Below are 55,556 nucleotides of genomic sequence, written 5' to 3'. Positions count from 1 at the left end.
GAAGAGCTTCAGAGCATCCTGGTGGGCGCAGAAAACGTTGTTGAGTTCCTCACCGGACTCGCCGGCCTGGCTGCAGCATCTGTCTCTGACGTTGCGGGGGACCACGTTGAATGTGCAGTCACCCTCAAACTGCGGCGAAAGCCCACTACCGTGGCCGGCAGCAGCCAGCGCGCAGTCGAACTGGACCAGGTTGAGCAGGCCGTGGGGGACGGTCCGTGCATCAAAGCGCTGCGGGAGATGTCCCCGGTGATCGTGGACGATGTTGCCACGGACTCCCGGTGGCCGGAGCTGACCCGACAGCTGGCGGAAGCAAACGTCCGCAGTTCCCTGGGCGTGCCGCTGGAGATCAGCGACGAGGCCAGCGTTGCCTTGAATTTCTTTGCGTCGAAGCCGGGCATGTTCACGGCCAATGTCTACGAAAAGGCCCTGGGCTTCGCTGCAGCGGCGCACAACACGCTCCACCTCTCGGTCCGCCTCGATACTGCGCAAAGCCGGGCGGACAACCTGGAAGCGGCCATGCAAAGCAGGACCGCGATCAATCTGGCTTGCGGAGTCATCATGGCCCAGAACCGGTGTTCCCAGGCAGAAGCGATGGACATCCTCACGAAAGTCTCCAGCAACCGCAACAGGAAGCTGCGGGACGTCGCAGCGGAACTCATTGAACAACTGAGCGGCGACAGCGTCCAGACCCACTTCGACGCTTAAGGGCTGCCCGGCAGCCTGCCGTCCCGCTACTCAGGCCGCATGCAGGACGGAGATGCTGCAGCCTGTACCGGACCTGCGGACGTCCCAGCAGTTGCCGCTGCCCAGCACCTCAAAGCCGTCATTCTCCGGTGCTGCCATGACCAGGGCGGTGTCCTCATCGATCGCTACGGCCCTGTCCACCAGGCCTCCGGCCACGGCACCCACGGCCCGGCTGAGCGTGCCCGCCTGGGCCGCATGCACATCCACGGCGAACGGGGCCAGGCCCAGTCCGTCGCGGATCTCGACTTCCGCCAGGCCCTCCGAGCATTCCCCGCCGCACACTTCGATGCCGTGAATCAGATGACCCCCTATCAGTGCCCTGCGGGGCGCCACCATGGCCCCCGCGGAAAAGCCGAGGTACGGCGTACCGGCGCCAACCACCCGTGAGATGGCGGCCGCCGAGGCGCTGAGCCCATCCCAGTAGGCCGGCGTCAGCCCGCCGCCCACCACCACGCCGTGGACGCCGTCGAATACGGCCGGATCCACCGGATACGCCGAACTGAGCAGGGCCGGCACCAGCTCAACCGGTGCGCGGGCGAGGAGTGGTTCCGCGTACTCCGGCAGGGCTTCCTCAGGGTTCCCGCTGCGGTGGTGTAGCGCCAGGGCAATCCGGACGGGACCTTCCCCGCCGCTGTGTTCCTGGACGTCACGGACGAAGCGGTCGAACAACTCGGGGAAGGCTGCAGGGTCGGGACCGGCGCCCGCCAGGAGGATGCTCATGGCCTTCAAGATACCCGGATGCAGGGGCTTTGCGGTGCAAAGTGAATGGGGTCCCGGCCTCCATTGACACCGGGGTCCCGCGGGGTTATCGTACAACCAAATGGTTGTAGATCAGCTCAGTGATGCGGACGTCGATCGCCTGTTCCAGGCGCTGGCGGACGCCACCCGGCGGGACATTGTCCGCCGCGTAACAGCCGGGGAGTATTCCGTCTCCGGCCTTGCTGCCCTCTACGACATGAGCTTCGCCGCCGTCCAGAAGCATGTGGCGGTGCTGGAGCGCGCGTCCCTGGTCACCAAGGAAAAGCGCGGAAGGGAGCAGATTGTGCGGGGTAACCATGAAGGCCTGCAAAAAGCCCGGCGGCTGCTCGATGAGTACGAGGCGATCTGGCGGCAGCGCGTCGACCGGATCGCGGACATTCTGGCTGAAGGATAGGAAGGTTGCGCAATGCCTGTTATCAGTTCCACCAAGAATCTCGAGGCCCTCAGCCTCACGCTCGTGGCGGAGTTCGACGCCGGCGTCGAGCGCGTCTGGCAGATCTGGGAAGACCCGCGCCAGCTGGAGCGCTGGTGGGGCCCGCCCAACTATCCGGCCACGTTTGACCGGTTCGACTTCCAGCCCGGCGGGAAGGCCGGGTATTACATGACCACCCCGGAAGGCGAGAAGCCCCGAGGCTGGTGGAAATTCAGGACCATCGAGCCGCCGCGGAAGCTCGAATTCGATGACGGCTTCGCTGACGAAACCGGAGCGCCCTTGGATGCCATGGGCAGTGCCCATGCCGCTGTTGACCTGGAGGACATCGGCGGCCGCACCCGCATGACCATCATGTCTATCTTCGATTCCGAAGAGCAGATGGAAGAGATGGTCAAGATGGGCATGGAGGAGGGCATGAAGGAGGCTTTGGGCCAGATCGACGCGATCCTGGCCGAGCATGCCAACGCCGGCTAAGCCTCGCGGCACCTGGGAGAGCGTACGACGGCGGGACGTTCCGGCGTCGTACGCTTTCCTCTGTCCACGGGCTGGCTGCGCCCGGCAGGCGTTGAACAGGGCGAAAAGCTTCTGAATACTGGAAGGAAGCAGCATTCCCAGGCGAGGCGGTGGCAGCGGTGAGCGGCGGTGCGAAGGATATCCGGAGGCGCCTGGAGCGCGCCGCTGAGGTCCGGTCCTACCGCGGAGCCGGAATCAGCGCCGAGGAAGAAGCCGCGCTCGACGCCCTCGAAGCGCAGGAACGCGAGAAGCGCAAGAAAGTGAGCGACGCCGCCCGGGCGGAATACCTGGTCCGCGATGCCATGGCCCAGGGCAAATTCGACAACCTCAAATACGCGGGCAAACCGATTCCGGGGCTGGGGGAGCGGTACGATCCCGACTGGTGGGTCAAAGGGCTCATCCAGCGGGAGAACCTCAGCGGGCTCGGCCCCGCCGCGATCCTGCTCCGTACCGAGGATGCGGAGCTTGATGCCCGGCTGGATGCCCAGTACACCGAGCAGCAGGTACGGGACATCCTGCAGGACTTCAACCGGCGGGTCATCGATGCCCGGCGCCAGCTCCAGGGTGGCCCGCCGGTGGTCACCAAGACCCGTGACGTGGACGAAGCGGTGGCGCGGTGGCGCGAACGCCGTGCCGCCCGTCCCGTAGAGGCGCCGCCGGAACCGGAACCGCGGCACTCGTGGTGGCAGCGGCTGTGGAAGGGGACCGGCTAGCGGCTTGCTTCTTCCCGGTCCGCCGCGCCGCCGCTGCCGGGCACAGCATGGCGCATTCCGGACGGCGGGAGGCGCCGTCGTCGTAATTCCCACGCGAATGGCCCGGTGCTTACGGCCGCGGGCTCGGCGAGGGGCTCGGGCCAATCATCGATGGCGGAGGAGGCGGGAACGGGCCGGCGGGATAGAGCGGCACCACGTTAAGCATGTAGTAGGCCCATTGGGGTCCGGCGATCATGTAACCGTCAAGGCGGGGGTAGAAGATTCCGTTGATGGTGACGTTCTGCCCGGCTCGCTTCTGCCCCTCAAGTGCGTCACCGAAGAAGGACGCGGTGGCCAGACCGGTGGTGTAGCCGACGATCCACGTGGACCCGTTGGTGTTCGAGGTGCCCGTCTTGGCCGCCACAGGGAACTTGTCATGGGTTTTGGGGTTGATCCAGACGCCCGAGCCCTTCTTAAGCACGTCCTGCAACACACTGTTGACGCCGCGGGCCACGTCCGGCTTCACTGCGTCCCGGCACTCGACCGTCTGGGCAGGCAGGTTACCGCCGGTTGCGTCCTTGACGTCCGCCAGCGCAATCGGTGTGCAATAGCGGCCGTCGTTGGCAAAAGTGGCAAAGGCATTGGCCAGATGAAGGGGAGCAACTCCGATCGCGCCCAGGAGGTTGCCCAGCTGGTGCATGTTGATCGGGGTCCCGTCGAGTCCGCTGTGGAGGCCCACAGCGTCCACCATCTTCTGGATGCCACAGAAATCCAGCTGTGCGGCTGTCGCAAACGTGGCAGTGTTGATCGAGTTGTAGAGCCCGTAGTTGATGGGCATCTTCCGGTAGAAGCCCTCCTCGGCGTTCTGCAAGTCATCAGCGGCGCCCAGCTCCGGGTTATTCTGGGCGGTGCTGTAGGCGCCCAGCACCTTTCCGCAACTGGACCTCCAAGGGAATCCCAGCGGATACACGCGCCGGGACGCGTCCACTTCCGCTGTCAGCGACTTGCCCTCGTTGAGCCACTCGGCAAAGGTGAACGGCTTCATGGTGGACCCGGGCTGGAAACCGCCGGCTCCGTTCAGGTCGTTCCCCTGCGGATCCTTGGCGTCCACGTTGAAGTTCAGTTGCGTGTCGAACTTGCCCGGTTCGGGAAGGAACACGGTGTTCTGGGCCATGGCCAGGATCTTGCCGGTACCGGGCTGTACCGTCACCAGTGCCGCACCCCACCGGTCCGGATTGGGCCCGGCCGTACCGTCCACCTGCGCCTGGGCGGCAGCCTGGAGCCTGCTGTCCAGGGTAGTGACGATGGTGAGGCCCCCACGGTACAGCTTCCTCTGCCGTTCCATCAGGCTCGCCCCGTAGGCAGGGTTGTTCAGGATGAGATGCGAGATGTAGTCGCAGAAATAGGGCGCCATCGAGGCGTTGGCGCAACCTTGCCGCTCCGGACTGATTTTAAGTTCAATGGGCGTAGCCACGGCTTCGTCGTGCTGGGCCTGGGTGATCATGCCTTGGCGGAGCATCTCCGAGAGCACCTGGTTCCGGCGCACAATCGACTTGTCAGGGTTGACCGCCGGGTTGTAGAACGTCGGGCTGTTGACCAGTCCGGCCAGCAGGGCTGCCTGCGGAAGGCTGAGGTCCTTGGCGGTGGTGCTGAAGAAGTAGTGCGAGGCTGCCTCGATGCCGTAGGCGTCGCTGTTGAAGAACACAATGTTCAGGTATCCCTCGAGGATCTGCTCCTTGGTGAACTTCTTCTCCAGCGCAATGGCCAGTTTCATCTCGCGCAGCTTGTCGCCGACGTTCTTTTGCCCGCTCAGGATTACTTCATCCGGCCTGTCCTCCGAGAGGCGGGCCTCATTTATCACGTTGGTGACATATTGCTGCGTGATGGTGGAGGCGCCCTGCTGGCTGCCTTTGGTCAGGTTCGATACCAAGGCCCGCACGATCCCTTGGGGATCAATGCCGGCATGCTCGTAGAACCTGCTGTCCTCAATTGCGACGATGGCACCCCTGATATAGGGCGACATCTGGTCCAGGGGGATCCTGACGCGGTTCTCCGCATAGAAGATGGCGATCGGCTGGCCGTCGGAGGTGAGGACCTTGGTGGATTGCGACGGCGGCTGGACTGTCAGTTCTTCCGGCAGGCTGTCGAAAAAGCCAATGGAGTTGCTGACGCCGAGGCCAGCGGCCGCCACGGCCGGAACCACCAGGCTGGCGGCCAGGACTCCGCACAGGGCACTCGTTGCCAGGAACCCGAGGAACCTTCCCAAGGCAAGGCTGAAACCGCGCCCGCGCTTCCTCTTCGTCGCCATTCTTCAGCCCTCAAGCCTAGGGGGTGCCAAAAGACTACGCCGGTGGGAGGGGGCGATCCACACCTCGGAGATCAGGATTTGGTCACACTTGAACCCTTGACCGTCGATAGATAGCGACATATCGTTAACTATCGCTGATAAATCCAGCGAAGACTACGGAAGCAAGAGGAGGATGGCATGAAAGACATTCCTGAAGGAAGGTTTCCAGGGCCGGAATTCGGCAGGGGACGGTTTGAGCGCGGGCGGGGCCGGAGGGGGCCGCACGGGCACCGGGGTGGCGGGTTTGGCCCCGGCTTTGGACCAGGCTTCGGCCCGGGATTCGGGCCGGGATTTGGCCCTGGCTTCGGTCCGGGGCTGGGCCGAAGCCCGCGAAGGGCCAGCAGGGGCGATGTCCGTGCCGCCATCCTCTCGCTCCTGGCGGAAGCGCCCTCGAACGGTTACGGATTGATCAAGACGATCGCCGAAAAGACGGGGGGAGCGTGGCGGCCCAGCCCCGGGTCCATTTATCCAACCCTTCAGCAACTCGTTGACGAGGACTTGATCTCAGCGCTCAGTGAGGGCCGCGGGACGGAGTTCACCCTTACGGACGCGGGCCGGGCCTACGTTGCCGAGCATGCAGAGGAGATGGAAAACGCCTGGAACGCCGGGCAGGACAGTCCGGATCGGGACTTCCACCAGAGCATCGGGAAGCTGATGGGCGCCATTCACCAGTTCCGCAGCGGGGTTACCGAGGAACAGCGCGCCGCCGCTATGGAAAAGATGGATGAGACCCGCCGGGCGCTGTACAAGATCCTGGCTGACTGATCAGGCGAAAGAGTCTTCCTTGCGGTGCTGTGCAGCCGCGCCGGACTCCGCGTCGGCGGACATGCCAGCGGCGGACACTGCGGCAGGGAAAGGGGATGCGGTGTGCGGCAGCGGATTGAAGCCCGCTCCTATCTCCCCGAACGCATAGGCGCTCTCGGCATGTTCGGCCAGGTCCACACCCGCAGTTTCCGCCTCGTGGCTGACCCGGAAGCCGATGGCCTTGTTGATGGCACGGCCAATGACAAGGGTTCCGACGCCGGAAAGCAGCAGGGTGATCACGACGGCCGCGGTCTGCGCGATGAGCTGCTGGACGCCGCCGCCGTAGAAGAGGCCGCCGCCAAGGCCGTCTGCCGGGAGGGCGATGAAGCCCAGCGCGAGGGTTCCGATGAGCCCGGCGCCGAGGTGGACGCCCACCACGTCCAGGGAGTCATCCAGGCCGAACCGGTACTTGAGGTCCACGAAGACCGCGCAGGCAGCTCCCGCCACCAGGCCCAGGCCCACGGCAGCCAGCGGGCTGATGTTGGCGCAGGACGGCGTGATGGCCACAAGCCCGGCCACCACGCCGGACGCCGCGCCGAGGGAGGTGGGGTGGCCGTGGCGGAGCTTCTCCGTCACCAGCCAGCTCAGCATGGCCGCGGCGGGAGCAACCAGCGTGTTCACCCAGATGAGGCCGGCCTGTTCCGCCGTTGTTGCGGCGCCGCCGTTGAAGCCGAACCAGCCAAACCACAGGATGGCGGCGCCCAGCATGATGAAGGGGACGTTGTGCGGGCGGTGGTTGGGGTCTTTCGCGAACCCGTGGCGCTGTCCCACGATCAGGGCCAGGACCAAGGCGGCCGTTCCGGAGCTGATCTCCACCACGGCGCCGCCGGCGAAGTCGATGACCTGGCCGAACACGGCGGTGACTGCGCCGCCGGAGCTCATCAGCCCGCCGCCCCACACCATGTAGGCGAGCGGGCAGTACACAACTGTGATCCATACGGGGACGAACAGGGCCCAGGCGCCGAACTTGGCGCGGTCCGCAATGGCGCCACTGATCAGGGCAACAGTGATGATGGCGAAGGTGGCGCTGTATCCGGCCTTGATCAGGTCGGGGGAACCCATGAGGTTCTGCAGGCCGAAGTTGGCGAACGGGTTGCCGAAGAGGCCCAGCACGCCGTCGCCCGTTGTCATGGAGTAGCCCCACAGGACCCAGACAACCCCGACGATCCCGGCGGAGATGAAGCTCATCATGATCATGTTCAGCGCGGCCTTGGCCCGCGTCATGCCGCCATAGAAAAGGCCAAGCCCGGGCGTCATCAGCAGTACCATCGCGGCTGAAATCATCAGCCAGACATGTTGGGCAGAAATCTCCACCTGCGGGTCCCTTCGCGTTGCGCCTCGAAGCGGGGCACTCTTCCAGGCCCTCGCATTTCCCCCGCAGTCCATCTTTCGCGTTTTGTGTTTCGGGAAATGCGCCTCAAAGTTGCGTCCGCGTTACAGAAACGGCCGGTGTGTGAAGTCCCCGTGTCCGTAATGTTTCGGCTGTGTAAACAGCCGCCATCCGGAAGGGGACGGGGCCGCCGCGTTTTGCTCCGCAGGCCGCGCGCTAAAAGGGCGGGCCGGATGCTGAAGGTGAGAAGCGCCGTCGCACGCTGGACATGGGGAGATTACGGCGCGGTGAACGGAAGCTCACCGCACCGGCGCGCTGAAAAGTCCCGCTTAGAACTGACGGGCGTTGGCCAACACCGGAAGCTTGCTGCGCACATCGTCCACCAGGGACGGGTCGATATCGACGACGGCGAGTTCCGGCTTTCCGCCCAGAGTTGCCACGGCGGTGCCGAAGGGAGTGATTACGGCGCTGTGGCCGATGCCCGTGGGGGCTGTGCCTGCAGGGCCGGCGCCCATGGTTTCGGGATCGCCCTGGCCGCAGGCAACCACGAAGGTGGTGCTGTCCAAGGCCCGTGCCCGCACCAGGAGGTCCCACTGCTCCGCCTTGCCCTCGCCGGCGCCCCACGACGCGCACACGATGTTGACCTGTGCTCCCCGGCGGGCGTTGGCGGTGAAAAGGGCGGGAAAGCGGACGTCGTAGCAGGTGGCAAGTCCGAACACCGTGCCATTAAGTTCAAAGGTCACCGGAGCCTGGCCCGCGTCCACTGTCCTGGATTCGGCGAAACCGAAGGCGTCGAAGAGGTGCACCTTGTCGTATGAAGTGTCCAGCCCGGGGCCGGTGACCAGGAGGGTGTTGCGGACCCGGCCGTCCTTGCCGGGGGTGAACATCCCGGCCACGATCGCTATGCCCAGTTCCCTGGAAATGGCCCGGACTTCCCCGGCCCACGGGCCGTCCAGCGGTTCAGCGACATCTCGGAGGGAATGGCCAAAGGCGCGCATGGCGGCCTCGGGGAACACCACCAGCTCGGCGCCGGCGGCCTTGGCCTGTGCAGCGTAGTCCCGGATCAGCTCCAGGTTGGCTGCGGGGTCAGCGCTGCTGATGATCTGCGCGACTGCAAGGCGCATGGAACTCCAATCTCTTCACGGCGGGGAGCGGCACGGGTGCAACGGTGCCGTGCAGCTACTGCTTGTAGCCCTCGACTTCGTTGACCGGACGGACTTCGGCGTCATCGGGGTTCTCGCCGGAACCGGCTTTGGCCCTGCGCTGGCGCAACAGGTCCCAGCATTGGTCCAGGCTTTCTTCCACCTGCTTCAGCCGCGCCTTGTCCGGCATCTGGCCGTCTCCGGAGGCCTCGCGGAGGGAGTGCTCCTCTTCCACAAGGGACCGGATGCGCGTGAGGAGATCTTCATCGTTCATGTCTACCCCTTAGGCCGGAACGGTTTTCCCCCAGCGTACGCCTGTACCATCGGAATCATGCCCACTGTGCTTGATATGGCAGGTCCAATCCTCGAGATGCTCACCTGGTTGTGCCTGCCCGCAGGGCTCGGATTGCTCTTCTATACCGGGTTCCTCCGCCGCTTCGTTCATCCCTGGGCAGTAGCCGAGGCCGTGGTGTATTCCGACACCACAGGGGTGGGCTTTCGGTGGTTCGACCGCAAATACCAGGTGCACCACGCGCCCATGTCGCCCCATGACATCAGGGACCTGGCGGTGGGCGACACCCTCCCCATCTACTATCACCCCAAGCGCCCCACCCAGTGGCAGACCACGGCGCCGGAAGAAGCAGGGAGGACAGCATCCGTGCTGGGCCGCTGCCTCACCGCCATCGGCGCTGTGGCCTTGCTTGCCGGCTTTGTCCTGCCGATGTTCTAGGGGTCCTGCGCCGCAGCTTCAGCCGGCAAGGACAACGCCAATGCCCAGGCAGCCCAAGGCGACCCCTGCGAAAGCCGTCCAAAGCACCGCGGTGATGTCGGCGTCGAGCCTTTCCCTGGAGAGTCCCCGGGACCGGACACGGTACCGGCGGCGTTGGGTCAGGTAGATGGCCAGCGCTGCGGCGGATGAGACGGCGAACAGCATCAGGATGGGGAGTCCGTGCTGCGGGAGCCAGCGCAGGAAGATGGCGCTGACCGTCACCAGGGCCAGCATGGTCCGGCCCCAGGCGAGCGAGGTCCGCTCCGGCTGCAGGCCCGGGTCGCCATGGCCGCCGGCGGTGCGGGACGCCGCCACCTGGTCAGCGCCAGAGGACAAAGATGAGGACGACGGCGGCCGCCAGCGCGCCTGCCCCGGCCAACAGCGGGACAACGAGCGGCAACGGAAGCGGCGCGTTGTTCCGCATGCTGCGCTCCACCCGAAGCCACCGCACGGCTGATCCCGCACTCAGCAGCATTCCCAGCAGGAGCAGCAGCACCGCCAAACCCTTGCGGACCGGTTCCAGGAAGAGGCCGGCGGTGAATGCCTCGATGGCGATCCCTCCGGCCAGCAGTGCGAGCGACGTGCGGATCCATGCAAGGAAGGTGCGTTCGTTGGCGAGGGTGAACCGCGGGTCAGGTTCTTCTCCGCCCGGCAACAGGCGCTCGGCGATTTTCCCGCGCGACGGCGGGACGGAAGCGCTGGCGGGCTGGTCGCTGTTGGTCACGCTGCCAGTCTAGCCACGCCGCCGGGCTTCACTGGGCGGCAGCACGGAATAGGCCCAGGGCAGTCCGGACCGTCGGGAATGCCCGCGGTGTCCGTGCAGTTGGGGCAGGTATGGAGCGCATCGGATTTCTTTCCTTCGGCCACTGGGGTCCCGGACAGGGCTCCCGCACCAGGACCGCCGGCGACGCCCTCCTCCAGGCCATTGACCTTTCGGTGGCCGCGGAAGAGCTTGGGCTGGACGGGGCGTTCTTCCGCGTGCACCACTTCGCCCGGCAGCAGGCCTCGCCGTTCCCGCTGCTTTCCGCGATAGCCGCCCGGACCAGCAGGATCGAGATCGGTACCGGCGTCATTGACATGCGGTACGAAACCCCCTCTACATGGCCGAGGAGGCCGCAGCCACAGACCTGATCAGCGGCGGCAGGCTTCAGCTCGGCATCAGCCGTGGTTCACCCGAGCCCGCCCGCCAGGGTGCGGCAGCTTTCGGGCACGTGCCCGAAGCTGGGGAGACCGACGCCGACATGGCCCGCCGGCACACCGCCCTCTTCCGTAAGGCAATCACCGGCGCCGGTGTGGCGGAAGCGGACCCGCGGTATGCAGGCGGAACCAGGGGACTGCTGCCCGTCCAGCCCCAGTCGCCGGGGCTCGCGGAGCGCATTTGGTGGGGAGCCGGAACCAGGAAGACGGCGGTCTGGGCCGCGGATCTCGGCATGAACCTGATGAGTTCCACCCTGCTCACTGAAGATACCGGTGTTCCCTTCCACGAACTGCAGGCCGAGCAGATCCAGCTGTTCAGGGATGCCTGGGCCGCAGCAGGCCATGCCCGCCGGCCGCGGGTTTCGGTGAGCCGCAGTGTCCTCCCCATCGTGGACGCCGAGGACAACATGTACTTTGCCGGCAGCGCCCTGCGCGACAGCCGGGACCAGGTGGGAATCATCGACGGGCTTACTGCCAGGTTCGGGAAAAGCTATGCAGGCGCACCGGACGTCCTGGCGGAGCAGTTGGCTGCCGACACCGCGGTGCAGGCCGCGGACACCCTCCTGCTCACTGTCCCCAACCAGCTGGGCGTGGACTTCAACGCCAAGCTTTTGGGCAACGTCGCCCGGTATATCGCACCGGCACTTGGCTGGCAGGCGGCACGCCCCTGACCCGTAGCTGCCGGCCGTAACCTTGCCGTCTTCCCCGTAAATATCCGCCTGCCCACGCGCGGTGAGGGTAAACTAAGTATGCTTAGTGAAGACTGGGGAACCTTCTGCACACCGCAGCCGTTAGACTTATAGTGCGGCTTTGGGGGCTTAGCGCCCTCATTATTACAGCGTGACTGCGGAACGGTCATATAACGAAGAGAGAGAAATATGGCCCGCGCCGTTTTAGGCTTTACCCTATGATCCGGCTACGTCAGCTGGCCCAGGCGGCCTCTGTCCTCACCACGCCCTTGGCGCCGGAGGATATCCTCGCGCTGTTCAACCCCGTCTATTCTGCCCGGCAGCTTCGCGGCGTGGTTACGCGCGTGGTCCAGGAGACCGCGCAGTCCGCCACGATCTTTTTCCGGCCCGGCCGCGGTTGGCACTCCCACCTGGCAGGCCAGTGGGCGCGCATCGGCGTCGAACTCGATGGCGTCCGCCACTGGCGGTCCTACTCCCTGAGCGCCCCGGCAGGCAAGGACCCGGCTATCACCGTCACGGACGTCGGCGCAGTCTCCGGCACGCTGGTGCGCACCACCCGGCCGGGCGACGTCCTGTTCCTTGCCCCGCCGCAGGGCGACTTCGTGCTTCCCGAGCACCCCCGGCCCCTGCTGATGGTCACGGCGGGCAGCGGCATCACTCCGGTGATGTCCATGATCCGCACCCTTGTTCCCCGGCGTCCGGATGCCGACGTCGTGCTGGTCCATTCGGCCCGCACGCCCGGGGACAGCCTGTTCCGCGAGGAACTTGCCGAACTCGCGGACCAGTTCCCCAACTTCCGGCTGGCCCACTGGTACACCGGCGAACAAGGCCGGATGGACCTCACCAACACCGACCAGCTGGACGAGATCTGCCCGGACTGGAAGGAACGCGCGGCGTATGCCTGCGGTCCGGACAGCTTCCTGGACGACGCCGAAGCCCTCTGGAAGCGGGCGGCGCTGACTACCGCAGCTCCGGGCTCGGACGTCGCGGTGGCCGGTGACCCCGGGAACCTCATGATTGAACGGTTCAACACCACGTTCAATGCCGGCGTGGGGCACGACGGCGGCCTGGTCACCTTTGAAGCGTCTGATCGGGAAGTGGAAGCCGACGGCGACACCCCCATTCTGGACGTCGGTGAGGACGCCGGCGTGCTGATGCCCAGCGGTTGCCGGATGGGCATTTGCCACAGCTGCCTCACACCCCTCCTGGCCGGACAGGTCCGCGACCTCCGCACCGGGGAAATCCATGGCGAGCCCGGCCAATTGATCCAAACGTGTGTCTCGGCAGCCGCCGGACCCGTCAACCTCGAAATCTGAGGAGCACAACGGTATGTCTGTAGTTACACCCAGCAAAACCACCGCCGGAGATGCCTCCAACCAGGAGAAACCTGCGGCGGGAAGCAGGACGCGCCCCGGGAAGCTGGCCGAATCCGGCAGCCCCACGGTGCGGCCGCCGGCCGCCGCCCACCTGAGTGATGAACAAGTGGCGGAACTCGGGCGCGAACTGGACGCCATCCGCGACGAGATCCTGGCCAAGCGCGGGGCATCGGACGCCGCCTACATCCGCCGCGTGATCAAGATCCAGCGCGGCCTGGAGATTTCGGGCCGTGCCGCGCTGCTGGTCAGCAAGAACAAGGCAGCCTGGGTCACCGGCACCACGCTGCTGAGCCTGGCCAAGATCCTGGAAAACATGGAGATCGGGCACAACGTCCTGCACGGCCAGTGGGACTGGATGCGGGACCCGGACATCCACTCCACCACCTGGGAATGGGACTTCGTCACGCCGTCGCGCTCCTGGCAGCACACCCACAACGACCTCCACCACCGCTGGACCAACGTGGTGGGCAAGGACAACGACGTCGGATACAACCTCCTGCGGATGGATGAAAACCAGCCGTGGAAGCCCTTCAACCTGGGCAACCCGCTGTACAACGCGATCCTGGCTCCCCTTTTCGAATGGGGCATCGCCATCTATGACCTCGAGCTGACCGAGTACCAGGAAGGCAAGAAGTCCAAGGAAGCGCTGCTCAAGGACCTCAAGGCCCTTGGCAAGAAGGTTGTCACCCAGTTCACCAAGGACTATGCCGCAACCCCCGCGGTGGCCATGCTGACCGGCTCCGGCAAGCAGGCGCTCTACGGAACCCTGACAGCCAATGCCGTCCGCAACGTCTGGGCCCACGCGGTCATCTTCTGCGGCCACTTCCCCGAAGGCACTGACACCTTCACGGAGGAAATGGCCGAAGGCGAAACCCGCGGCGACTGGTACATCCGCCAGATGATCGGCTCCGCCAACATCTCCGGGTCAAAGTTCATGCACATCATGACCGGTAACCTCTCGCACCAGATCGAGCACCACCTCTTCCCGGACCTGCCTTCCAACCGGTACGCCGAGGTGGCGCCCAAGGTCCGTGAAATCTGCCAGCGCTACGGTCTGAACTACACCACCGGACCGCTGCTGAAGCAGGTTGGCTCAACCTGGGGCAAGATCTTCAGGCTGGCCCTGCCCGGCAAGGCCGCCAAGGCCTGACCCGACACCTTTGCAATGCATCGACATGCACCTCCGGTTCCGGATCATCCTGGAACCGGGGGTGCATTTGTGTTTCCCCGTGCTCTCGCATTTTTCGAGGTCAACGGCGCATAATTGACCCACACCCGCCGCCGTGGCCAATGGAGGACTCATGCGGATTGTCGGAGCACTGATTGTCATCTGGCTGATCATCGGCGGCGTTGCTGCCTGGCAGCGGGGCTACTTCGGGGGAGCGCCCGGAAACTGCGCAGAGGCAGGCACCATTGCCATCACCATTGCCGCCGGCCCGTTGAACTACATGGGAGCCAACCCCCAGATCAACTGCGAGCTTCCGCAACCTTCCCAGTAAGCGGTAGCGTAATCGGACCTGGCACCAGCCGGGCCTCACGGTTGGGCTGTACTGGATGGCGGACCGTCCTAGAGTGGGTATTGCGCGGGCATTGCACTGCGGCCCGCTCCGCATCGATCCCACAGTCTCGAAAGGACCCGCCGCGATGGCTCTCATCACCGTTGGAACCGAAAACAGCACTGACATCGAGCTTTACTACGAAGACCACGGCTCCGGCCAGCCCGTCGTGCTGATCCACGGCTACCCCCTGGACGGCTCCTCCTGGGAGAAGCAGGCCGCTGCCCTGCTGGGCGCCGGGTACCGTGTCATCACCTATGACCGCCGCGGCTTTGGGAAATCGAGCAAGACCACCGAGGGCTACGACTACGACACGTTCGCGGCGGACCTCAACACCGTACTGACAACCCTGGACCTGAATGACGCCGTCCTGGTGGGCTTCTCCATGGGCACCGGCGAGGTGGCCCGCTACCTGGGCACCTACGGCTCCGCCCGGGTGGCACGGGCAGCCTTCCTTGGTTCCCTTCAGCCCTTCCTGCTCAAGACCGGGGACAACCCCGACGGCGTTCCACAGGAGGTCTTCGACGGGCTGAAAGAATCCGTCACGGCTGACCGGTACGCCTTCTTCACCGACTTCTTCAAGAACTTCTACAACAGTGACACGTTCCTCGGTACGCCCCGACTAAGCCAGGAAGCCGTCAATGCCAGCTGGAACCTTGCGGCCAGCGCCGGAGCAACGGCATCTGTCGCTGCCCAGCCCACCTGGCTCACCGATTTCCGCGCGGACATCCCGAAGATCGACGTTCCGGCACTCATCCTCCACGGCACGGCGGACAACATCCTGCCCATCGACTCCACCGGCCGGCTGTTCGCCAAGGCCCTGCCCAGCGCTGAATACGTGGAGATTGAAGGTGCCCCGCACGGCCTTCTGTGGACACACGCCGCCGAAGTCAACGAAGCGCTGCTGCGTTTCCTCGCCAAGTAAGGCGCACACGGAAAACTTCCGGCGACGGCGGGAGTCCGCCGTCGCCAGAAGTGCGAGACCGTTGGGTGAAAAGCCGCGTTAAGTGAGAGAGCGTCGGGCCAGGGAGCGTCGCCGAGCCAGGCGCTGACTGTTGCCGTGCCGCCTGTGAAAGCTATCCGTCGTAATGGGTCCGTGCAGGCCCCTGCCCCAGCGAATTGACCACAACGGCGGCCACGTCATGCAGCTTTGAATTGCGGGTGCTCGACGCCGTCTTCAGGATCTCGAAGGCGTCGTGCTGGCTGCACCGGTTCTGGGCCATGATGATGCCCACGGCCATGTCGATGACGGTGCGTGATTCCAGGGTGGCGCGGAGGTTCGCCGCGGTCTCGCTGTAATGGGCAAAGCGGACCGCAAGCCGCAGGGCAAGGGACGTCTGGCCCACGAAGTCCTCGGCGAACTCAAGGATGCGTGACTCAAAGCGGCGCGGCCGGGGCGAGTACAGCAGCAGCGCCGCCTTTGTTTCGCCCTCCAGCCGGAAGGGCAGGGCAAGGACGGAACGGACGCCCTGGGCCAGGACGGCAGAAGAGTATTCAGGCCAGCGGCCGTCATGCTGCGCGTCCGGAACGCTGATGGTCTCCCGGGTGGTGGAAGCTGCCAGGCTGGGCGTCTCGCTGAACTCGTACTCAAGCTGCGCGATGGCCTTCGCCTCCGGGCTGCTGCTGGCTACCGTTGCGGCCTTGCGCTGCCGCAGCAGGGTGATGGCGCACATGATTTCGTCGCCGGGCTCGGAAAGGTTGCGTGCCGACACCTGTGCCAGTTCATTAAGGAAGTCCTCAACGTCAGGGCTGCTGAGGACCAGTTCATGCAGGTGCTCGGTTATGGATGTATCGGGTTTTGCTGTTGACTCGCTGGCCACGGTTTTTTGGTGCCATTCGCTCAGGACAACCCGGCGCCTTCGAGCATCCCGCCGCAATGCCGGCAGGTTATGAAGGTCGCTGGATCGAAGAACTCTCCAACGGCCTGCTGCTAAACCGATATCCAGAAGTATATACATCCTCCGGCTGGGGGCGGCGTCACTTTGACATGCGTGAAGGCGGGGTTCTCTGGCGCCTGCCGGGAAGTTACCGCAGAATGAAGCAGGCGCCGGTGCCCCGGCGGCAGGGCCCCGAAGCGGCGGCCGGCACGCCCCGACGGGGCAGGAAGTGGGACAGGAACATGACCAGGCTGCTCATCATCGGCCCGCCGGGTTCCGGCAAAGGCACACAGGCGGAACAGTTGGCACGGCACTTCGGCGTCCCGGCAGTCTCCACCGGAGAAATCTTCCGAAGCAACGTCAGCCAGGAGACGGAGCTGGGAAACCAGGCTGCCAGCTACCTCGACGGCGGCGATTTTGTCCCGGACCACCTCACCAACGCGCTGGTCAAGGACCGCCTCCTGGAGAGCGACCTGCAGGCGGGGTTCCTGCTGGACGGCTATCCGCGTACAGCCCCCCAGGTGACGGAGCTGGACAACATGCTCGCCTCGCAGGGGTACGCCCTGGACGCGGTCATCGAATTGTCCGCCCCGGACGCCGTGCTGGAAGAACGGATGCGGCGGCGCGCGGCGGACCAGGGGCGCACGGACGACACCGTGGAGGTGTTCCGGCGCCGCCTGGACCTCTATCACCGCGAGACGCATGAAGTAGTCTCGGTCTACGCCGGTCGCGGAATCCTCGTGTCCGTGAACGGCAGCGGGGATCCCGGTGAGATTACCGGACTGGCGATCGCCGCCGTCGAGAAGTTCCTTGGAACGCCGCGCCGCGGCAACTGACCCCCGACCGACCTGGCGGCTAACCTGGCGCAAAGCCACAAACATGAAGGAAACCTGATGAGAATTGCGGTAACCGGCGGTAGCGGAAAACTCGGGCGGCACGTGGTCCGCAGGCTCACGGAGGACGGCCACCAGGTCCTCAACCTGGACCGTGAGGGCAGCCGCAGCCCCGGCTTGGTGGTGGTGGACCTGAGGAACTACGGCCAGGTCCTGGATGTCCTGCTGGGGCTGGATGACAGGCACGAAGGTTTCGACGCCGTGGTGCACCTTGGCGCCATCCCTGCCCCGGGCATCATTCCTGACGTCGCCACGTTCGAGAACAACATGCTTTCCACCTACAACGTGTTCCAGGCGGCACGCAGGGCCGGCATCAAGAAGGTGGTGTACGCCTCCAGCGAGACCGTGCTGGGACTGCCGTTCGACGTCGACCCGCCGTACATTCCGGTGGATGAGGAATACCCCGCCCGGCCTGAAAGCACCTACTCCCTGGTGAAGCACCTGGAGGAGCAGATGGCGGTGGAGCTGACCCGCTGGGATCCGGAGCTGAGCATTGTGGGGCTGCGGTTTTCCAACGTCATGGACGTGGCGGACTACGAGAGGTTTCCTTCCTTCGACTCGGACGCGACACTCCGGAAATGGAACCTCTGGGGATACATCGACGGCCGGGACGGTGCCCAGGCGGTGGCCCGGGCACTGGAGAACGGGAAGCCGGGATTCGAGGCCTTCATCATCGCCAACGCGGACACTGTCATGAGCCGCTCAAGTGCAAGCCTTGCCGCGGAAGTTTTCCCGGGGGTCAGGGTGGTCAAGGACCTGGGCGAACACGAGACCATGCTGTCCATCGACAAGGCGCGGCGGCTGCTGGGATTCGAGCCGGAACACACGTGGCGGACGCACGTTTCCCCCAGTGTTGGCGGTGCCAGTGTTGGCGGTGCCAAAACCGGCTGAACCGGCCCGGGCTCAGGAATCGCCAAGGGTTGCCGAAGGATCCCGCAAAGACCACGTGGCGGCGCGTTGCGGGCTCCTATTCTTTTGGTAGGGCGGGGAAACTCCCTGCCCCCGCAGCCCGAAAACGCCGAACGAGGACCCCAAATTCGCACTTCATTCTTAGCGCTGCCCGCCGCCGCAGTGCTGGTCTCAGCAGTCCTGTCCGCCACCGCCCTTCCCGCCGCTGCCGTTGCGCCGGCTGATCCCGGAGCTACCGGGCGCTACATCGTCCAGTACGCGTCCGGTACCGACGTGGCCGCCGAGGCGGCCGGGCTGCGGGCCCAGGGCCTCGCCGTCGCCCGGACCTTCACCCACGCCATCCGCGGCGCCCTGGTCACCGCCAGCCCTGCCCAGGCGGCAGCGCTCGCGAAGTCCGGCCGGGTGGTGTCCGTTGAAGCCGACGCCCTGGTGGGCATCTCCGACACCCAGCAGCCCGCGCCGTGGGGCCTGGACCGGGTGGACCAGAGGCCGCTGCCGCTTTCCGGCTCCTACTCCTGGGCGTCCTCGGGAACAGGCGTGACCGCATACGTGGTGGACACCGGCGTCCTGGCCTCGCACACCGAGTTCGCCGGGCGGATCACCTCCGGCTGGACCGCCGTGGCTGACGGAAGGGGCTCCAGCGACTGCAACGGCCACGGCACGCATGTTGCCGGAACCGTTGCCGGGACCACCTACGGGGTGGCCAAGAGCGCCACGATCGTTCCCGTCCGTGTGCTGGACTGCAACGGATCCGGCTACAACTCGGATGTAGTGGCAGGCCTGGACTGGGTGGCAGCGAACCACGCAGCAGGGGCTCCGGCGGTGGTGAACCTCAGCCTGGGCGGCGCCGCCAGTTCAACCGTGGACACTGCCATCCAGTCCGTGGTGAACGACGGCGTTACCGCTGTGGTGGCCGCCGGCAACTCCGCCGTGGACGCGTGCGGCAGTTCGCCGGCACGGGTCCCGGCGGCGGTGACAGTGGCTGCCAGCGACTCCGCCGACAGGCAGGCATCCTTCTCCAACTTCGGTTCCTGCGTGGACCTCTACGCACCGGGCGTGGGCATCAGCTCGGCGTACCACACGTCTTCCACCGCCACCGCGTCAATGTCCGGCACCTCAATGGCCGCACCGCACGTGGCCGGGGCAGCAGCCGTCCTGCTCTCCCAGAACCCGGCACTCACCCCTGCCCAGGTCTCCGGCGCGCTCACCTCCAACGCCACGGCAGGGGTGGTGGCGGGGGCCACCAGCGGCACGCCCAACCGCCTGCTGTACTCTGCTGCGGCCGCTCCTGCTCCCGCACCTGCTCCGGCCCCTGCCCCCGCCCCCGCTCCCACGGTGACAGCCGTGACGCCTGCCGCGAATGCCACTGCCGTCGCGGCAGGAACCAACGTCACTGCCACCTTCAGCACCGCCGTCCAGGGCGTCACCGGCGGGACCTTCGTGCTCAGGAACTCCGCCGGCGCCACCATCCCCGCCGCCGTCTCCTACAACGCGACCACCCGTACGGCAACCCTGGACCCTGCGGCCGGACTTGCCGCCGACACCACCTTCACGGCCACGCTGGTGGGCGGTACGTCCGCCATCCGGGACAGCGCCGGCACCCCGCTTGCCTCCGTCAGCTGGAGCTTCCTCACCGGCCCCGCGCCCGCCATCACCGGGTACACGCCCGGCAGCAACGCCTTGCTGGTGCGCCGTGGCAACAACGTCAGCGTCACTTTCAGCGAAGCGGTCCAGGGCGTCAACGGAACCACGTTTACCGTGAAGAATGCCGCCACCGGCGCCCAGGTTCCGGCCAACGTGTTCCGGAACGGCACCACCAACCAGTGGATCCTGGATCCCTCGCAGCCGCTGGCCGCCAAAACCAAGTACACCGTGACGGTCACCGGCGGCGGAACTGCGGTCCGGGACCTTGCTGGCAACCAGCTCACCGGCCGGACCTGGCAGTTCACCACCGGTTCCTACTAAGCGGTTTCGAGCACGAACTCCGCGTGCCCGTGCACGGCGCCGTTGACTTGGAGTTCCAGGGCGTGCATGCCGGGATGGTGCACCCTGGTGGTCATCTGCCGGAAGGCGTGGCGTTTGGACAGGCTCCTGCACTCGCCTGGTGCAAGGGTGAGGGTTGAGGCCTTGAAAACCTTGGCCGACTGGCTGCCGTTCGCCTTGCGGTAGTGGATGAGGTAGTCCACCGCCAGGGCCACATCTTCTGTACCCAGGTTGGTGATGTCGAATGAAAACGTCAGTTCGCCGGGCACCCTCAGGATCTTCCGGTCAAGGCGGGGCCCGGCCACCGCTACCTGCGCCGGCGTGAAGCCCAGGAGCGCCAGGGCGCCAGGATGCCCCTTCTTGACGAGCGTGCGGAGGCCGTGGCGGACCACCCGTCCCGTGTTGGCATCAGCCGCGGAGAGCCACTCCCGGGCGGTGGCCACCACGGCCGAAGGCGCGTGCCGGGCAAGATCGTTCAGGTGGTTGGCAACGGACCGCCGCACGTATTCGGACGGGTCGCGGTACAGGGAACTGAGGATGGGAAGGGTGGCTTCCGGCCGCTGGACGAGGGCGGGGATCCGAACTGCCCACGGCAAATAAGGGCGGGTTCCCTCGCTGGCCAGGCGGCGGACATGCTCATCCGGATGGGAGGTCCACGCCTGGATGATGGCCAGCGCCCGGTCCGGGTCCTGGCGGAGGAGGCGGCGAATGGCGAACTCACCGGTAAGCCTGGGCGTCAGTTCCGCCAGCAGGGCCATGGCGTCGTCGAAGTCCCTGCCGGAGCCGGAAGCGACGGCAAGTGCGGCGGCAGCTTCCGAAACCGGCCACAAGATCCAGCCCGTGAACTCCTCGAACCCAAGTGCGGCGCGGAAGCTGCCCGCCGCCGTCGGATATCCCGCCCCCGGGACTTTTCCAATGTCAGCCTGCAATGCCTGGGCCACCAGGTCAGTCCTGGCGCGCAGGTTGAGGTCGCTCAGCAGGTGGGCGGCGGCTGCCGTGCTGTCCCACCGCACATTCGGAGCGGATTCCGCCAGGATGGCGGCAACGGAATTCACGGCAGGCGCGTCAATCAGTTCGTTCATGGCACCCATGCAGACAGGCTACCCCGGGTCTGGCGGTGGATGGCCGGCAGGGCGTCACTGCATGGAAAATGCGGGCAAACGGCGCCAACGCGGCCCGTGCGGGATAATCTTCACCCTAGGTTAAACTTCACGGCGCAGGGACGGGTATGACAGTGGGACAACAGGGATCAGCAGGCTCGGGAACCAAGCATCGTGCCGGCAAGTGGCGTGCCTTCCACGACAAGTTCGTGGTTGAGGAACGCTACCTGGATCCGGCCGACCGGCGCTGGCTGTACCGGGCAGCCATTATCCTGGCGGCGGCGGGAACCCTTCTGTTCATTGCCACCCTGGTCAGCGTGCTGCAGGCCGATGGCCTGTCCGCAGCCGACGTGCCCGTCCGCGATTGGCTGCTCGGGCTGAGGTCACAGACGCTGACAGTCATCATGATTTTCCTGGCTGTGGTCTTCGGCCCGATTGCCCTGCCCATCATCGTCCTGGTGGTGATCCTGGCGTGGGGGTTCGCGGCGAAGCATGCCTGGCGCCCCATCCTGCTGGCGTCCGCGATGATCACCGGGGTGATCGTTTCCCAGATCATCCTCCAGATCGTGCGGCGCTCGCGGCCGCCCGTGGAGCAGATGCTGTTCGGGATCGACCACACCTTCTCGTTCCCCTCAGGGCATGTCCTGGGAGCCTGCGACTTCCTCCTGGTGGGGGCCTTCCTGATCTTCTCCCGGCGCCGCAATCCCCGCGCCGCCGTCCTGGGTTTCGTGGGGGCGGGGATTGGTATCTTCCTTGCGGCGGTAAGCCGGCTGTACCTGGGGTACCACTGGCTCAGCGACGCCCTCGCGTCGTTGTCTCTTTCACTGATCATCCTCGGCGGGGTCATAGCCCTGGACACCTGGCGCACGGCCCGGATCCCGGGGGAGCGGATCACCGGGGAACTGTCCAAGGCCGATTCGCCCAAGGACTGAGCCGGAACCACCTAGCCCGGCGGCCGCGACCGGGCACGCTTCAGCGCCCGGTGCAGCTTGACGTTGGCGGCCTCAAGTTCCAGTACTTTGGCCACGCCTGCCAGGTTAAGGCCCTGTTCAAGCAGTTCGCCGATCCGCAGCAGGACGGCGATGTCGTCGTCACTGTACTGCCGTGTTCCGCCGGATGTCCGCGACGGGGTCAGCAGGCCCTTGGTCTCGTAGAGCCGGATGTTCTGCTGGCCGGTTCCCGCCAGCTTGGCCGCAACGGAGATGGCGTACAGCGCGCGGTTGCTGCCATTGGGGCCGGGCGGCCGCCCGGTTTCCTGCGGTGCCATAAGTTCTCCAAAATCCGTCCGGTAGCCTTGCCTCAGTTTCCCACGAGTGCTATAAAAAATCTATATCCATCACCATAGATTACGGAGGGTGGATATGACACGGATAAACACCTACAGAGCTGAAGGAGTGGGAAATGATGTTGATGCGCACGGACCCGTTCCGTGAGTTGGACCGGCTCACGCAGCAGGTCTTTGGGACCGCCGCCCGCCCGGCTGCCATGCCGATGGACGCCTGGCAGGAGGACGGCGAGTTTGTGGTGGCGTTCGACCTTCCCGGCGTGAAGATTGATTCACTGGACCTGAACGTTGAACGCAACGTCCTCACGGTCCGGGCGGAGCGCAAGGACCCCACGCAGCCCAATGTGGAATTGGTGGCTTCCGAGCGCCCCCGCGGTGTCTTCAGCCGGCAGCTGATCCTCGGCGACACCCTGGACACTGACAACATCAAGGCCAGCTACGACCAGGGCGTCCTGACCCTGCGGATCCCGGTGGCAGAGCAAGCGAAGCCGCGCAAGATCGAGATCCAGACACAGCAAAGCGAGAAGCACGAGATCGGAACGTAGCCAACGGGCGGCGGGCACGGGCAACCCTTGGCGTTGCCCGTGCCCGGAACAGGGCAACACATGACGAACACCCCCGACTACTACGCAATCCTGCGGGTCCAGCCACACGCCACCCAACAGGAGATTTCCCGCGCCTACCGGGCACTGATGCGCAGCCACCATCCGGACGTCGACGGCGGGGCCACCCCGCAGGGGGAGCTCCTGGAGATCATGCAGGCGTTCAATGTACTGCGCGATCCGCAACGGCGTGCCGCCTACGACCAGCAACGGGCAGCAGCCGCTGCCCAGGCCATCCCCGTCCGCAAGGTGCGCAGCCAGGCCGGTTCTTCCGGACCCGCCATCAGGGTCACCCCGGTGCGGTGGGAGAGCGGGCCCTGGGCCTGACGCAGGGCTGATGGAGTACAACGACAACCGCGAGGAGGCGGAGAACCGAATGAGCGAATGGCGCCGCTACGACTCACCCCTGATCCCGGCGTTCCACGAGCGCTTCGAACAGCGATGGGGCCCCGGCACTGCCCCCTTCCTGGACCCCGAGGCGCATGAGCAGCCGCTGCCCCGTGCCCAGTGGATCAATCCGGCCACCGGCGCTGCCCTGGCCGTTGTGCCGGTCTGGACCGCCGATGAAAAGCAGCAGCGGTCCTTCGGGGTCTTCTACCTTCCGCCCGCGGGGGACATCTGGGTATTGCGCCCCGGCTACACCGGTTACCTGGAACCTGCCGACGGTGAATCGGAGCATCTGGTGACCCTCCGGAATGACGCGTTCCGCAAGGCCGTGGCGCATGCCAAGGAGTTTCTGTTCGGTTCCCAGTAGCGGCCGCAGGTTCCGCTCGTCAGTTGCCCCCAGCTGTGCCATCCTGAGACGTACTCACACGCTCCGTCACAAAAGGCCCGCCGATGCACATCACCGCCAAAGACCTCGCCGCACTCATCCCGCCCGGGTTTACGCTTGGCGTTGCCACCGCAGCCTTCCAGATCGAGGGCGCGCTGGACGAGGATGGCCGCGGGCCGGCAGGCTGGGATGTCTTTGCGGCCAAGGACGGCGCCATCGTCGAAAACCACAGCCCGGTGACGGCCTGCGACCATTACCACCGCATGCCCCAGGACGTTGCCCTGATGAAGCAGCTGGGCGTGGACTCCTACCGGTTCTCCTTCGCCTGGCCGCGGATCCAGCCCACCGGGCGCGGGCCGGCCAACCGGGCGGGCCTGGACTTCTACGACCGGCTCCTGGACGAGCTGCTGGCCAACGGCATTTCCCCCATGGCCACCATCTACCACTGGGACACGCCGCTGGCCCTGGACGAAGCCGGCGGCTGGCTGAACCGCGACACCGCCTACCGGCTGGGGGAGTACGCAGGCATCCTGGCAGAGGCATTCGGTGACAGGGTGGCCAGGTGGGTGACCATCAACGAACCCGCGACTGTCAGCACCAACGGCTACTCCCTCGGCCTGCATTCGCCCGGCAAGGAACTGCTCCTGGCCGCCTTTCCCACCGTCCACCACCAGTTGCTGGGGCACGGACTGGCGGTGCAGGCACTGCGCGCCGCCAAGGTGCCTGGCGAAATCGGCATGACCAACGTCTACTCGCCCATGGTCCCGAATTCCATCAACCCGCTGGACTACGTCAGCGCCGGGCTGATGGACCTGGCCCAGAACCGGCTCTACGCCGATCCCGTGCTGACCGGAAAATATCCGGACCTCATCCGGGCCGCCAAGTTCTTCAGCTCGTTCGAGCACCCGGAGGAGGACATGGAGCTCATCTCCCAGCCCCTGGACTTCTACGGGCTCAACTACTACATGCCCACCAAGGTGGCTGTTGGCCCGGGCGGCGGTGCAGTGCCGGCGAGCATGGCCGAGGCCATGGGCAGCGACCTCAGTGCGGCCGGCAACGGCGGAACACCCTTCCATGTGGAGACCTGGCCGGAAGCGGACATCACCTCCTACGGCTGGCCCGTGAAGCCGGAATACATGGCAGTGGCCCTCAAGGAGATGGGCGAGCGGTACCCCAACCTCCCGCCGGTCATCCTCACCGAGGGCGGTGCCAGCTTCGAGGACATCATCGTGCGGGACAAGTCCACCAACACCAGGTTCATCCCGGATGAGCGCAGGCTGAAGTACCTCTCCGACCACCTTGAGGCCGCCCTCAGGGCAACAGCCCCGGGCGGAGTGGCGGAAAAGGTGGACCTGCGCGGCTATTACGTCTGGTCGCTCATGGACAACTTCGAATGGTCCGCCGGCTACAACCAGCCCTTCGGGCTCCTGCACGTGGACTTCGAAACCCTGGAGCGGACGCCCAAAGCCTCCTACTTCTGGCTCCAGGAACTCGTCGAGGAGCGCGACCTGGCCGCGGCGGCGGGTACCGCAATCGCGGAGGCCATGGCTTCCGACGCTTTTGACGTTGAGGTCATAGGCACCGACGTTGTTGGTGCTGATGCGCCGGACGACGACGACGTCACGGCTTTGGGTGCCAGCGCCTAGGACAGGTTCAGAGCAGGTCCAGGGCGGCGAGCTGCTTGGCTATCCCCGCCCCGTCGGGTGAGTAGATCCACGGAACCCGGGATGCCGTGTGGTCCCCGTCCTCCGAATGGCCGCCTGCGAACACCGATTCGCTGATGGACAGCTGGCGGATGGCGATTGCGGCTACCTTGTCCGGGTTCTCCTGCGCGAATTCGGAATAGATGGCTTCGTCATGCTGGCCGTTATCGCCGATCAGGAGCCAGCGCATGTCAGGGAATTCCTTGGCGAGCCGTTCCAGGTTGCGGTGCTTGTGGTCCTGGCCGCTGCGGAACCACCGGTCCTGGGTCAGGCCCCAGTCGGTCAGGAGCAGGGCACCGGACGGGTACATGTTCCGGGTCAGGAAGCGGGCCAGGGTGGGGGCGGCGTTCCACGGCCCCGTGGACAGGTAGATCACCGGCGCGTCCGGGTGTTCGACGGTCAGCCGGTCCAGCAGGACCGCCATGCCGGGCGTGGCCATGCGGGCCCGCTCGCTCAGGACGAACGTGTTCCACAGCGCCAGGAAAGGCCGGGGCAGGGCCGTCACCATCACGGTGTCATCAATGTCGGAAACGATGCCGAACTTTACGTCCGGGGCAATGACCCGGATCTTCGCCTCAACAGGTTCGGTGCCTTCGCCCCGCAGGACGGCAGTGTGCCAGCCGGGCGTGAGCTGAACATCCACTTCGGTGTCAATGAGCCCGCCCCGGTCAGCCCGGACGTGGGTGACAACATCGCCGATGGTGATTTCGACGTCGGTGAACTGCAACGGCACGCTGGTGAAGGCGCGCCAGCCGCGGACGTTCTGGTTGCCGTTCCGGGCTGCATGTTCTGCCTTGCTGCCCGGCGACGGCTTCTGGGTCAGGAGGACCCGTCCCAGCACGCGCACCATGCTGGTTGAGCCATAGCCCTGGTAGGCGATCGTCTGGGGAACGAACTTCCAGCGTTTGGCCAACTGGATGCGAACGGTGTTAACGGCATCCGAAATCCGGTGCGCAAACCTGAACACCTGGTTTCCGTAGAGCTGGGTGTGGTCCGTCCCGCCGTGGTCTGTGGGTGTTGCTGCATGCTCTGGCGGGGTCTGGGGAGCCGTGTCCATGGAACCACTCTGCCACAGGCTGCACCGCGCGGGGCCACTTCCGGCTGCTTGCCCTCACTCCGTGACGTCACCCTTCCCCCAGGATCCAGCGCAGGGTCTCGGCGTTGCGCACGGCGTTGCCGCCGCCGTCGTTATTGAAATAGGCATACACGTCCAGGCCGTTGCCGGACCACTCGCGGATGCGGTCCGCCCACCAGTGCAGGTCGGTGTCCGAGTAGGAGCCCGCGTAGAGGTGCTCGTGGTCCGGGCCGTGCAGCCGGACATACGTGAACGGGGCGGTGGTCCGCAGGATGCAGGGAAGGTTGGCCCCGCTCATGATGCAGTAGGCGGCCTGGTGCCGTTCCAGCAGGGCGTACACCTCCGGGCTGTCCCAGCTCGCATGCCGGAACTCGACGGACACCCGGATCCACTCCGGAACCATGGCCAGGAAGTACTCCAGCCGGGCGTCATCGCGTTCCATGCCGGGTGGCAACTGGACCAGGAGGACGGCCCGTTTGTCACCGAGTTCGTGCCAGCACCGCTCGATCCGCTCCAGCCACACCTCCGGCTGGTACAGCTTCCGGGCGTGGGTCAGGCCGCGGGGAGCCTTGACGGACAAGGTGAAGCCGTGCGGCAGCCGCCGGTTCCAGCCCGCGAAGGTGGTGTCCCGGGGCCAGCGGTAGAAGCTGGCATTGAGCTCAACGGTGCTGAAGCGGGAGACATAGTGCGCAAGCCTGTCCCTCACCGGCAATTTGGGCGGGTAGAGGACGTTTTCCCAGTGGTCGTAGCTCCAGCCGGAGGTTCCGATGTGGATTGCCATTGTTCCTCCCCGCCGGTCGGCATTCCTTCAGGCTACACCGGCGGATGCCCTTCCTTTTCGGGACGGCTGTGGCAGGGTAAGGACATGGCGCGAATTGAAGATTACGCGGTGGTCGGCGACCTTCAAACCGGGGCCCTGATCAGCAAGGACGGCTCCATCGACTGGCTGTGCCTTCCCCGGTTCGATTCCCCGGCCTGCTTCAACTCGCTGCTTGATACGCCGGAGGCCGGCCGTTGGCTGCTGGCGCCCAAGAGCGGCGGGCCGTGCACCCGGAGGGCCTACCGGGACGGCACGCTGGTGCTGGAGACGGAGTGGGAAACCCCCGACGGCACCGTGCGGGTCATCGACTTCATGCCGCCCCGCGACTCCGTGGCGGACATCGTTCGCATCGTCGAGGGGGTGAGCGGCAGCGTGCCGATGCACGGTGAGCTTGTCCTCCGCTTTGATTACGGCCACATCATCCCGTGGGTCCGCCGGGACAAGCTGGGGCTCCACGCCATCGCAGGCCCGGATGCTGTCTATTTCGTCACGCCCGCGCCGCTTCAGAGCGAGAACATGCACACCGTCAGCGACTTCACGGTCAACGCCGGGGACCGCGTCCCGTTCGTGCTCACCTGGGCGCCAAGCCATGTGGCCCGGCCGCACACGGTGGACGCGGAGGAAGTCCTGGGCAGCACGTCCGCCTTCTGGCGCGGCTGGGCTTCCCAGTGCACCGTCAAGGGGAAGTACCAGGACGCGGTTGTGCGCTCGCTTGTGACGCTGAAGGCGCTGACCTACGCCCCCACCGGCGGCATCGTGGCGGCCGTGACCACGTCCCTGCCGGAGCAGCTGGGCGGCCCCCGCAACTGGGACTACCGCTACTGCTGGCTGCGGGACGCCACCATGACGCTCCAGGCCCTCCTGGCGGCCGGTTACACAGCGGAGGCGGCCGCCTGGCGGGACTGGCTGCTCCGGGCGGTGGCCGGCGACCCCGCGGACCTGCAGATCATGTACGGCATCCACGGCGAGCGCCGCCTGCCGGAGATGGAGCTGCCCTGGCTGAAGGGCTATGAGAATTCGTCTCCGGTGCGCATTGGCAACGGAGCGGCGGAGCAGCTGCAGCTGGACGTCTGGGGCGAAGTGCTGGACTGCCTCGCGCTGACCCGGAATTCGCTGCTGACGCATCCGGACGAGGCCTGGGACGTCCAGCTGGCCCTCATGGAACACCTGGAGACGATCTGGGACCAGCCGGACAACGGCCTCTGGGAAATGCGGGGCCCGCGCCGCCACTTCACCCACTCTAAGGTGATGGCCTGGGTGGCGGCGGACCGGATGGTGAAAGGCGTCCGGGAGTCCGGGCTGCCGGGTCCGGCCGAGCGGTGGGAAAGGCTGCGGGAGACCATCCGCCAGGACGTCATGGCCAATGGCTTCGACGCTGCCCGCAATACTTTCGTGCAGTCCTACGGCCGGTCCGAGCTGGACGCCAGCCTCCTCCTGATTCCGCGCGTAGGGTTCCTGCCGCCCGATGATCCCCGGGTGATTGGAACCATCGAGGCGATCCAGCGTGACCTTACGCAGGACGGGTTCGTCCTGCGGTACCGCCCTGAAGAGAGCGACGACGGCCTGCCGGGGGACGAGGGCGTCTTCCTTGCGTGCTCCTTCTGGCTGGTGGAGGCACTGCTGGGCGCGGGACGGCACGAGGAATCGCGGGAGCTTTTCGAGCGGCTGCTGGACCTGCGGAACGACGTCGGCCTGCTGAGCGAGGAATGGGCCGTGAAAGCCGGCCGGCAGTTGGGCAATACGCCGCAGGCCTTCAGTCACTTCGCGCTTGTGACTAGCGCTTTGGAGCTCCATCAGGATACGGTTCGGCGGAGTGACACCCCCATTCCGCCGGAGGCGGCGGAACCGTGCTGAGGCGGCGCGGCCCGGGGTCTCTTCTCCTTCGCGCAATAGATAAGTATACTTACTAACACCTCATGGAGTGCTCCAACAAAGCACAACGCGGTGACTGACGGAGGAGTGATTTGCATGGCCGGGTATTTTGAGCTCGTGGATGCGCCTGACGGCGGCTACAGGATCCGGATGCTGGACGGAGCAGGGAGCCTGATGGCCATCTCGGTCACCTTTCCCACCAAAAGGGCCGCGGTTGCCGGCGTGGCACTGGCGCGGGAGATTGCCGGTACCGGCCTGATCCGGGATAAGAGCCACGACGGCGCCGGGACGGTTCTCCGGGAACGCGTTCGCCCCGTGAACTCCGCCAAGGAGGAAGCAGCCCGCCGAAAGAAGGCCCCTGCGGCCAAACGGGCAGCGGTAGGCTGATGGCACCCCAAGGCACCACACCCCCTGGCGTGCGACGCCGGGGGGTTCTTTTTGACGTTGACGGGACCCTGATCGACTCGTCCTACATCCACACCATTGCCTGGTGGGGCGCCTTCCGAGAGCACGGCTATGACATCCCCATGGCCTCCATCCACCACTATGTGGGCATGGGTGGCGACCGGTTGGTGGACAGCCTCCTGCCCGAGGGGCGGGACCGGTCCGCGGACCCGGAGGTGATGGCCAGCCATGGTGCGCTCTATGCGTCCCACTGGCCCGCGCTCCGCGCCTTCAAGGGGGCAAAGGACCTGCTGGCCCAATGCCATGCCGGCGGCCTGGCCGTTGCGCTGGCCTCATCCGCCCGCAAGAAGGACCTTGCGGTCATGGGGTCCGTCCTCGACGCCGATGCCTTCATTGACAGCGCCACCAGCGCCAACGACGCCAAGGAGAGCAAGCCCGCCCCGGACATCCTGGTGGCGGCACTCGACGCGATCGGCGTGGAGGCCGCGGACGCCGTCTTCATTGGAGACGCCGTTTGGGACATGCTGGCCGCGGGGGCATTGGGGATTCCCGCCATCGGTGTTACCTGCGGCGGAGTCAGCGCCGCCGAACTCCGGGAGGCGGGGGCGGTGGAAGTCTATGAAGGGCCGCAGGACCTGCTGCAAAACCTGACGTCAAGTGCCATCGGCCGGCTGCTCGCGCGGCCTTGAAGCCGCATTGCGCAGGCTTGGTACCACGCCGGGTCAGGGCGCCTGCCCGCCCGCAACGGCGTCCTCGTCGCCTGCATTCGCGGCCTTGTTCCATACCACCGCAACCTTGACCGATCCGTCGTCGTTCCGCTCAATGTCCGTGAGCACTTCCGCCATGTTGGCTCCCATCTCCATGATGCGGGTCCGGTAGCTGTTGACGAGCGCCTCCAGGCTTTCCTCGCTCCACTCGCCGGGCCGCATGCGCGTGGAGATCTCAACGGGTTCCGGCTGGTAGAGCGACATGGCGTTCCTCTTTCATACGTAGCTGCGGAGCTGGCCCTTCCCACGCTAGGAGCCCGGGGCCGGGACGGCAAGTATTTAGTCAGCCTACTTATCTTTTCTGTTGGAAGCCGATAGCGTCGAATGACGGGCTGCGGCCCGGACTGAAGGCAGAACCTCCAGAAAGGCGAATCGTGAAAGCACTGACCTGGCAAGGAAAACGCTCGGTAAGCGTGGAAGAAGTACCTGATCCCGTGATCCAGGAGCCCACCGATGCCATTGTCCGCATCACCTCTACGGCAATCTGCGGCTCGGACCTGCACCTGTACGAGGTCCTGGGACCGTACATGCACAAGGGCGACGTGATCGGCCACGAACCGATGGGCATCGTGGAGGAGGTGGGCAGCGCCGTCACCAACCTGCGCAAGGGCGACCGCGTGGTGATACCTTTCAACATCTCCTGTGGCCACTGCTTCATGTGCGGGCTGGGCCTGCAGTCCCAGTGCGAAACCACGCAGGTCAGGAGCAAGGGCTCAGGCGCAGCCCTCTTCGGCTACTCAGAGCTTTATGGGTCGGTTCCCGGCGGCCAGGCCGAGTACCTGCGCGTGCCGCACGCCGATTACGGCCCGGTGAAAGTGGGAACTGAGCTTCCGGACGAGCGGTACCTGTTCCTCTCGGACATCCTTCCCACCGCCTGGCAGGCAGTGGAGTACGCGGATACCCCAGCCGGCGGCACCCTCGCCGTATTTGGTCTGGGCCCGGTAGGCCAGTTCGCCGGCCGGATCGGCGTCCGGCGGGGCCTGCGGGTCATCGGCGTGGACCCTGTTCCCGAACGCCGCGCCATGGCGGCGCGGCACGGCGTCGAAACGCTCGACTTCGGCAAGGACGTGACGGACCAGTTGCGGGAGATGACAGCCGGAAGGGGTCCGGACGCGGTGATTGACGCCGTCGGCATGGAAGCCCACGGTTCCCCGGTTGCCGGCTTCGCGCACCAGGCGCTTGGACTGCTGCCCGACAAACTCGCCCGGAAGGCGATGGAGACCGCCGGGGTGGACCGCCTCGCCGCACTGAACACCTCCATCGATGCCGTGCGGCGCGGCGGGACGCTGTCCCTGAGCGGCGTGTACGGCGGCCAGGCGAGCCCCATGCCGCTGCTGGCCATGTTCGACAAGCAGATCCAGGTGCGGATGGGGCAATGCAATGTCCGGCGCTGGACCGAGGACATCCTGCCGCTGGTGGAGGACGACGCCGATCCGCTGGGTGTGATGGACCTGGTCACCCACCGTTCGGGGCTGGAGGGGGCGCCGGCCCTGTATGAGAAGTTCCAGAAGAAAGAGGACGGCTGCATCAAGGTGGTCCTCAACCCCGGCGCCTGAACCCGGCGTGAAACCCCGTCACGAAGCCCTCAGCACAGCGTGTTGAGGGCTTCCTGGGCCACGTCCTGCATCTCAAGGATCAGCGGGTTGAGTTCGAGGGTGGGCGGTGCGGGAGGGTAGGCGACCGCCAGCGCCAGCTGGCTCCGGCCGTCCTCGCTGGTCATGGCAACCGTGCCGTAGCCGTCGGTATCACCGGGAAGGCCATAGTAGAACCGGTTGTTGCAGGTGTTGTTCCAGCGGCGCAGGGCAAAACCGTAGTACTGCGAGTAGCCGCCCTTCATGGCCGTCACGCTGTCCGGAGGAAGCAGCCTGCCCTCCAGCAGCGCGGCGTAGAAACTGTTCACTTCCTCCACGGTGGACACGGCCCCGGTTGAAGGGGACTCCGCCTGCCAAGCCGGCATGCTGACGTCCGTGCGCCTGCCTTCAAGGGCGACGTAGCCGTGGATCATTCCCAGGGGCGGGGAGCCGCCAAGCCGGGTTTTCGCCAGGCCCAGGGGCCTGGCCGTGTCATCGGCGAGGACCTGCTCGATAGTGTCGCCGCGGAGCCGCTCGACAATCAGTGCCAGGGCTGCATAGTTCGAGCGGGAATAGTCGAAGATCCGTGCCAGCCGGCCGTCCCACGGCAAGGTGGCGGCCAGGGCCAGTTGCTGTTCAAGGCTGAGCGGCCGGTTCATGGTGTCCGCCCAATTGCCGGACGCCAGCAGGGGGACCGAGAAGTCGGGGAGTCCTGATTCGTGCGTCAAAAGCTGGCGGACAGTCACAGGGCCGGGTGGACGGAGGACGCTGCCGAACTCGGGCAGGTAGCGGTTTACTTCGGCGTCCAGGTCAAGCTTCCCTTCCGCCGCCAGCTTCATTACCGAAACCGCGATGAAGGATTCAGTGATGCCGCCTACGCGGACAGGATCGGAAACCGTGGCCGGCTCGCCCGTTTCCAGGCTCCGCACGCCGGCGGCGTGCGTCCAGGTGGTGCCCCGGGTCCGGACGGAGACCAGGACTGCGGGAGCGCCTTCCGCGAGCATCCGGGCACTGAAGTCCTCCAGGAGGGCGAAGGCGGCAGGCTTGTCCGGCTCAGGCTCCGGAGGTTGCGGCTCCCCGGTACAGCCGGGCAGGGACGCTGCCAGCAGGGCTGCGCACAGGACAGCCGCGACCCGCTTCGACCCGCGGCCCCGGCTTGTGCCCATGCCACCAATTTTCCTCCAACTAAGTAGCGCCAAGTGTCGTTTTGGAGCCTCAAAACGACACTTGGCGCTACCTAGTTGGGAGGGGGATCAGGTGAGGCGCACCTGGCGGTTCATGTCCTTGTAGAGCAGGTAGCGGAACTCGCCCGGACCGCCGGCGTAGCAGGCCTGGGGGCAGAACGCGCGCAGCCACATGAAGTCCCCGGCCTCCACCTCCACCCAGTCATTGTTCAACAGGTACATGGCCTTGCCCTCCAGGACGTAAAGGCCGTGCTCCATGACGTGGGTTTCGGGGAACGGGATGACGCCGCCGGGCTGGAACGTCACGATGTTCACCTGCATGTCATGGGCGAGGTCGTTGGAGTCCGTGAAACGGGTGGTCTTCCAGACGTCGTTGGTGTCCGGCATGGACGTGGGCTCCACGTCCTTTTCGTTGGTGACGAAGGACTTGGCTTCGTAGCCCTCAAGGCGTTCGTAGGCCTTGCGGATCCAGTGGAAGGACACGACGTCGTCCGAAACGTTCTCCAGGCCCCACTCAGCACCGGCGGCCAGGTAGGCGTAGCCGCCTTCCTCCATTTGGTGCAGTTCGCCGTTGAGCCTGAGGTTGAGCCTGCCGCGGGTCACGAAAATGACGCCTTCGACGCCGGCCTCGAACTCTGCCTTGGGAGCACCGCCGCCCGGGGCGATTTCCACGATCAGCTGCGAGAAAGTGGTGGCGAAACCGGAAATGGGCCGCGCGATGATCCAGGAGCGGGTGTTGGAAAAGCCCGGGAGGTTGGACGTGACGATGTCCGTCATCACGCCCTTGGGGATCACCGTGTAGGCCTCGGTGACGATGGCCCGTTCGGTGGTCAGGTGGGTCTGCGGCGGCAGTCCGCCGGCGGGGGAGTAGTACTTGCCCATGAAGTGAAGGTCCTTACCTAGGAGTTGGAAGTGGTGGCGAGACGCGGGTGGGCCAGGGCAGTGAGCTGCGGAAGTCCGACGCCGGCAAGCGCCTGGACTTCATCTGCACCGACTGCGCCGCACTGGACGCCGCGGAGGACGAAGGCGGCCAGTGCCCGGGCGGTGGCGGGTTCATCCATGACGCCGCCTGCGGTCTGCTCAACGTAGTTCCGCAGCCGGGCCGCGGCTGCGGGCAGTCCCTGCCGGTAGAAGGCATAGGTGGCGGCGAAGCGGCTGGGGAGCTGTGCCGGGTGCAGGTCCCAGCCCTGGTAGTAGCCGCGTTCAAGTGAACGCCTGACCAGCCTGCCGTGCAGCTGCCAGGCGTTTTCCACGTTGTCGCCCACCGGGATGATGTTCGTGGATCCGTCGGAGAGCCGGATGCCGGTGCCGGCCACCGCCAGCTGCATGACCTCCTTGGCGAAGTCCGCCACGGGGTGCTCCATGGACTGGTATTCGGCGGAGATCTGCAGTGACGCCGAGTAGTCGTACGTGCCGTAGTGCAGGCCGCTGATCCGGCCCGGGACAGCATGCGGGAGCTGCGCTACGGGCGACGTTCCGTCCGGCCCCAGGATGAGCTGCGGTGTTTCCACCTGCACCTCGAAACGGAGCCGTCCGGCCGGGAGGGAGTGCACGTCCTCCAGCCGGGAGACGGCGTAGTCCATAGCCTTGACCTGGGCCACGGTGGTCACCTTGGGCAGGGTCAGGACCAGCCCTTCGGGGAGTTCCCCGGCGGAGGCCAGGGCGGAGACAAACAGGTCCAGGGTCCGCAGCCCGCGGGAGCGGGTGGCCGCCTCGAAGCACTTGAACCGGATGCCGATGAACGGCGGAGCAGACCCGGCCGCGACTGCGGCGGCCACGGCGGAAGCCGCGGCAACAGCGGCGGTGTCCTCGGCGTCCTCGCCCCTGTCCCCGAAGCCGTCCTCAAAATCGAGGCGCAGGTCCTCGATGGGCTCGCTGGAGAGCTTGGCTTGCACGCGCGGGGCAACGGCCTCCGCAAGTGCGGTGTCCTGGCCCAGGAGCGACCCCAGCCTTTCGAAGCCGCCGTGGGCCTTGGCCGCAGCCAGTGCTTCGGCGCCCCACTCGGCAGCGAACGACGGCGTGAACCGGTCCGCAGGGACGTACACCGTGTGGACGGGCTGGCGTGAGCCGTCGTCGCCCGGGTAGTTCTGCTCCAGCAGCCGGTCCGTGGCGGCCAGTTGCCGGTCAATGTCGGCCAGGTCTCCGGCGGACAGCGACGGCACGGGTGATGCTGCCATGCCTCAGCCCACCAGTTCGTAGGCCGGGATGGTGAGGAAGTCCGTGTAGTCCTCAGAGAGGCAGATTTCCCCGATCAGTTCGCTGGCCGGCTTGTAGTAGCGGCGGAAGGCTTCGTCGCCGAATTCGATACGCAGCCGCTCGGTTTCCTCGCCCAGGATTCGCTCCACGAGTTCGCGGGTGACGGTGTTGCCGGTGTCCGCGAGGACCGACTTGTTGCGGATCTGCTGCCACACCTGGGAACGGGAGATTTCCGCGGTGGCGGCGTCCTCCATCAGGTTATGGATGGCCACGGCGCCGTTCCCGGACAGCCATACCGCCGTGTAGGCGATGGCCACGTACAGGTTCAGGCGGAGCCCGGCTTCGGTGACCTGCCCGTCGGCGGAGGAAACGTCCAGCAACTGCCCGGCCGTGACGTTGACCTCCGGGCGCTGCTTGTCCAGCTGGTTGGGCCTGTCACCGAGCACGGAGTCGAAGACTTCCCGGCAGGTGGGAACAAGGTCCGGGTGCGCCACCCAGGAGCCGTCGAAGCCGTCGTTCGCCTCGCGGGTCTTGTCCGCCCGGACCTTTGCAAACGCAGCCTCCGTGACCTCCGGGTGGCGGCGGTTGGGGATGACTGCCGCCATGCCGCCCATGGCGAAGGCGCCGCGCTTGTGGCAGGTCTTGACCAGCAGTTCGGTGTAGGCGCGCATGAACGGCGCGGTCATGGCAACGCTGGCGCGGTCCGGGAGTACAAACTCCTCGCCGGCGTCCCTGAAGTACTTGATGATGCTGAACAGGTAGTCCCAGCGGCCGGCGTTCAGGCCGGACGCGTGGTCCCTCAGTTCATACAGGATCTCGTCCATCTCGAAGGCGGCCGGGATGGTCTCGATCAGCACGGTGGCGCGGACGGTGCCCTGGGGCAGCCCCAGGTAGTCCTGGGCGAAGACAAAAACGTCGTTCCACAGCCGGGCCTCGAGGTGGCTTTCCATCTTGGGCAGGTAGTAGTACGGTCCCTGACCGTTGAGCACCAGCTGCTTGGCGATGTGGAAGAAGTGCAGGCCGAAGTCCACCAGGGCGCCCACGGCGGGTTCGCCGTCGAGCAGCAGGTGCTTTTCCTGCATGTGCCAGCCGCGGGGGCGGGCCACCACGACGGCGAGGGGCGCGTCCGTACGGAGCCTGTACTCCTTGCCTTCCTCCGAGGTGTAGCTGAGGGTGCCCTGGGCGGCGTCGCGGAGGTTCAGGATGGCATCGATGACGTTGCCCCACGTGGGGGTGCTGGCATCTTCGAGGTCCGCAAGCCATACCTTCGCGCCCGAGTTAAGGGCATTAATGGCCATCTTTGCCGGCGAGGCGGGCCCGGTCATCTCAACCCGGCGGTCCTGCAAAGCTGCCGGTGCCGGCGCAACCTTCCAGTCGCCGTCGCGCACGTCCTTGGTTTCCGGCAGGAAGTCCAGTTTGCCGGTTTCGGCCACGCGCTGCCGCTTGGCGGCACGGGCTTGCAGGAGTTCGTTGCGGAAGCCGGCGAAACGGTTGTGGAGCTCCTCCACGAAGGCCAGTGCCTTGGGGGTGAGGATTTCCTCCGCGCGGTTGATGGGCCGGGGGTCCGTGACAGTGATGGCCATTTCTGGTCCTTTCCTTGTGCTGAAGTCGGGCGGTGAATCAGGCGCCGGCCAGGGCGGCAACGGGAGCCGCGGTTTCCGGAACAGCTGCGTTTGCCACGTTGGCGGCGTGGGCTGCGGCGGCAACGGCTGTTGCGACATCAGCGGCGACATGGGGATCGAAGACGCTGGGGATAATGTAGCTGGCATTCAGCTCGTCGTCAGCAACCCGGTTGGCGATGGCCTCCGCGGCCGCCACCAGCATCTCCGGGGTGATGTCCGAGGCTCCGGCGTCGAGCAGGCCCCGGAAGAAGCCCGGGAAGGCCAGGACGTTGTTGATCTGGTTGGGGAAGTCGCTGCGGCCGGTGGCTACGACGGCGGCGTGCTTCGAAGCAACGACAGGGTCGATTTCCGGCGTCGGGTTGGCCATGGCAAACACGATGGCCTTCTCCGCCATGGCGGCCACCTGTTCCTCGCCGATCACGTGCGGGGCGCTGACGCCGATGAACACGTCCGCGCCCACGAGTGCTTCGTGCAGGGTTCCGGCGAAGCCTTCTTCGTTGGTGTTCGAGGCGATCCAGCTGCGGTGCTCGTCCCCGTACGTTTCACCCGAGTGGATGGCACCGGAGCGGCCGGCGGCGACGATGTGCTGCGCGCCCTGTGCCTTGAGGAGCTGGATGATTGCCGAGCCCGCGGCGCCCACACCCGAGACCACGATCTTCACCTCGTCCAGCTTCTTGCCCACCACGCGCAGGGCGTTGACCAGGGCGGCGAGGGTGACGATGGCGGTGCCGTGCTGGTCGTCGTGGAACACCGGGATGTCCAGTTCCTCGCGGAGCCGGTTCTCGATTTCGAAGCAGCGCGGGGCGGCGATGTCCTCCAGGTTGATGCCGCCATAGACCGGGGCCATTGCCTTGGCGATCATGATGATTTCCTCGGTGTCCTGGGTGTCCAGGCAGACGGGCCAGGCGTCCACGTTGGCGAACTGCTTGAAAAGCGCGGCCTTGCCTTCCATCACCGGAAGGGCGGCGGCCGGGCCGATGTTGCCGAGGCCCAGGACGGCCGAACCGTCGGTAAGGACGGCGATGGTGTTCCGCTTGACAGTGAGGTTACGGGCCGCTGCGGGGTCCTCGGCGATGGCGAGGCAGACGCGGGCGACGCCGGGAGTGTAGGCGCGGGAGAGGTCGTCGCGGTTGCGGAGGGCTACCTTGGGGACGACTTCGAGCTTGCCGCCCAGGTGCATGAGGAAGGTGCGGTCCGAGACGTGCTGGACCCTGACGCCGTCGAGCGCGTTGAGGGCATCCTTGACGCGGGCTGCGTGTTCGTCGTCGGTGGTGTTGCAGGTGACGTCCACGACCAGGGTTTCATGGTGGGATTCGCTGACGTCCAGGGCGGTGATGGCGGCGCCTGCCGCGCCGACGGCTGCTGCGAGCTCGCTGGTGGCGCTGAAGCTGGACGGCGCTTCCACGCGCAGGGTGATCGAATTTCCGGGGCTGGGGTTCGCCATTGAATGTCCTCCTGTTGGGCCCGGGAACGGGCATCTACTCAATCAAATGTTTTCGTATTATGGATATTATTATCTGCAAGATGGAAATACAAGCTCCGCATATATGACCGGCCAAGGCTCATCGCGGAGTGAACCGGCGTGCTGTATGTTGGGTGTTCCAAGCAACTCTTTTCACGATGCGGATAAGAGTTGTCGGATTCCGAACCGTAGGAGACAACGGAATGGCAGAAAAAGCGTCGGGCGGCGTGCAGTCAGTGGAGCGTGTCTTCGAACTGCTCGAGCTCATCACGGACGCCGGCGGCGACGTCACGCTCAGCGAACTGTCCGCGTCAACGGACCTTCCCCTGCCCACCATCCACCGCCTGCTGCGGACGCTGGTGTCCCTTGGCTACATCCGGCAGCTGCCGAACCGGCGCTACGCGCTGGGGCCCCGGCTGATCCGCCTGGGCGAGGGGGCCAACAAGCAGTTGGGCGCAGTGGCGCGTCCGCAGCTTAAAACGCTGGTGGACCGGCTGGGGGAGACCTCCAATATGGCGGTACTGGACTCGGACATGGTGATCTACGTGGCACAGGTTCCCTCGCTGCATTCGATGCGTATGTTCACGGAAGTGGGCCGGCGCGCCCATACCCACGCCACCGGCGTCGGGAAGGCGATCCTTGCCCAGCTGGATGACGAGGTGGTCCGCGGCATCGTGACCCGCGCCGGCATGCCCACCCCAACCCCCAAGAGCATCGGTGACGTGGACGAACTCCTGGCCGACCTCAAGCTCATCCGGGAGCGTGGCTACTCCATTGACGAGGAGGAGCAGGAACTGGGTGTACGGTGCTTCGCCATGGCGGTACCGAATGCGCCCACTCCAGCGGCAATCTCTGTTTCCGGCCCGGTATCCCGCGTGGACGAGCACTTCGCCGACAAGGCCGTACCCGTCCTCCGGGAGGCGGCCGAGGCCATCTCCCGTGAGCTGAACCGCACCTGAGGCACCAAAGCGGCAAGCCGCCGTCGTGCTTAACCGCCGGAATGGCAGTTCGCAGCAATGTTCCTGGGGAACACTGCCGTGAACTGCCATTTCGCGTTTGCCCCTAGTGCTCCGACGCTTTCTCGGACGACTCGACCTTCACTTCCTTGCCTTCACAGTCGATGAGCTTGCCGCCCTCGAAACGGTCGCCTTCCGCCAGGCACTTGAGGTCTTCCTCCCGCACCACGCGGCCCGTCCCCGCCACGAATACCGACTGGTTCTCCGAGTTGCCGGCTTTGAGGTGGTTGAAGAGGAGGTTCAGCAGGATCGCCATGACCGCTGCCGAGCTGATGCCGGAGTGGAAGATGGTCCCGAACCAGGAAGGGAACTTGTCATAGAACGTCGGCGCGGCGATCGGAATCATGCCGAACCCGATGGACGCGGCCACGATGATCAGGTTCATGTTGTTCTTGTATTCGACCTTCGCAAGGGTCCTGATGCCGCTGGCGGCGACCGTGCCGAAGAGTACGATTCCCGCGCCGCCCAGGACGGCGGTGGGGACGGCGGCCACGACGCGGCCCATGACCGGGAGCAGGCCGAGCAGGACCAGGATCACGCCTCCGGCTGCCACGACATAGCGGCTCTTGATCTTTGTGACTGCCACGAGGCCCACGTTTTGGGCGAAGGCGCTCTGCGTAAAGGAACCAAACACCGGTGCGATGAGGCTGGAGCCCATGTCGGCCCGCAGTCCTGCGGCGATGCGCTTGGAGTCGGTCCGGGTTCCCACGATTTCGCCAACGGCAAGGATGTCAGCCATGGTTTCGGTCAGGATCACCAGCACAACAATGAGCATGGAGATGATCGCCGCAATCTCGAACGTGGGGGCGCCGAGGTGGAAGGGAGTCGGAAAGGCGACAATCGGCCCCTGGCCCACCTTGGAGAAGTCCGCCATTCCGGTGGCCGCGGCGATGGCCGTGCCCACGACCATCGCCAGAAGGATCGACAGGCGTGAAATAGTGGCGCTGCCGACCTTGCTCAGGAGCAGCACCAGGGCCAAAGTGGCGGCGGCGAGGCCGATGTTCGCCATGCTGCCGTAGTTTTCGGCCTTTCGGTTGCCGCCCATGGCCCAGTTTGCAGCGACGGGCATCAGGGTCAGGCCGATGGTGGTGATGACGGTGCCGGTCACCACCGGGGGGAAGAACCTGACGATCTTGGAAAAGATCGGGGCGATCAAGAGGCCGATGGCCGCCGAGACCATGACCGCGCCGAAGACGGCGGGCAGCCCGCCTCCACCGCTGACTATCGCGACCATGGTGGCCACGCTCGCAAAGGAAACGCCCTGCACCAGGGGAAGCTGGGATCCGAAGAAAGGGATGCCGATGGTCTGCAGGAGGGTGGCCAGGCCGCCCATGAATAGGGCCGCTGCGATCAGGATGCCGATATCGGCAGGTGAAAGGCCTGCGGCCTGGCCGACAATCAGGGGAACGGCAATGATGCCGCCATACATGGTCAGGACATGCTGGAAACCGTAGGCGAAGCTGCTCCCGATTGAGAGCCGTTCATCCTCGGGCCTGGTGGAGGTGGCGCGTTTCAGGCGCTGTTTGGCGTCGGCTTTGAGGGGGTTCTTGATGTTCATGGCAGACTTTCTGGTTCATGGCAGACGTCTTCGTCTGGCTAACGTTGTCTGGCTAACGGTGTGGCTGAAAGGCTAGGGGCGTGGGCCCGGAGCTGCCGCCCAGGTCACGGGCGCTTAGAAGCGCCATGGGATGACCAATGGAAAGAAACCCCGGGCCCGGATGGGTTGACGGCGCTGCGGTTCAGCAGAACCCGGCGATGCCCGACCAGGCGATGTCCGCAGGGGTGGCGTCCTCGCGCTGGACCGTGGCCTCGATCAGGCCGTAGGGACGGTCGGCCGCGAAGAAGACCTCGTTGGGGTTGTCCAGGCCGAACGGCGAGAGGTCCACCAGGAAGTGGTGCTTGTTCGGCATGGAGAACTTGATCTCGTCGATCTCGCTGTGTGCTTCCAGCACTTTGGTGCCCATGTCGAAGAGTGTCTGCTGGAGGGCGTGGGAGTACTTTTCCGTGAAGCCTTCGAGCAGGAGGCCCTTGACGTCGTCGTAGCTCTTGTTGAAGTCCAGCGTGCTGAAATCGGTGCCGGTCTTGAAACGCCAGCGGGCAGAGACATCGGTCGCCAGGATGCGGTCGGTGGTCTCCTGCAGGGTGGTGTACTTGTCCTTCGGGTAGCCCACGAAGCCGGATTCGGTCGACTTGAGGACGGTCAGGTCCTTGAGCCCGGAAATCAGGTGCGTGGTGGCGCCATCGCGCACCACGACTGCAGTGCGGACTTCCTGGCCATTACGCACGAAGGAATGGTCGTGTTCGGTGCCGTGGGCCTGGATCCGGTTCCAGCTGTAGGACTCGGCCTCCCAGCGGCCTCCGGCCACCCAGTCGAAACTGGAGGTGAAGTGCTCACCGAGGCGAAGCAGGAACGCTTCGGGGGAGCCGATGCCTTCACGGGCGAAGGCGTACACGGTGTTCTTCTGGGTGTCAGTGGGCACCACGCGGGCGTTGTCGCCTTCGAGGTGGGCGGCCGTGAAATCCCCCCGCAGCTGCGAGGTGACGTTGAGGTCTTCGATTTCGTGGCGGTCGGTATCGCGGGTGATCTTGACGACCCGGACCTCGGCCTTTCCGTACTGGTTGTCGCCGAGGATGATCTTGCTGCTCATGGTCTGTTCCCAACTTCCGGTAAGTGGAACCTAGGTTCCGTCACTGAAATTAAGCGCGCATTTCAAGCGCGTTTCCGGTGGTGCCGACCCAACAAAAAAGAGCCGGCATCCATTGATGCCAGCTCATTAACAACCCTGCCTGCTGCTCCCAGGTTACGTGACATGCGCCACGAATTAACATCCAGCGTACCCGCGGAAGCCGGTGGTGTACATCACAAGCCGAAAATTCATTTTGTGACCGGGCCACCTCCGGACCATTGACGAAGCTGCCGACGGCATCCTAAGATATTCCACATAGCAAAAGTTGTTTTCCATTTTGTGGAACTACCCCAAGCCCTCGAAGGAGGATCAGATGTACCAGCAGGACAGCACGCCGGTCTCACCGGCACCCACGGCGGCACCCTCAGTCCAGGAGTTCTACCTCCCCCTCGGCGGCGGCACCGACCCGGACTTCTACCTCCCGCCTGACCGGGAGCACGTTCCCGGGCCTATCTCACGCTGGATCCATGCGCTCCCGGGGTTCGGACGGCGCGCTTAGCGGGCCCGGGCCGGGCTACCCCTTCACCAGCCGGCGGGCAGCAGCGGAGTGCTCCGCAATAAGGCCGGCAATATCGAGGTCCGGGATCTGCCCGTCCACCACGCGCCACTGTCCGCCCACCATGACCCGGTCCGCCCGGTCTGCACCGCACAGCAGCAAGGCGGCCACTGGATCGTGGCTGCCGGAGAAGCGCAGGCTGTCCAGCCGGAAAAGTGCCAGGTCCGCCTGCATTCCCGGAGCCAGCTGGCCTAATCCGGTCCGGCCCAGGACGGCTGCCGAACCGCGCGTGGCCCAGCCGAGCGCGCGCTCCACCGGGACATGCGCCCCGTACCGCAGCCGCTGCAAATAAAGCGCCTGCCGCGCTTCCAGGATCATGTTGGAGGCATCGTTCGACGCCGAGCCGTCCACTCCCAGCCCCACGGGAACTCCCGCATCCTCCAGTTCCAGGACCCTCGCGGTCCCCGATGCCAGGCGCATGTTCGACGTGGGGCAGTGCGCGACGGCGGTGCCCGCGGCACCCAGCCTGGCGATCTCCCCGTCGCTGAAGTGGATGCCGTGCCCCAGCCAGGTGCGGTCCGTCAGCCAGCCAACGCTTTCCAGGTAGTCAACGGTCCGGAGTCCGAACGTTTCCCGGCAGAAGTCCTCCTCGTCCAGGGTCTCCGCCAGGTGGGTGTGAAGCCGGACATCCAGCCGTTCGGCGAGCGCGGAGCTTTCGGCCATGAGCTCGTTCGTGACCGAAAACGGCGAGCAGGGCGCCAGGGCAATCTGGATCACCGCGTCCTCGCCGCGCTCGTGGTACGAGCCAACCAGGCGCTCGCTGTCGGCCAGGACCACCTCAGCCGCCTGCACTGTCGCCTGCGGCGGCAGGCCGCCGTCGTCCGATCCCAAGGTCATGGACCCGCGCGTGAGGGTTGCGCGCATTCCCAGCCGGCGTACCGCGTCCACCTGGATATCGATGGCATCCTCAAGGCCCGCGGTGAAGAGGTAGTGGTGGTCGGCCGCCGTGGTGCAGCCGGAAAGCAGCAGCTCCGCCAACGCCGCCGTGGTGGCGAGCTCAAGGTCCCGCGGGGTGAGCCTGGCCCATACCGGGTACAGGTTCTGCAGCCAGGGAAAGAGGGGGGCGTTCGCAGCCGGGCCCCAGGCGCGCGTGAGGTTCTGGTAGAAGTGGTGGTGCGTGTTGACCAGGCCTGGAAGCAGTACGTGGTTCCGCGCGTCGAAGATTGCGGAGCACGGTTCGGCGGGCCCTTGCCCCGCCGTGAGAACCTCCTCGATCTTCCCGCCGCCTACCACCACTCCGCCTGAGGCGTCGAGCTGGTTGGCGGTAAACGCCGCTTGCGGGTTCCGGATCCAGAGGCGGGCGGGTGCGGTGGCTGGCGTCATGGCTGACCTTCCTGAGCGCGGTCGATATGCCAGCTCAGTGGGGCCCTGTCTGCTGATCCAGGCGGCCGCGCCCGCGAAGGCGGGCGGTGCCCGGCCGGGGCTCGGCTGGGACCTAGGCTAGAGGCGGCCGAGCGGTGCGTCAACGCCGGCGGATTGTGACCGGAGAACGTGAAACCTCCGAAACATGGATTTCACATTGCGAAATTAAATTTCCAGAAAACTATGGCGCGGACCACAATCCGGTGCTAATCTCGATTCTGCCAAAGGCGGGCACCCGGTCCCCGGGAAGCTATCTACCAGGCGCAACTTAACCTTCACAGCACATGCTGAAGCCTGGTAACCGTCGCACCTGGTTCTACTGGTCCTGCAAGCGGCATCAGGCTTCCCGGCAAAAGGAAGTCGCATCATGAGTACTACCGTCACGGCCGAACAGTTCCTGGCCAGATCCATCAGGTTGGCTACGGCCAACGTCCTGAACAGCGGGGGCCCCTTCGGAGCCATGATCGTCACGGCGGACGGCCGCACGTTCGACGGCGTCAACCGCGTCACCGCGGACAACGATCCCACCGCCCACGCCGAGGTCACCGCGATCCGCACGGCCTGCCGCGAACTGGGCACCTTCGACCTTAGCGGCGCCGCCCTTTACACCAGCTGCGAGCCATGCCCCATGTGCCTGGCCTCCGCGCTCTGGGCCCGGGTGGACCGGGTCATCTTCGCCGCCGACCGGCATGACGCCGCGTCCGTCGGCTTCGACGACGCCGTTTTCTACGAGTACTTCGACAACAAGGACCGGAACTCCCTGATGCCGGTCTCGAAGCTGGTGCTGGACGATCCGGAGGCCCCGGCCCCGCTGGAACCGTTCAACACCTGGAACGCACTCGAAACCAGGATCGACTACTAGGCGGCCGGGATGACCATCCTGGACAATTCCCACGAGGAGCATTCGGCTCCAAGCACCCGCATCCCACGTCCGGCGAACAGCACTCCCAAGCCCCCGGCGCCGGGCTCCTTCCTTGACCGGTTCTTCCAGATCACCCGGCGCGGCTCCACGCTTGCGCGGGAATTCCGCGGCGGCCTGGTCACCTTCTTCACCATGGCGTACATCGTCATCCTCAACCCGCTGATCCTGGGAGGATTCAGCGCGGACAATGCACCTACCGACGTCGCCGGGGGCTGGCTGTCCGCAGCGCAGGTGGGCGCCGTCACCGGGCTCACCGCCGGCGTCATGACCATCCTCTTCGGGCTGGTCGCCAACCTGCCCTTCGGCCTTGCCGCCGGGCTGGGCATCAATTCGTTCCTGGCCGTTTCCGTCATCCAGGAAGTCACGTGGGCCGAGGCCATGGGCCTGGTGGTGATCAACGGCATCCTGATCGTCCTGTTCGGAATCACCGGTGCCCGCACCGCCATCTTCCGGGCCGTGCCCAAGGAACTGAAAGCCGCCATCACGGTGGGCATCGGCCTGTTCATCGCCTTCATCGGGTTCGTGGACTCCGGCTTTGTCAAGGCGTCGGGCGGCGGACCCCCCGTCCAGCTGGGCAACGGCGGCTCCATCACGTCGGTTCCCACCCTGGTGTTCATCATCGGTTTGCTGGCCATGGGCATCCTGGTGGCACGCAAGGTCCAGGGCGGGCTGCTGATCGGCATCGTGGGCACCACTTTCCTGGCCGCCGTCGTCGAGGCAGCCATGAAGATCGGCCCGGCCACCGAAACCAACCCCGGCGGGTGGCACCTGAACACCCCGGTCCTCTCCGGCCAGCTGGTCTCGGCACCGGATCTTGGCCTGGTGGGACACTTTGACCTGTTCGGCGCCTTCGGCCGGATCGGAGCCCTGGCAGCCACCATGCTGGTGTTCACCCTGGTGTTCACCAACTTTTTCGACGCCATGGGCACCATGACCGGCCTGGCCAAGAGCGCCGGCGTCGCCCACAAGGACGGAACGTTCCCGCGGCTGAAATCCGCCTTCATCGTGGAAGGCTTCGGCGCCGTGGCCGGCGGGGCAACCTCCGGCTCGTCCAACACGGTGTACATCGACTCCGCCGCCGGCATCGGTGAAGGCGCCCGCACAGGCCTGGCGTCGGTGGTGACCGGCGTCCTGTTCCTGGGCTCGATGTTCCTGACCCCGCTCACCAGCGTGGTTCCGCTCGAAGTGGCCGCCGCCGCACTGGTGGTGGTGGGCGCAATGATGATGGCGCAGATCCGCGAGATCAAGTTCAGCAAGTTCAGCGTGGCCCTGCCTGCCTTCCTCACCATTGTCACCATGCCGCTGAGCTACTCGATCGCCAATGGCATCGGCGTGGGCTTCATCAGCTGGGCCGTTATCGGGGCCGCGTCCGGCAAGGCCAGGAAGGTCCATCCGCTCATGTGGGTGGTCAGCGCAGGGTTCCTCGTGTACTTCGCCCGCGGGCCCATCAACCTGCTGCTGGGCGCCTGAGCGCACCGGTTCCGGACATCCGCCCCCGCGACCCGGGGAGCGGATGTCCGGAACGGCAGCGCATTTTCCGACCCACACGCTTCCAGGACCACATGCTTTCCGAACCAGCCCGCAGCAACGACAATATGGACACCACCGCAGCGCGGAAGAAGGAGTGCCGCCATGCTTGACCTGATCCCGTCACTGGGCACCTGGGCGCCGGCCCTGGCCGGACAGCCCTTCGCCGTGGCCACCATCGTGCGCGCCAGCGGTTCCGTCCCCCGGCCCGTGGGCACCTCCATGCTGGTGTCCGCGGACGGCGCGGTCCTGGGCAGCCTCTCCGGAGGCTGCGTCGAAGGCGCCGTCGTGGCGGCAGCGCTGGAAGCAATGGACGACGGCGCCACGCGGCTTGAGACGTTCGGCTTCAGCTCAGACGACGCCTTCGCTGCCGGGCTCACTTGCGGCGGAGAGCTGGATGTGTACATCGAGCCGGCTAACCTGGACCGCACGTGTCCCCTGGGCGAGGCGGTGCGGCAGCTGGCTGCCTACAGACCGGATGAGCCGGTGGCTCTGGTCCGCAGGCTGGACGGCCGCGCTGGCGGCGGCAGCAGCGCCGTCGTTCTTCCTGATCCTGGTTCCCCCGGTGTGACCGGGCATCCGGGGCTGGCCGCGCTGCTCGAGGGCAGCCAAGGCACAGGCCTGGCGCCGGCCGCCCGGCTGGGGTCCTTCCTGCGCAGCGGCGCCACCGGCGTGCTGGACCTGGGCGGGGCAGGCCTGTGCCCGGGGGGAGCCGCCGTGCTCGTGGAGTCCAGGCTTGCGCCGCCGCGCCTGCTGGTCTTCGGTGCCAATGACTTCAGCGCAGCGCTGCTGCCGGCCGCCAAACCGCTCGGCTACCTAGTCACCCTGGTGGATGCCCGCCCGGCCTTTGCCTCCCAGTCACGGTTCGCGGCGGCGGACCAGGTGGTCACAGCCTGGCCGCACCAGTACCTCGCAGCAGAGGCCGCCACGGGCCGCGTGGATTCCCGGACCGTGATCTGCGTCCTCACCCACGACCCTAAGTTCGACATCCCGCTGCTCGAAACCGCACTTGGCCTCAGAGTGGCCTTCATCGGAGCACTCGGGTCCCGGCGCAGCCACGCCCAACGGGTCGATTCCCTCCTGGACCGGGGAGTGCGCCCGGAGCGGATCGCCCAGCTCCACTCACCGCTCGGCCTGGACATCGGAGCAGTGACCCCCGCCGAGGTGGCGGTCTCCGTCCTCGCCGAAATCATCGCCGCCCGCAATCCGGCGGCGTCACATCAGCCGTTGAGGGAGACCTCCGGCCCCATCCACCGGACCGCCACGCCGTCAGCACCCGCACCAGCCAAGGCGCCGGCCCCTACAGACCTTTTGCAACAGGAGATCGCATGGACATGAACACCATCGAGGCGGTGGTCCCCACCACCGACCCCGCGGAATGGCGCGACGGCGACGCGTGGCTGGCCGGCGGCACCGTGCTGTTCTCCTACGGCAGCCTGGCGTTCGGCCCCCGGCCGCTGACGCGCCTCCTGGACCTGGGAAGCTCCGGCTGGGCCCCGGTGACGGTCACTGACGGAGGCATCGAGCTCGCTGCCACCTGCACCATCGCCGAACTGTATGAACTTCCGGCCGCACCCGCAGCGATCGGCCGGACCTGGCCCGCCCTTGACCTGGTCCGCCCCTGCTGCGATTCCTTCGTGGCCTCCTTCAAGGTGTGGAACATGTCCACCGTGGGCGGCAACCTGTGCACGTCCCTGCCCGCCGGCCCCATGATCTCGCTCTGCGCCGCGCTGGACGGAACGGCCACCATCCTCGGCCCGGGCGGCACCAGCCGCACCGTTCCGGTGGCCGACTTCGTCACGGGCGACGCAAGGAACTGCCTGGCACCCGGCGAGCTCCTGCGCAGCGTCCGCCTTCCGGCATCGGCCCTCGCCGCCCGGGTGGCGTTCCGCCGGCTCTCCCTGAGCAACCTCGGCAGGTCGGGGGTGCTGCTGATCGGGAGGCTCGACGGCGGCGCCTCCTTTGTCCTCACCGTCACCGCCGCCACCAAACGGCCCGTCCAGCTCCGCTTCGACGCCCTGCCGGAGCCGGACGCGCTGGCGGGGGCACTCGACGAGGCGATCCCCGCCGGCCTTTACCACGACGACATCCACGGACTGCCGGCCTGGCGCCGGGACATGACGTACCGCCTGGCCGAGGAGATCCGCGCCGAGCTCGCCGCCCCGGAGGGAGCGCCCGGTCTCCGGGTTTCCGGCGACTTCTGGCCAACCTCCGGCCACGAACATCACGCACAGGGACTTCACCCACAGGGACTTCACGCACGGCAGGAAGGGGCCTGAACATGGCCATCGAGATCAACGGAACGCCGGCCGGGACAGCACCGCGCCCCGGGCAGTGCCTGCGGACCTTCCTGCGGGAGCAGGGCAGCCTCGGCGTGAAGAAGGGCTGCGACGGCGGAGACTGCGGTGCCTGCACCGTGCACGTGGACGGCACCCCGGTGCACAGCTGCATCTACCCGGCCGTGAGGGCCGAAGGCCACGCCGTCACCACCATCGAGGGACTGGCGTCCACTGCCGGCGACGGTGCAGACCTCCACCCCGTCCAGCAGCAGTTCATGGAGCGCCAGGGTTTCCAGTGCGGGTTCTGCACGGCCGGCATGGTGATGACTGCCGCTGCGTTCAACGACGAACAGAAGGACAACCTGCCCCGCAACCTCAAGGGCAACCTCTGCCGCTGCACCGGATACCGGGCCATTTCCGACGCCGTCTGCGGACACGCCGGCCACCCCGATCCCAAGGGACAGGGCTCCGGAATTGCGGGGGAGGGGCAGCCGGATCCCGAGCCGGGACAGCTGGGTGACGACGTTCCGGCACCCGCCAGCCGCGCCGTGGTGACCGGCACCGCCCGCTACACGCTGGACGTTCCCGCGGACCAGTTGCAGGGACTGCTCCACCTCAAGCTCCTGCGCTCGCCGCACGCGCATGCCCGGGTGCGCTCCATCAACACTGGACAGGCGTTGAAGGTACCGGGCGTGGTGGCCGTCTTCACGCACAAGGACGCACCGGAACAGCTGTTCTCCACTGCCCAGCACGAACTGTTCACCGATGACCCGGACGATACCCGCGTGCTGGATGACGTGCTGCGCTTCCGGGGCCAGCGGGTTGCCGCGGTGGTGGCCGAAACGGTGGCCGCCGCAGAGGCCGGGGTCCGCGCACTGGAGGTGGAGTACCAGGAACTCCCTGCAGTCTTCTCACCCCGGGATGCACTGCAGCCGGGTGCGCCCCTGGTGCACGGGGACAAGGATGGAACTGTGGCGCGCATTTCCCGGCCCGACCGCAATGTGGTGGCCGAGCTGCACTCCGAACTGGGGAGCGTGGCCGAGGGCTTCGCCGCCGCGGACTTCATCCATGAACAGACCTACCGCACCCAGCGGGTCCAGCACGTGGCACTGGAAACCCATGCGGCCATCGCATCAGTGGACGGCGACGGGAGGCTGCAGGTCCGCACGTCCAGCCAGGTCCCGTTCCTGGTCTGGCGGACGCTGTGCCGGGTCTTCGGGCTCCCGGAGGAGCAGGTGCACGTGGTGGCCGGCCGCGTAGGCGGCGGGTTCGGCGGAAAACAGGAAGTCCTCACCGAGGACATCGTGGCCCTCGCAGCCCTGAAACTGGGCAGGCCGGTCCAGCTGGAACTGACCAGGACCGAGCAGTTCACGGCCACCACCACCCGTCATCCGTTCACCATCAAGCTCAAGGCCGGCACCAGCAATGACGGACGGCTCACCGCCCTGGAACTGGACGTCCTGACCAACACGGGCGCCTACGGCAACCACGGACCCGGCGTGATGTTCCACGGCTGCGGCGAATCCCTGAGCGTCTACAACTGCGCCAACAAAAAAGTGGACGCCCATGCGGTGTACACCCACACGGTCCCGGCCGGGGCGTTCCGCGGCTACGGGCTGAGCCAGATGATCTTCGCCATCGAGTCGGCCATGGACGAGCTCGCAGCCGGCATCGGCATGGACCCGTTAGAGTTCCGCCGCCGGAACATGGTGCGCGAAGGCGACCGGATGCTGTCCACCCAGCCGGAGCCCGAGGAGGACGTCCATTACGGCAGCTACGGCCTGGACCAGTGCCTGAGCCTGGTCCGCGAAGCCCTGGCCCGGGGCCGGGAACGCTATCGCGCCGCCGGCCTCGACGAACTGGGCCCGGACTGGCTCACCGGCGAGGGCACGGCGCTCTCCATGATCGACACCGTGCCCCCGCGCGGCCACTTTGCCCACTCCCGGCTCCGGCTCCTGCCGGACGGGACGTACCAGGCCGACGTCGGAACCGCCGAGTTCGGCAATGGCACCACCACCGTCCACGCCCAGCTGGCCGCCACGGCGCTGTCCACGGAGGCCGCCAGGGTGGTGGTGCGGCAGTCCGATACCGACCTCGTTGAGCACGATACCGGCGCCTTCGGCTCGGCCGGAACCGTGGTGGCCGGCAAGGCAACGCTCGCCGCCGCGGAGGAACTCGCCGTCCGGATCCGCGCCTTCGCGGCCGGCATCCGCCAGACCCAGGCCTCGGCCTGCGTCCTCGCCGGAAGCTCGGTGGTCATTGACGGAACGTCCGTGCCGCTGGCCGAACTGGCACAGGCGGCCGCTGACGCCGGCGTCGAACTCGCGGCGGAGGGACGCTGGGGCGGGACGCCGCGTTCCGTGGCGTTCAACGTGCACGGCTTCCGCGTTGCGGTGAACCGCGGCACGGGAGAGCTGAAAATCCTGCAGAGCGTGCAGGCCGCGGACGCCGGCGTGGTGGTTAATCCGCGCCAGTGCCGCGGCCAGATCGAAGGCGGGATTGCCCAGGCCTTGGGTGCCGCGCTGTATGAGGAGGTGGTGGTTGACGACGCCGGCCGGGTCACCACGGACATACTCCGGCAGTACCACATCCCCACCTTTGCCGACGTTCCCCGCAGTGAGGTGTACTTTGCCGACACGAACGACAAACTGGGGCCGCTGGGGGCAAAATCCATGAGCGAGAGCCCGTTCAACCCGGTTGCACCGGCGCTGGCCAACGCAATCCGCAACGCCACCGGGGTGCGCTTTACCTCATTGCCCATTGCGCGCGACAAAATCTACCTGGGCCTGAAGGAAGCGGGGCTGGTGCCCAACCTGCAGCGCTCGGCCATCTGAGGATCCGGCGTGGCGGGTGCCGTAAAATTCCGGTGGCTGCGCAGCCTCGGCCTATAGTCGAGGGATGGAACAGCGGATTTTAGGCAAGACCGGACGGAACGTCTCCATCGTCGGGCTGGGAACCTGGCAGCTTGGCGCTGACTGGGGCAACGTTGACCCGGCACAGGCGCAGGCCGTCCTGGCAGCCTCCGCGGAAGCAGGGGTGAACTTCTTCGACACCGCCGACGTCTACGGTGACGGCAAGAGCGAGCAGGCCATCGGAAAGTTCCTGGCTGACAATCCCGGCCTGGATATCACGGTGGCCACAAAGATGGGCCGCCGCGTGGACCAGCAGCCGGAGAACTACACCCTGGCCAACTTCCGCCAGTGGGTGGACCGGTCCCGTAAGAACCTGGGGACGGACACCCTGGACCTGGTTCAGCTGCACTGCCCGCCCACGCCCTTGTACAGCAACGCCGAGGTGTACGACGCGCTGGACACCCTGGTCTCCGAGGGCGCCATCCGCAACTACGGCGTGAGCGTGGAGCGCACGGATGAGGCGCTGGAAGCGATCCGGCACCCGGGCACCGCCTCCGTCCAGATCATCCTGAACGCCTTCCGGCTCAAGCCCCTCGACGAAGTCCTGCCCGCAGCGAAAGCTGCCAACGTCGGGATCATTGCCCGGGTGCCGCTGGCTTCGGGGCTGCTCTCGGGCAAATACACCAAGGAAACCACCTTCGCGGAGAACGATCACAGGAACTACAACCGCAACGGTGGCTCCTTCGACGTCGGCGAGACCTTCTCCGGCGTGGACTATGAGCTGGGGCTGAAGGCCGTGGCCGAGTTCGAGCAGCTTGTGCCTGCCGGTGCAACCACGGCCCAGGCAGCCATCGCCTGGATTGCCGCGCAGGACGGCGTCACCACCGTGATCCCCGGGGCGCGGAACGTGGACCAGGCAGCGGCGAACGCTGCCGCGGCTTCCGTGGCCGTCAGCGAAGAGTTCGACGCCGGGGTCCGCTGGATTTACGACCACTACTTCCGCGAAGCCATCCACCCGCGCTGGTAGCGTGCAGGACTCCTGGGGGTTCCGGGAACACTGCAGATGAAAGCGCCTTCCGCCGGTGGCTTCGTGGAACGGCTCGCAGCCGTGCCCACGGTTCCGGGACGCAACAACTTCTTTGACCACAGTGTCCCGGAGAACGCCGTGCGCCGGCGCAACCTGGAGCTTTACCTGGAGGAGATGCGGGACCGCTCGCCGAAGGTGCTCCTGTTGGGCGAAGCCCCGGGCTTCAGGGGAATGCGGATCACCGGTGTCCCCTTCACCAACCGCACCATGTTCCAGGGGCCGGCCAACTCCTTCGGCCTGTTCGGGCCGGGCAAGGGCTACTCATTGCCGCCGGAGGCGGCGGATGTTGCGGCCGAGCCCACCGCAACGGTGATGTGGGGCGTCCTGGCGGAGCTGCAGTTCCTTCCCCTGCTGTGGAGCGCGTGCCCTTGGCATACCCATGTTCCGGGGAAGCCGCAGTCCAACCGGACGCCAACGGCTGCCGAAGCCCGGCTGGGAACTCTGTTTTGGCAGGAGCTGGCGGAACTGTTCGCCATCCAAACCGTGGTGGCCGTGGGAAACGTCGCGCACCGAAGCCTGCTGGCCAGCGGAATGGATGCGCCCAAGGTCCGGCATCCGGCCCACGGCGGACGCTCGGGCTTCAAGCGCGGCCTGGAGGAGTTGCTCCTGGCCGGAAGCATCACCAGCCAGCCCAGCACGTAGGGCTAGTCCAGCAGGTAGAGCTGCTCCGGCGTATCAACATCCAGGCCGCTGGAGAGATCACTGCAATCCACCTCGTCCACCAGTTCCGGGTGGTTACGCAGGAAAGCGCGCGCCCCGGCATCGCCCGTCACGGTTGCAGCCACGGCCTGGCGCAGGGAGGCATCGATCACCAGGGGGTGGCCGCGGCGGAGCCCGCCGTCCCCACCCTGCGCTGCGGCAGCGCCGTCGTCGTACGCCGCTGCGGTGACCCGGCCCGGACGGTGGGACGCAAGCAGCCGCGCCACCGCCAGGGAAGACAGGCCGGGCTGGTCCACGAGGGCAATCATCAGGTGGTCCCGGGGATCGGCGGCGGCGTTGCCCAGCAGCAGGGAACTCCCCATCCCTGACTGCCATTCATGGTTCACCACCGTGCGGCAGCCGTCCAGCCTGGCGGCGGCCAGGACTTCGTGGGCACCCGCGCCGAGCACCACCACAACCTCGCGGCAGCCTCCGTCGAGCAGCGCTTCAGCGACCGCTTCCACCAGGGGCCGGCCACGGTAGGGGAGCAGCGCCTTGGGACCGCGTCCCAGCCTGGCGCCGCCGCCGGCCGCGAGCACAACGCCGGTGGTGCCCGCCGCCTCCGTGTTCCGCATAGCCACACCCTAGCTCTTGTTGTCTCAGGCGTCGCCGCCGGCCCCTCCGGTGGTTCCGGCGCTGACGTCCAGGAGTTTGTAGCGGTCCATGGCGTACGACGGCGCCCCCTCCTCGACCTCGCCCCTCGCCGCGAGCATTTGCAGCGTCTTCACCACGATGGAGTGGGTGTCGTTCTTGAAGTGGCGGCGGGCTGCGGCGCGGGTGTCGGAGAAGCCGAAACCGTCCGCGCCGAGCGAGGCGAACTGGTTCGGGAGGAACTGGCGGATCTGGTCGGGGACGGCTTTCATGTAGTCCGAGACCGCAACGACCGGGCCTTGCGCATCAGCCAATTGCTGGGCCACAAACGGGATCCGGGCGGGTTCGCCGGGGTTGAGGAAGGCTTCCTCTTCGGCGGCGAGGCCGTCGCGGCGCAGTTCGTTCCAGGAGGTCACGGACCAGACGTCGGCGGAGACTGACCAGTCTTCGGCGAGGATCCGCTGGGCTTCGAGGGCCCAGGGGACGGAGACGCCGGAGGCGAGGATCTGGGCCTTCGGTCCTGCAAGGTCCGACGCCGATACCCGGTAGATGCCTTTCAATACACCGTTGACGTCGAGGTTCTCAGGCTCGGCGGGCTGGGTAATCGGCTCATTGTAGACGGTGAGGTAGTACATCAGGTTTTGATCGGATGCAGCTCCGGTTCCTTCGCCGCTTGCGGCCCGCCCGTACATGCGTTCGATGCCGTCGCGGATGATGTGGCCCATTTCGTAGCCGTAGGCGGGGTCGTAGGTGACGACGGCGGGGTTGGTGGAGGCGAGCAGGGGGGAGTGGCCGTCGGCGTGCTGGAGGCCTTCGCCGGTGAGGGTGGTCCGTCCTGCGGTGGCGCCGATGATGAAGCCGCGGGTCATCTGGTCGGCTGCGGCCCAGAAGGCGTCGCCCGTGCGCTGGAAGCCGAACATGGAGTAGAACACGTAGACCGGGACCAGGGGCACGCCGTGGGTGGCGTAGGCGGTGCCGGCGGCGGTGAAGGCTGCGACGGCGCCGGCTTCGTTGATGCCGGGGTGGATCAGCTGGCCCTGGGCGGATTCCTTGTACGCCAGGACCAGGTCGCGGTCCACGGAGAGGTAGTTCTGGCCGCCCGGGTTGTAGATCTTGGCCGTGGGGAAGAACGCGTCCATGCCGAACGTCCTCGATTCGTCCGGGACGATGGGCACAATCCTGTGCCCGAAGTTCCTGTCCCGGATGAGGTCTTTCAGGAGCCTGACAAAGGCCATGGTGGTGGCGGCCTGCTGTTTGCCCGAGCCGCGTTTGGCAACGTCAAACGTCTTGGGATCCGGCAGCGCAACTCCATCATGGGAGGACCGGCGTTCAGGGACGGCGCCGCCCAGCGCCTTCCGTCGTTCATGGAGGTACACGATCTCCGGTGCATCATGCCCGGGGTGGAAGTACGGCGGGGAATAGGGATCCGCTTCCAGTTGCGCATCGGTGATGGGGATCCGCAGGTGGTCGCGGAATTTCTTCAGGTCATCCAGGGTGAGTTTCTTCATCTGGTGGGTCGCGTTGCGGCC

Annotated in this window: 54 protein-coding genes and 1 pseudogene (1 of these 55 running past the window's edge); 32 read left to right on the top strand and 23 right to left on the bottom strand. The window is 66.3% G+C overall.

All coding sequences use genetic code 11. The annotated features are described in order from the left end of the window. On the top strand, positions 1-705 hold the 3' portion of the coding sequence (locus tag PV768_RS18520) for a GAF and ANTAR domain-containing protein (RefSeq protein ID WP_321214441.1). It extends 30 nt beyond the left edge of the window; only the last 705 of its 735 coding nucleotides appear in the window; the start codon falls outside the window, past its left edge; it ends in the stop codon at positions 703-705. Positions 706-735: 30 nt separating this feature from the next. Here PV768_RS18520 and PV768_RS18515 read toward each other — a convergent pair whose 3' ends face one another. Further along, a complete protein-coding gene (locus tag PV768_RS18515) occupies positions 736-1,464 on the bottom strand; it encodes a hypothetical protein (RefSeq protein WP_421093799.1) in 729 nt (242 codons plus the stop codon). Positions 1,465-1,564: 100 nt separating this feature from the next. Here PV768_RS18515 and PV768_RS18510 point away from each other — a divergent pair, with 100 nt between their 5' ends. The 3 genes from PV768_RS18510 (at position 1,565) to PV768_RS18500 (ending at position 3,162) form a co-directional block, all read left to right on the top strand. Continuing rightward, entirely contained in the window at positions 1,565-1,897 is a 333-nt protein-coding gene (locus PV768_RS18510; RefSeq protein WP_321214439.1) for a metalloregulator ArsR/SmtB family transcription factor, read from the top strand. A gap of 12 nt (positions 1,898-1,909) precedes the next feature. Next, positions 1,910-2,410 carry an SRPBCC family protein gene (locus PV768_RS18505; RefSeq protein WP_157240993.1) on the top strand — a complete coding sequence of 167 codons (501 nt, stop codon included), beginning with the start codon at positions 1,910-1,912 and terminating at the stop codon, positions 2,408-2,410. A 158-nt stretch (positions 2,411-2,568) separates the two neighbouring features. Then, positions 2,569-3,162 carry a DUF1992 domain-containing protein gene (locus PV768_RS18500; protein WP_421093806.1) on the top strand — a complete coding sequence of 198 codons (594 nt, stop codon included), beginning with the start codon at positions 2,569-2,571 and terminating at the stop codon, positions 3,160-3,162. A 109-nt stretch (positions 3,163-3,271) separates the two neighbouring features. Here the strand turns inward: PV768_RS18500 and PV768_RS18495 are convergent, their stop codons facing one another. Continuing rightward, a complete protein-coding gene (locus tag PV768_RS18495) occupies positions 3,272-5,449 on the bottom strand; it encodes a transglycosylase domain-containing protein (protein ID WP_421093798.1) in 2,178 nt (725 codons plus the stop codon). A gap of 177 nt (positions 5,450-5,626) precedes the next feature. Between PV768_RS18495 and PV768_RS18490 the strand changes: the two genes are divergently transcribed. Further along, positions 5,627-6,253, top strand: coding sequence for a PadR family transcriptional regulator (locus tag PV768_RS18490; RefSeq protein WP_421093797.1), 627 nt, complete (start codon positions 5,627-5,629; stop codon positions 6,251-6,253). Here PV768_RS18490 and PV768_RS18485 read toward each other — a convergent pair whose 3' ends face one another. From PV768_RS18485 to PV768_RS18475, 3 genes are all read right to left on the bottom strand, one after another. Continuing rightward, on the bottom strand, positions 6,254-7,606 hold the full coding sequence (locus PV768_RS18485) for an ammonium transporter (RefSeq protein ID WP_421093796.1): 1,353 nt from the start codon (positions 7,604-7,606) through the stop codon (positions 6,254-6,256). Between the two features lie 345 nt (positions 7,607-7,951). Next, positions 7,952-8,746: a carbon-nitrogen hydrolase family protein gene (locus tag PV768_RS18480; RefSeq protein WP_421093795.1), complete on the bottom strand. Its 795-nt coding sequence runs from the start codon at positions 8,744-8,746 to the stop codon at positions 7,952-7,954. Positions 8,747-8,801: 55 nt separating this feature from the next. After that, entirely contained in the window at positions 8,802-9,038 is a 237-nt protein-coding gene (locus PV768_RS18475; protein ID WP_421093794.1) for a DUF2630 family protein, read from the bottom strand. Positions 9,039-9,095: 57 nt separating this feature from the next. On the opposite strand from PV768_RS18475, the gene PV768_RS18470 reads away from it, so the two are divergent. Next, complete coding sequence (locus PV768_RS18470; RefSeq protein WP_157241000.1) at positions 9,096-9,494, top strand: hypothetical protein; 399 nt, start codon at positions 9,096-9,098, stop codon at positions 9,492-9,494. An 18-nt stretch (positions 9,495-9,512) separates the two neighbouring features. On the opposite strand, the gene PV768_RS18465 is transcribed toward PV768_RS18470, so the two are convergent. Both PV768_RS18465 and PV768_RS18460 read right to left on the bottom strand, forming a co-directional pair. Then, positions 9,513-9,869 carry a DUF202 domain-containing protein gene (locus PV768_RS18465; protein WP_157241003.1) on the bottom strand — a complete coding sequence of 119 codons (357 nt, stop codon included), beginning with the start codon at positions 9,867-9,869 and terminating at the stop codon, positions 9,513-9,515. Next, positions 9,853-10,257: a YidH family protein gene (locus tag PV768_RS18460; RefSeq protein WP_321214433.1), complete on the bottom strand. Its 405-nt coding sequence runs from the start codon at positions 10,255-10,257 to the stop codon at positions 9,853-9,855. Before PV768_RS18460 ends, PV768_RS18465 begins: the two co-directional genes overlap by 17 nt. Before the next feature lie 110 nt (positions 10,258-10,367). On the opposite strand from PV768_RS18460, the pseudogene PV768_RS18455 reads away from it, so the two are divergent. The 5 genes and pseudogenes from PV768_RS18455 to PV768_RS18435 all read left to right on the top strand — a co-directional run bounded on the left by PV768_RS18455 (position 10,368) and on the right by PV768_RS18435 (position 15,276). Next, a pseudogene (locus tag PV768_RS18455) lies at positions 10,368-11,401 on the top strand (LLM class flavin-dependent oxidoreductase). 236 nt (positions 11,402-11,637) lie between these two features. After that, the gene (locus tag PV768_RS18450) at positions 11,638-12,735 is read left to right on the top strand and encodes a ferredoxin reductase (RefSeq protein WP_157241007.1); all 1,098 of its coding nucleotides are present in this window, start codon (positions 11,638-11,640) and stop codon (positions 12,733-12,735) included. Positions 12,736-12,748: 13 nt separating this feature from the next. Further along, on the top strand, positions 12,749-13,945 hold the full coding sequence (locus tag PV768_RS18445) for a fatty acid desaturase family protein (RefSeq protein ID WP_157241009.1): 1,197 nt from the start codon (positions 12,749-12,751) through the stop codon (positions 13,943-13,945). A gap of 151 nt (positions 13,946-14,096) precedes the next feature. Then, a complete protein-coding gene (locus PV768_RS18440) occupies positions 14,097-14,294 on the top strand; it encodes a hypothetical protein (RefSeq protein WP_104999076.1) in 198 nt (65 codons plus the stop codon). Positions 14,295-14,439: 145 nt separating this feature from the next. After that, a complete protein-coding gene (locus tag PV768_RS18435; RefSeq protein ID WP_421093793.1) occupies positions 14,440-15,276 on the top strand; it encodes an alpha/beta fold hydrolase in 837 nt (278 codons plus the stop codon). A gap of 151 nt (positions 15,277-15,427) precedes the next feature. On the opposite strand, the gene PV768_RS18430 is transcribed toward PV768_RS18435, so the two are convergent. Further along, on the bottom strand, positions 15,428-16,171 hold the full coding sequence (locus tag PV768_RS18430) for a GAF and ANTAR domain-containing protein (protein ID WP_323058052.1): 744 nt from the start codon (positions 16,169-16,171) through the stop codon (positions 15,428-15,430). 299 nt (positions 16,172-16,470) lie between these two features. Between PV768_RS18430 and PV768_RS18425 the strand changes: the two genes are divergently transcribed. From PV768_RS18425 to PV768_RS18415, 3 genes are all read left to right on the top strand, one after another. Continuing rightward, positions 16,471-17,064: an adenylate kinase gene (locus PV768_RS18425; RefSeq protein WP_157241013.1), complete on the top strand. Its 594-nt coding sequence runs from the start codon at positions 16,471-16,473 to the stop codon at positions 17,062-17,064. Positions 17,065-17,121: 57 nt separating this feature from the next. Next, on the top strand, positions 17,122-18,012 hold the full coding sequence (locus PV768_RS18420; protein WP_421093792.1) for an NAD-dependent epimerase/dehydratase family protein: 891 nt from the start codon (positions 17,122-17,124) through the stop codon (positions 18,010-18,012). A 180-nt stretch (positions 18,013-18,192) separates the two neighbouring features. Next, positions 18,193-19,995, top strand: coding sequence for a S8 family serine peptidase (locus PV768_RS18415; RefSeq protein WP_421093791.1), 1,803 nt, complete (start codon positions 18,193-18,195; stop codon positions 19,993-19,995). Here the strand turns inward: PV768_RS18415 and PV768_RS18410 are convergent. Then, on the bottom strand, positions 19,992-21,104 hold the full coding sequence (locus PV768_RS18410) for a DNA alkylation repair protein (RefSeq protein WP_421093790.1): 1,113 nt from the start codon (positions 21,102-21,104) through the stop codon (positions 19,992-19,994). The genes PV768_RS18415 and PV768_RS18410 overlap by 4 nt on opposite strands. 137 nt (positions 21,105-21,241) lie before the next feature. Here PV768_RS18410 and PV768_RS18405 point away from each other — a divergent pair, with 137 nt between their 5' ends. After that, on the top strand, positions 21,242-22,045 hold the full coding sequence (locus PV768_RS18405) for a phosphatase PAP2 family protein (RefSeq protein WP_421093789.1): 804 nt from the start codon (positions 21,242-21,244) through the stop codon (positions 22,043-22,045). Positions 22,046-22,056: 11 nt separating this feature from the next. Here the strand turns inward: PV768_RS18405 and PV768_RS18400 are convergent, their stop codons facing one another. Further along, complete coding sequence (locus PV768_RS18400) at positions 22,057-22,380, bottom strand: MerR family transcriptional regulator (protein ID WP_323058054.1); 324 nt, start codon at positions 22,378-22,380, stop codon at positions 22,057-22,059. A gap of 137 nt (positions 22,381-22,517) precedes the next feature. On the opposite strand from PV768_RS18400, the gene PV768_RS18395 reads away from it, so the two are divergent. The 4 genes from PV768_RS18395 to PV768_RS18380 all read left to right on the top strand — a co-directional run bounded on the left by PV768_RS18395 (position 22,518) and on the right by PV768_RS18380 (position 25,418). Beyond that, positions 22,518-22,943, top strand: a complete 426-nt coding sequence (locus PV768_RS18395; protein WP_421093805.1) for an Hsp20/alpha crystallin family protein — start codon at positions 22,518-22,520, stop codon at positions 22,941-22,943. Positions 22,944-23,003: 60 nt separating this feature from the next. Then, entirely contained in the window at positions 23,004-23,327 is a 324-nt protein-coding gene (locus PV768_RS18390; RefSeq protein WP_157241024.1) for a J domain-containing protein, read from the top strand. Positions 23,328-23,376: 49 nt separating this feature from the next. Beyond that, complete coding sequence (locus PV768_RS18385; RefSeq protein ID WP_157242932.1) at positions 23,377-23,754, top strand: hypothetical protein; 378 nt, start codon at positions 23,377-23,379, stop codon at positions 23,752-23,754. 83 nt (positions 23,755-23,837) lie between these two features. Beyond that, positions 23,838-25,418 (top strand): glycoside hydrolase family 1 protein, encoded by a 1,581-nt coding sequence (locus PV768_RS18380; protein ID WP_421093788.1) that lies wholly within the window; start codon positions 23,838-23,840, stop codon positions 25,416-25,418. Between the two features lie 7 nt (positions 25,419-25,425). On the opposite strand, the gene PV768_RS18375 is transcribed toward PV768_RS18380, so the two are convergent. Together PV768_RS18375 and PV768_RS18370 are read right to left on the bottom strand one after the other, a co-directional pair. Beyond that, on the bottom strand, positions 25,426-26,532 hold the full coding sequence (locus PV768_RS18375) for an App1 family protein (protein ID WP_157241028.1): 1,107 nt from the start codon (positions 26,530-26,532) through the stop codon (positions 25,426-25,428). Positions 26,533-26,599: 67 nt separating this feature from the next. Further along, positions 26,600-27,331, bottom strand: coding sequence for a DUF72 domain-containing protein (locus tag PV768_RS18370; protein WP_421093787.1), 732 nt, complete (start codon positions 27,329-27,331; stop codon positions 26,600-26,602). 84 nt (positions 27,332-27,415) lie between these two features. Between PV768_RS18370 and PV768_RS18365 the strand changes: the two genes are divergently transcribed. From PV768_RS18365 to PV768_RS18355, 3 genes are all read left to right on the top strand, one after another. Beyond that, on the top strand, positions 27,416-29,224 hold the full coding sequence (locus PV768_RS18365) for a glycoside hydrolase family 15 protein (RefSeq protein WP_157241032.1): 1,809 nt from the start codon (positions 27,416-27,418) through the stop codon (positions 29,222-29,224). A gap of 114 nt (positions 29,225-29,338) precedes the next feature. After that, a complete protein-coding gene (locus tag PV768_RS18360) occupies positions 29,339-29,629 on the top strand; it encodes a hypothetical protein (RefSeq protein ID WP_157241034.1) in 291 nt (96 codons plus the stop codon). Beyond that, a complete protein-coding gene (locus PV768_RS18355) occupies positions 29,629-30,336 on the top strand; it encodes an HAD family hydrolase (protein WP_421093786.1) in 708 nt (235 codons plus the stop codon). Before PV768_RS18360 ends, PV768_RS18355 begins: the two co-directional genes overlap by 1 nt. A gap of 33 nt (positions 30,337-30,369) precedes the next feature. Here the strand turns inward: PV768_RS18355 and PV768_RS18350 are convergent, their stop codons facing one another. Beyond that, positions 30,370-30,618: a hypothetical protein gene (locus tag PV768_RS18350; RefSeq protein ID WP_321214422.1), complete on the bottom strand. Its 249-nt coding sequence runs from the start codon at positions 30,616-30,618 to the stop codon at positions 30,370-30,372. 170 nt (positions 30,619-30,788) lie between these two features. Here PV768_RS18350 and PV768_RS18345 point away from each other — a divergent pair, with 170 nt between their 5' ends. After that, positions 30,789-31,970: a zinc-dependent alcohol dehydrogenase gene (locus PV768_RS18345; RefSeq protein WP_421093785.1), complete on the top strand. Its 1,182-nt coding sequence runs from the start codon at positions 30,789-30,791 to the stop codon at positions 31,968-31,970. Between the two features lie 29 nt (positions 31,971-31,999). Here the strand turns inward: PV768_RS18345 and PV768_RS18340 are convergent, their stop codons facing one another. The 5 genes from PV768_RS18340 to PV768_RS18320 all read right to left on the bottom strand — a co-directional run bounded on the left by PV768_RS18340 (position 32,000) and on the right by PV768_RS18320 (position 38,431). After that, the gene (locus PV768_RS18340) at positions 32,000-33,151 is read right to left on the bottom strand and encodes a serine hydrolase domain-containing protein (protein WP_421093784.1); all 1,152 of its coding nucleotides are present in this window, start codon (positions 33,149-33,151) and stop codon (positions 32,000-32,002) included. Positions 33,152-33,238: 87 nt separating this feature from the next. After that, a complete protein-coding gene (locus PV768_RS18335) occupies positions 33,239-34,051 on the bottom strand; it encodes a bifunctional allantoicase/(S)-ureidoglycine aminohydrolase (RefSeq protein WP_157241044.1) in 813 nt (270 codons plus the stop codon). Positions 34,052-34,068: 17 nt separating this feature from the next. Then, the gene (locus PV768_RS18330; RefSeq protein WP_421093783.1) at positions 34,069-35,346 is read right to left on the bottom strand and encodes a DUF6986 family protein; all 1,278 of its coding nucleotides are present in this window, start codon (positions 35,344-35,346) and stop codon (positions 34,069-34,071) included. A 3-nt stretch (positions 35,347-35,349) separates the two neighbouring features. Continuing rightward, a complete protein-coding gene (aceB, locus tag PV768_RS18325) occupies positions 35,350-36,948 on the bottom strand; it encodes a malate synthase A (protein WP_421093782.1) in 1,599 nt (532 codons plus the stop codon). A 37-nt stretch (positions 36,949-36,985) separates the two neighbouring features. Then, positions 36,986-38,431, bottom strand: coding sequence for an NAD-dependent malic enzyme (locus PV768_RS18320; RefSeq protein ID WP_157241050.1), 1,446 nt, complete (start codon positions 38,429-38,431; stop codon positions 36,986-36,988). Between the two features lie 221 nt (positions 38,432-38,652). On the opposite strand from PV768_RS18320, the gene PV768_RS18315 reads away from it, so the two are divergent. Further along, entirely contained in the window at positions 38,653-39,408 is a 756-nt protein-coding gene (locus PV768_RS18315) for an IclR family transcriptional regulator (protein WP_321214417.1), read from the top strand. Positions 39,409-39,511: 103 nt separating this feature from the next. Here PV768_RS18315 and PV768_RS18310 read toward each other — a convergent pair whose 3' ends face one another. Both PV768_RS18310 and pucL read right to left on the bottom strand, forming a co-directional pair. Beyond that, positions 39,512-41,023 (bottom strand): nucleobase:cation symporter-2 family protein, encoded by a 1,512-nt coding sequence (locus tag PV768_RS18310; protein WP_231754858.1) that lies wholly within the window; start codon positions 41,021-41,023, stop codon positions 39,512-39,514. A 181-nt stretch (positions 41,024-41,204) separates the two neighbouring features. Continuing rightward, complete coding sequence (pucL, locus tag PV768_RS18305) at positions 41,205-42,113, bottom strand: factor-independent urate hydroxylase (RefSeq protein WP_157241054.1); 909 nt, start codon at positions 42,111-42,113, stop codon at positions 41,205-41,207. A gap of 352 nt (positions 42,114-42,465) precedes the next feature. Here pucL and PV768_RS18300 point away from each other — a divergent pair, with 352 nt between their 5' ends. Beyond that, positions 42,466-42,651: a hypothetical protein gene (locus tag PV768_RS18300; RefSeq protein WP_157241056.1), complete on the top strand. Its 186-nt coding sequence runs from the start codon at positions 42,466-42,468 to the stop codon at positions 42,649-42,651. Between the two features lie 15 nt (positions 42,652-42,666). On the opposite strand, the gene PV768_RS18295 is transcribed toward PV768_RS18300, so the two are convergent. Next, entirely contained in the window at positions 42,667-44,031 is a 1,365-nt protein-coding gene (locus PV768_RS18295; protein WP_421093781.1) for an 8-oxoguanine deaminase, read from the bottom strand. Positions 44,032-44,437: 406 nt separating this feature from the next. On the opposite strand from PV768_RS18295, the gene PV768_RS18290 reads away from it, so the two are divergent. The 7 genes from PV768_RS18290 (at position 44,438) to PV768_RS18260 (ending at position 53,379) form a co-directional block, all read left to right on the top strand. Beyond that, complete coding sequence (locus PV768_RS18290; protein WP_157241061.1) at positions 44,438-44,932, top strand: nucleoside deaminase; 495 nt, start codon at positions 44,438-44,440, stop codon at positions 44,930-44,932. A 9-nt stretch (positions 44,933-44,941) separates the two neighbouring features. Further along, complete coding sequence (locus PV768_RS18285) at positions 44,942-46,462, top strand: NCS2 family permease (RefSeq protein ID WP_421093780.1); 1,521 nt, start codon at positions 44,942-44,944, stop codon at positions 46,460-46,462. 162 nt (positions 46,463-46,624) lie between these two features. Then, complete coding sequence (locus PV768_RS18280) at positions 46,625-47,857, top strand: XdhC family protein (RefSeq protein ID WP_421093779.1); 1,233 nt, start codon at positions 46,625-46,627, stop codon at positions 47,855-47,857. Then, a complete protein-coding gene (locus tag PV768_RS18275) occupies positions 47,848-48,798 on the top strand; it encodes an FAD binding domain-containing protein (RefSeq protein ID WP_421093778.1) in 951 nt (316 codons plus the stop codon). The genes PV768_RS18280 and PV768_RS18275 overlap by 10 nt, the downstream gene beginning before the upstream one ends. A 2-nt stretch (positions 48,799-48,800) precedes the next feature. Then, on the top strand, positions 48,801-51,632 hold the full coding sequence (locus tag PV768_RS18270; protein ID WP_421093777.1) for a molybdopterin-dependent oxidoreductase: 2,832 nt from the start codon (positions 48,801-48,803) through the stop codon (positions 51,630-51,632). 64 nt (positions 51,633-51,696) lie between these two features. Then, positions 51,697-52,677: an aldo/keto reductase gene (locus PV768_RS18265; RefSeq protein WP_421093776.1), complete on the top strand. Its 981-nt coding sequence runs from the start codon at positions 51,697-51,699 to the stop codon at positions 52,675-52,677. 36 nt (positions 52,678-52,713) lie between these two features. Next, a complete protein-coding gene (locus PV768_RS18260; protein ID WP_421093775.1) occupies positions 52,714-53,379 on the top strand; it encodes a uracil-DNA glycosylase in 666 nt (221 codons plus the stop codon). A gap of 2 nt (positions 53,380-53,381) precedes the next feature. Here the strand turns inward: PV768_RS18260 and nboR are convergent, their stop codons facing one another. Both nboR and PV768_RS18250 read right to left on the bottom strand, forming a co-directional pair. After that, a complete protein-coding gene (nboR, locus tag PV768_RS18255) occupies positions 53,382-54,011 on the bottom strand; it encodes a nicotine blue oxidoreductase (protein ID WP_421093774.1) in 630 nt (209 codons plus the stop codon). Between the two features lie 24 nt (positions 54,012-54,035). Then, a partial coding sequence (locus PV768_RS18250; protein WP_421093773.1) for a transketolase-like TK C-terminal-containing protein occupies positions 54,036-55,556 on the bottom strand: 1,521 nt, incomplete at its 5' end.

Origin of the sequence: Pseudarthrobacter sp. CC4 (assembly GCF_048957775.1) — a bacterium.
GTDB lineage: Bacteria > Actinomycetota > Actinomycetes > Actinomycetales > Micrococcaceae > Arthrobacter.
This window is presented reverse-complemented; position numbering and strand designations above follow the sequence as displayed.

Bases quoted from the DNA above. Each gene is read 5' to 3' on its own strand.
- PV768_RS18265 (WP_421093776.1), top strand. From the start codon at position 51,697: ATGGAACAGCGGATTTTAGGCAAGACCGGACGGAACGTCTCCATCGTC.
- PV768_RS18280 (WP_421093779.1), top strand. From the start codon at position 46,625: ATGCTTGACCTGATCCCGTCACTGGGCACCTGGGCGCCGGCCCTGGCC.
- PV768_RS18475 (WP_421093794.1), bottom strand. From the start codon at position 9,038: ATGAACGATGAAGATCTCCTCACGCGCATCCGGTCCCTTGTGGAAGAG.
- PV768_RS18355 (WP_421093786.1), top strand. From the start codon at position 29,629: ATGGCACCCCAAGGCACCACACCCCCTGGCGTGCGACGCCGGGGGGTT.
- PV768_RS18385 (WP_157242932.1), top strand. From the start codon at position 23,377: ATGAGCGAATGGCGCCGCTACGACTCACCCCTGATCCCGGCGTTCCAC.
- PV768_RS18405 (WP_421093789.1), top strand. From the start codon at position 21,242: ATGACAGTGGGACAACAGGGATCAGCAGGCTCGGGAACCAAGCATCGT.
- PV768_RS18270 (WP_421093777.1), top strand. From the start codon at position 48,801: ATGGCCATCGAGATCAACGGAACGCCGGCCGGGACAGCACCGCGCCCC.
- PV768_RS18510 (WP_321214439.1), top strand. From the start codon at position 1,565: ATGGTTGTAGATCAGCTCAGTGATGCGGACGTCGATCGCCTGTTCCAG.
- PV768_RS18315 (WP_321214417.1), top strand. From the start codon at position 38,653: ATGGCAGAAAAAGCGTCGGGCGGCGTGCAGTCAGTGGAGCGTGTCTTC.
- PV768_RS18450 (WP_157241007.1), top strand. From the start codon at position 11,638: ATGATCCGGCTACGTCAGCTGGCCCAGGCGGCCTCTGTCCTCACCACG.
- PV768_RS18390 (WP_157241024.1), top strand. From the start codon at position 23,004: ATGACGAACACCCCCGACTACTACGCAATCCTGCGGGTCCAGCCACAC.
- PV768_RS18350 (WP_321214422.1), bottom strand. From the start codon at position 30,618: ATGTCGCTCTACCAGCCGGAACCCGTTGAGATCTCCACGCGCATGCGG.
- PV768_RS18310 (WP_231754858.1), bottom strand. From the start codon at position 41,023: ATGAACATCAAGAACCCCCTCAAAGCCGACGCCAAACAGCGCCTGAAA.
- PV768_RS18435 (WP_421093793.1), top strand. From the start codon at position 14,440: ATGGCTCTCATCACCGTTGGAACCGAAAACAGCACTGACATCGAGCTT.
- PV768_RS18395 (WP_421093805.1), top strand. From the start codon at position 22,518: ATGTTGATGCGCACGGACCCGTTCCGTGAGTTGGACCGGCTCACGCAG.
- PV768_RS18490 (WP_421093797.1), top strand. From the start codon at position 5,627: ATGAAAGACATTCCTGAAGGAAGGTTTCCAGGGCCGGAATTCGGCAGG.
- pucL (WP_157241054.1), bottom strand. From the start codon at position 42,113: ATGAGCAGCAAGATCATCCTCGGCGACAACCAGTACGGAAAGGCCGAG.
- PV768_RS18365 (WP_157241032.1), top strand. From the start codon at position 27,416: ATGGCGCGAATTGAAGATTACGCGGTGGTCGGCGACCTTCAAACCGGG.
- PV768_RS18420 (WP_421093792.1), top strand. From the start codon at position 17,122: ATGAGAATTGCGGTAACCGGCGGTAGCGGAAAACTCGGGCGGCACGTG.
- PV768_RS18515 (WP_421093799.1), bottom strand. From the start codon at position 1,464: ATGAGCATCCTCCTGGCGGGCGCCGGTCCCGACCCTGCAGCCTTCCCC.
- PV768_RS18400 (WP_323058054.1), bottom strand. From the start codon at position 22,380: ATGGCACCGCAGGAAACCGGGCGGCCGCCCGGCCCCAATGGCAGCAAC.
- PV768_RS18320 (WP_157241050.1), bottom strand. From the start codon at position 38,431: ATGGCGAACCCCAGCCCCGGAAATTCGATCACCCTGCGCGTGGAAGCG.
- PV768_RS18470 (WP_157241000.1), top strand. From the start codon at position 9,096: ATGCCCACTGTGCTTGATATGGCAGGTCCAATCCTCGAGATGCTCACC.
- PV768_RS18425 (WP_157241013.1), top strand. From the start codon at position 16,471: ATGACCAGGCTGCTCATCATCGGCCCGCCGGGTTCCGGCAAAGGCACA.
- PV768_RS18375 (WP_157241028.1), bottom strand. From the start codon at position 26,532: ATGGACACGGCTCCCCAGACCCCGCCAGAGCATGCAGCAACACCCACA.
- PV768_RS18360 (WP_157241034.1), top strand. From the start codon at position 29,339: ATGGCCGGGTATTTTGAGCTCGTGGATGCGCCTGACGGCGGCTACAGG.
- PV768_RS18480 (WP_421093795.1), bottom strand. From the start codon at position 8,746: ATGCGCCTTGCAGTCGCGCAGATCATCAGCAGCGCTGACCCCGCAGCC.
- PV768_RS18370 (WP_421093787.1), bottom strand. From the start codon at position 27,331: ATGGCAATCCACATCGGAACCTCCGGCTGGAGCTACGACCACTGGGAA.
- PV768_RS18495 (WP_421093798.1), bottom strand. From the start codon at position 5,449: ATGGCGACGAAGAGGAAGCGCGGGCGCGGTTTCAGCCTTGCCTTGGGA.
- PV768_RS18340 (WP_421093784.1), bottom strand. From the start codon at position 33,151: ATGGGCACAAGCCGGGGCCGCGGGTCGAAGCGGGTCGCGGCTGTCCTG.
- PV768_RS18380 (WP_421093788.1), top strand. From the start codon at position 23,838: ATGCACATCACCGCCAAAGACCTCGCCGCACTCATCCCGCCCGGGTTT.
- PV768_RS18285 (WP_421093780.1), top strand. From the start codon at position 44,942: ATGACCATCCTGGACAATTCCCACGAGGAGCATTCGGCTCCAAGCACC.
- PV768_RS18335 (WP_157241044.1), bottom strand. From the start codon at position 34,051: ATGGGCAAGTACTACTCCCCCGCCGGCGGACTGCCGCCGCAGACCCAC.
- PV768_RS18260 (WP_421093775.1), top strand. From the start codon at position 52,714: ATGAAAGCGCCTTCCGCCGGTGGCTTCGTGGAACGGCTCGCAGCCGTG.
- PV768_RS18295 (WP_421093781.1), bottom strand. From the start codon at position 44,031: ATGACGCCAGCCACCGCACCCGCCCGCCTCTGGATCCGGAACCCGCAA.
- aceB (WP_421093782.1), bottom strand. From the start codon at position 36,948: ATGGCCATCACTGTCACGGACCCCCGGCCCATCAACCGCGCGGAGGAA.
- PV768_RS18330 (WP_421093783.1), bottom strand. From the start codon at position 35,346: ATGGCAGCATCACCCGTGCCGTCGCTGTCCGCCGGAGACCTGGCCGAC.
- nboR (WP_421093774.1), bottom strand. From the start codon at position 54,011: ATGCGGAACACGGAGGCGGCGGGCACCACCGGCGTTGTGCTCGCGGCC.
- PV768_RS18300 (WP_157241056.1), top strand. From the start codon at position 42,466: ATGTACCAGCAGGACAGCACGCCGGTCTCACCGGCACCCACGGCGGCA.
- PV768_RS18440 (WP_104999076.1), top strand. From the start codon at position 14,097: ATGCGGATTGTCGGAGCACTGATTGTCATCTGGCTGATCATCGGCGGC.
- PV768_RS18275 (WP_421093778.1), top strand. From the start codon at position 47,848: ATGGACATGAACACCATCGAGGCGGTGGTCCCCACCACCGACCCCGCG.
- PV768_RS18445 (WP_157241009.1), top strand. From the start codon at position 12,749: ATGTCTGTAGTTACACCCAGCAAAACCACCGCCGGAGATGCCTCCAAC.
- PV768_RS18290 (WP_157241061.1), top strand. From the start codon at position 44,438: ATGAGTACTACCGTCACGGCCGAACAGTTCCTGGCCAGATCCATCAGG.
- PV768_RS18505 (WP_157240993.1), top strand. From the start codon at position 1,910: ATGCCTGTTATCAGTTCCACCAAGAATCTCGAGGCCCTCAGCCTCACG.
- PV768_RS18410 (WP_421093790.1), bottom strand. From the start codon at position 21,104: ATGGGTGCCATGAACGAACTGATTGACGCGCCTGCCGTGAATTCCGTT.